We start from the raw sequence: 57,671 nt of genomic DNA on the forward strand, positions 1-57,671 counted from the left end.
AGAGTAGGACACCGCCGGACACACTTCACACAGAGGCCGCCCCCCACGGGGGCGGCCTCTGTGCATTACACCCGAACACCACCACGCGTTGTCAGGAGCACCATGGACGAGCAGACACCCCGTCGCGACGACGACGACGCGCGTCGACCTCGACGGCAGTCGCGTCCGGACGGGCGGGGCTCGTCCGGTGGTGGCGCCCGACGCGAGGGAGCCAGGGGCGGGGACCGGCCTGCTCCTCGCGGCGGCGCCGGCGCCTCACGGCGGGACGGTGGACGCAGCAGCGGTGGGTCCGGGACCGGTCGGTCCTGGACCGGCGGTCGCGACGACCGGCCGGGCGGCCAGGGTCGCTCGGGTGGTCCGGGTCGCTCGGGTGGTCCGGGTCGCGCGGGTGGTCCGGGTCGTCCCGATCGTCCGGGTCGGCCCGATCGGCCGGGTCGTCCGGACGGCCCAGGTGCCTCGCGGGGCTCGCGTCCTGAGCGGGACGGCGGCGACCGCCGACCGTCCGGTCCCGGCGCGCGAGACCGTTCGCGCGACGACGTGGCTCGTGGCGGTGCGGGTGGTCGCGGACGTCCACCTCGTGGTGGCGGCCGTCCGCCTCTCGACGACCAGCGTCCTCGACGGCCCCAGCGAGGCCCGCGGCCCGAGAGGGCGGACGGGTCGGCGGCCGAGCGCCCCGAGCGGCCGGGTCCGCCCGTGCCGCAGGCGCCGCCCGTCCCGGGCTGGGCGCAGGCGGACGCCCTCGACCGGCACGTCGTGCGGGAGTTCGAGTCGCTCGGGGAGCGGCGCAGCGAGGAGATCGCGCGGCGGCTCGTCGCCGCGTACGTCCTCGCCGACGAGGGGGAGACCGAGGAGGCCCTGGCGCACGCGGCCGTCGTCCGTGTGCTCGGGTCACGGCTGGCCGCGGCACGCGAGGCCGTCGGCATCGTCGCGTACCGCTGCGGTGCGTACGAGGACGCCCTGAAGGACCTCAAGGCGGCGCGCCGGATCAGCGGCCGGTGGGACGCCCTCCCGGTGATGGCGGACTGCGAGCGGGGGCTCGGCCGTCCGGAGCGTGCGCTCGAGCTCGCGGCGACCCCGGAGGCGGCTCGCCTCGACCGCGCGGGGCGGGTCGAGATGCTGCTCGTCGCCGCCGGCGCGCGCCAGGACCTCGGACAGCCCGACGCCGCCGTCCTCACCCTCCAGGTGCCCGAGCTGCGCGCGACGTCCGACGCGGAGTGGCACCAGCGGCTCCTCGCGGGCTACGCGGCCGCCCTCGACGCGGCCGGCCGGTCGGGCGAGGCGGCGGCCTGGCACGAGAGGGCCGCCTCCCACCCGGCGGCGCCGAGGGTCCCCTCCGAGGACGACGCGGACATCGTCGACCTCGACCCCGCCGCCGACGACGAGCGGCCGGTCGACGGCGACGCCGCCCCGGAGCAGACCGGGCGCGGGTGAGCGCTCAGCCGGTGGCCTCGTGCCAGCCGTGCTCGGCGTACCAGGCCGGCAACGGCCGCACGAGCACCCCCGAGGGCAGCTTGGGCTCGAACGCCGTGGCCTTGTAGGGCAGCAGCGCCCCCCGCTCGGCCGTCTCGAGCACCGCGTCGAGCGACGGCGGCGGCAGGAGAACGGCCACCGCGCCGTGGCGGGCGGCCGTCGTGGCCGCCACGGCGGACGGCTCACGGCGCGTGCGGGTGCGCTCGGCGTCGTCGAGCACGTGCTCGACGAGGCTCGTGACGTCACCCGCCGGGTGGCCGGGCCACGTCACGTGCCACTCGACCTCCCCGTGGACGACCTGCACCGCGCCCTCGTGCGGCGCGCTGCCGCGTCCCACCACGCCGCCCGCACGACGGCACCGCCCCAGCAGCGTGTCGAGGGCGTCGCCGGGCAGCTGTTCCCGCCCGTCCTCATCGAGCAGCACACGGTGGACCGGACCCAACCGGAACGGCGTGCGGTCGGCGTCGACGACGAGGCCCGTGACGTGCGTCGTCACCCCCTGGGCGGCGAGCGCCACCGAGGCGGCGAGCCGGTGGTGCCCGTCGGCGACGAGCAGGCGGGCCGCCCCCAGCGCCGCGAGGACCGCATCGACCCGGTCACCGGCGACCTGCTCCACCTCGACGTCGTGCCCGCTCTCGGTGTGGCGCCACAGCGGTACCGCCGAGGCGTCGACCAGGTCGGGGACGACCCCGCGGCCCCGGTGGGTGAGCAGGAGCGGGTCGCGGTCGACGTGGGCGCTGCGCAGGGCGCGCACCCGGCGGCGCACGGCCCGCTCGTCCGTCCGCTCGTGCGGCAGCAGCCCGCTACCGGCCGGCGGGTCCGCCACGAGGAAGCGGGCCGCCACCCCCACGACCTCGCCCGCCTCCCCGCGCACCCGCAGCCGGAAGAGCGCGGGCGGCGACACGAGGTCGCGGCCGACCGCCGACCAGCCGTTGTCCAGCAGGAGGTGACGGCGCGGGTCGTGGGCGGGACGGACCAACCGGAGCGGCGAGACCCCCGCCGTTCCGGTGATCATGCCGGGCATCGTACGGTCCCGTGACGGGTACCACGCACCGAGCAGGAGGTGAGTCGATGGACGACCCGCGCGACACGACCGGCCCCGGACCCGGGGGCGGCACCCCCCAGGCGGGCCGCCCGGCCGGCGGGACGTACGAGTGGTTGAGCCGGGGCCGGGAGCTGCTCGCGGCCGGTGACGCCCAGGCGGCGGCCACGGTGCTGCGTCACGCCCACGAGGACGAGCCGGGCTCGCCCGACGTCCTGGAGACCCTCGCGCGGGCGGAGTTCGAGAGCGGCCGCTTCGAGGAGGCGCGCCGCCTGTTCGCCGCGCTCGTGGAGCGAGAGCCCGACTCCGACTATGCCCGCTTCGGGCTCGGAGCGAGTCTCGTCCGCCTCGCCCGCGCCCGCGAGGCCGAGCCGCACCTCGCGCTCGCAGCCGCGATGCGGCCCGATCGCAGCGAGTACGTCGGCCTCCTCCAGCGCGCCCGCGCGTCCCTGGGGCGGGACCGGCCCGACGCGGGGCGGCCCACGTGACGGGACCGCTCGACGGCACCCTGATGGGCCGCCACGACGCCCTGCTCCTCGACCTCGACGGCGTCGTCTACGAGGACGACCACCCGGTGGCGGGAGCGGTCGCGGCCATCGAGGCGGTGCGGGCCGCGGGCGTCCCCGTGCGTTTCGTGACGAACAACGCCTCCCGCACCCCCGCGCAGGTGGCCGACCGGCTGCGCCGGCTCGGGGTGCCGGCGGAGCCGGAGGAGGTCCTCGGCTCGGCGCAGGCGGCGGCGCACCTGCTCGCCGGGCGCGACGACGTCCCCGACGGCGCGAGCGTCGGGGTCGTGGGGGGCGAGGGACTCCTCGCGGCCCTCCGCGACGTCGGCCTCGACCCTGCTCTTGCCCGCGACCTCGACGCGGCGCCGTCGGCGCTCGTCCAGGGCTTCAGCCCGGACCTCGGCTGGCTCGACCTCGCGGCCGGCACCCGCTGGGTGCGCGAGGGCGTGCTGTGGGTCGCGACGAACCTCGACCTCACGTACCCCTCGTCGCTCGGCATCGCGCCCGGCAACGGCCTCATGGTCCACGCGGTCGCCACCGCGGCCGGGCGTCGGCCCGACGCGGTCGCCGGCAAGCCGCTGCCCCACCTGTTCCGGACGGCGGCGGAGGCCGCGGCTGCGCGCTCTCCGCTGGTCGTCGGGGACCGGCTCGACACCGACCTGGCAGGGGCGGTGGCGGCCGGACACACCGGTGCACTCGTCCTCACCGGCGTCCACGGCGTCGACGACGCGCTGGCGGCAGAGGTCGACGAGCGCCCTCACGTTCTGCTGCGCGACCTCGGCGAGCTCGTCGACCCGGCGGCCCTCGCCCGCGTCGACGAGCGCACCGCCGTCCTGCGCCAGGCGTGGGCGGACAGCGGCGCCACGCCGGAGGCGCGGGAGAGGCTCGACCGGTCCCTGGGGACGTGAGCGCGGCGCGTCCACAGGCGGCGGGTCGGCGGGCGGCGTCGTCGGCCGCGGCGGGTACCGTCACCGTCATGGATCTGGAACCGGCCGGCCCGGCGACGGACCCGACGGACCCGCCGGGTCCGGAGGACCTCGACGGCCTCACCGCCGCCGTCGCGCGGCTCGAGGGGGAGGCCGACGCGCTCGATGCCCGGCTCGACGCCGCCGCCCGGCCCGGGGCGTCCGGCGCCCCCACGGCGTGAGGCGACGGCTGGACGCCGAGCTCGTGCGACGCGGGCTGGCCCGCAGCCGGGAGCACGCCGCCGAGCTCGTCGCCGCGGGGCGCGTCAGCGTCGGGGGCCGTCCCGCCGTCAAGGCGGCCACGCAGGTGGACGCCGCGGCGGCGGTGCTCGTGAGCGACCCCGGCCCGGCCGACTCCTGGGTCGGTCGCGGGGCCGGCAAGCTCGACGGTGCCCTCGACGCGCTCGCCGCCCGCGGCCTCGCTCCCGAGGTGCGGGGGCGCACGTGCCTCGACGCGGGCGCGAGCACCGGCGGCTTCACGCAGGTCCTGCTCGCCCGTGGCGCCGCGCTCGTCCACGCGGTCGACGTCGGCTACGGCCAGCTGGCGTGGTCGCTGCGCACCGACGACCGCGTCCGGGTCCACGAGCGCACGAACGTCCGGGACCTCGCGGCCGGGTCGCTCGAGCCCGTGCCGGACCTCGTCGTCGCGGACCTCTCCTTCATCTCCCTGCGCCTCGTGCTCCCCGCCCTCGTCGAGGCCACGGCGCCGGGGGCCGAGCACCTGCTCATGGTGAAGCCGCAGTTCGAGGCCGGCCGGGACCGCGTCGGTGCCGGCGGCGTCGTCCGCGACCCCGCCGTCCGTGAGGACACCGTCGTCGAGGTCTGCGCGGCAGCGGGGGCGCTCGGGCTGCGCACGGTCGCCGTCACCGCCAGCCCCCTGCCCGGCCCCGCCGGCAACGTCGAGTACTTCGTGCTCCTCCGCGGGGACACCGGCCACGCCGACGACCCCACCGACGTGCGCGGGCTCGTCCACGAGGCGGTCCTCGCCGGCCCGGCCGGCGCGAGCGAGGGAGCAGCCCGGTGACCCGCCCGACCTCCGCCCCCCGACACGTCCTCGTCATCGCGCACACCGGTCGCGAACGCGCCCTCCACGCCGTCGTCGCCGTCGTATCCGCCCTCGCCAGGGCCGGGGTCGACGTCGTCGTCGGGGAGGACCAGGCGCCCGTGCTCGACGCCGCCATGCGGGGCGCGGACGTCGTCGGGGGCTTCCGGGCCGTGCCCGTCGACGAGGTCGGGGCACCCGCGGCGGACGTCCTCCACTCCGTCGACCTCGTCCTCGTCCTCGGCGGGGACGGCACCATCCTGCGCGCCGCCGAGATCGTGCGCGGCACCCCGGCGCCGCTGCTCGGCGTCAACCTCGGTCACGTCGGCTTCCTCGCCGAGAGCGAGCTCGACGGCCTCGCCGACACCGTCGACCGGCTCGTCGCCGGCGACTACGAGGTCGAGGAGCGGATGACGGTCGACGTCACCGTCCTCGACAACGGCGACTGCGGCCCCTCGGGCGTCGGCCGGACCGTCGCCCGCACGTGGGCGCTCAACGAGGTCGCGGTCGAGAAGGCGAGCCGGCAGCGGATGCTCGAGATCGTCCTCGAGGTCGACGGCCGGCCCCTCACCCGCTTCGGCTGCGACGGCATCGTCACCGCGACCCCGACCGGCTCCACCGCGTACGCGTTCTCCGCCGGTGGGCCCGTCGTGTGGCCCGAGGTCGAGGCCATGCTCGTGGTGCCCCTGAGCGCGCACGCGCTGTTCGCCCGCCCCCTCCTGGTCGGTACCAGCAGCGTCGTCGCGGTCGAGACCGTCCCGGGCCTCGGCGGCGCCGGGGTCCTGTGGGCCGACGGGCGCCGCTCCTTCGAGCTGCCGGAGCAGGCCCGCGTGGAGGTCCGTCCCGGCGCTGTCCCGGTGCGGCTGGCCCGGCTGTCCGCCACCGGGTTCACCGAGCGCCTGGTCCAGCGCTTCCGGCTGCCGGTCAACGGCTGGCGCGGCCCCGGCGGTGCGACGTGATCGAGGAGCTGCGGATCCGCGACCTGGGGGTCATCGCGGACGCGACCCTGCCGCTCCACCCGGGCCTCAACGTCCTCACGGGCGAGACCGGCGCGGGCAAGACGATGGTCGTCACGGCGCTCGGCCTGCTCCTCGGGGCGCGCGCCGAGCCGGCGCTCGTGCGGGCCGGGGCGCGGGCCGCGACCGTCGAGGGGGTGCTCCGCGTCGAGGCGGGCAGCGACGCCGCCGTGGTCGCGGCCGAGGCGGGCGCCGAGGCCGAGGACGGCGCGCTGCTGCTGGCCCGGTCGGTGCCCGCGGACGGGCGCGCACGGGCCTGGGTCGGGGGTCGCGGTGTCCCGGTGTCCGTCCTCGGCGACGTCACCGGCACGCAGGTGACCGTCCACGGGCAGTCCGACCAGCTGCGGCTGCGTTCCGGCGCCCACCAGCGGGCGCTCCTCGACGAGTACGCCGGCGTCGACCACGCCGACCTCCTGCACCGCTACCGGGACGCCCACGCCGCCCTGCGGGCCGCCGAGCAGCACCTCGCCCAGGTCACCGCCGACGCCCGCGAGCGGGCGCAGGAGGCCGAGGTGCTGCGCCTCGGGCTCGCCGAGCTCGAGCGGGTGTCGCCGGTCACGGGCGAGGACGACGCGCTGCGCGAGGACTGGGCGCGCCTCGCCCACGCCGAGGAGCTGCGCAGCGCCGCCGCCGAGGCCCTCGCGGCGGTCGCAGGCGACGACGACGGCAGCACCCCGGGCGCCCAGGGCCTGCTCGCGCAGGCACGTGCGGCGCTCGACGCCGTCCGCGGCCACGACCCCGCCGCGGCCGGCCTCGCCGACCGGCTCGCGGAGCTCACCTACCTCACGACGGACCTCGGGACCGACCTCGCCGACTACGCGAGCGGGGTCGACGCCGACCCGGGACGCCTCGCCGAGGTCGAGGCCCGCCGCGCCGAGCTCGCCCCGCTGCTGCGCATGCACGGCGACCTCGACACCGCGGCGCGGTGGGCGGTGCAGGCCCGCGGCCGCCTCGACGAGCTCGACGACGAGGGCCGGCCGCAGCGCCTGCGGGAGCAGGTGGCCGAGCGGCGCGACGAACGCGACCGCTGCGCCGCCGAGCTCCGTGCCTCCCGCACCGCCGCGGCAGGGCGCCTCGGCGCGGCCGTTACCGCCGAGCTCGCGGCCCTCGCCCTGGCCCGCGCCCGGCTCGAGGTCGCGGTGACGGCGACCGAGCCGGGACCCGACGGGGCCGACGACGTCGCCTTCCTCCTCGCCGGCCACGGCGGGGCCGAGCCCCGGCCGCTGGCCCGCTCCGCGTCCGGAGGGGAGCTGTCGCGGGTCATGCTCGCCGTCGAGGTCGTGACCGGTGCCGAGAGCGCCCCCGGCACGTACGTCTTCGACGAGGTCGACTCCGGCGTCGGGGGCGCGGCCGCGGTCGAGGTGGGTCGTCGGCTCGCGCGGCTCGCCGTCGGCCGGCAGGTGGTCGTCGTCACGCACCTGCCGCAGGTGGCGGCCTTCGCCGACGCGCACCTCGTGGTCCGCAAGGACGACGCGGGTGAGGCCGGCACGGTCTCCGAGGTCCGTGCCGTCGCCGAGGCCGACCGCGTCCGGGAGGTCGCCCGCATGCTCGCCGGCATGGCGGGGTCGAGCACCGCCCTCGCCCACGCCGAGGAGCTCCTCGAGACCGCCGCCCGGCTGCGCGCCGCACCCGTCGCGGGCTGACTCCGCCCGGGCGTGGCAGCCCGACCGGCGGGCCCCGACGTGCCACCCTCACGACGTGGGGCTGCTCCGCGTCGCCGGTCGCCGGCCCCGGGTGGAGCCGCCCGGGACCGTGGGCCCCGCGCGCGTGCTGCGCGACGGAGCCCGCAGCGCCCGCCGGGTCCGTCCCGGCGACGTCGTCGTCCTCGACGCACCCGACCTCGACGCCGCCACGGCCGAGGAGCTCCTGCGACGCCGGCCCGCGGCCGTCCTCAACGCGGCCGCGAGCTCGACCGGCCGGCAGCCGACGCTCGGGCCCCGGCTCCTCGTCGACGCCGCGGTGCCCCTCGTCGACGAGCTCGGCCCCGGCCTGCTGCTCGCGGTGCGCGACGGCGACCGCGTGCACGTCGACGGTGGCTGCGTCCGGGTCGGTGCCGGTCGCCGCGGCCGGGGTGACGACGCGCCTCCCCTCGTCGGGCGGCAGCAGGACGACGTGGGCGTCGAGCTCGCGTACGAGCACGCCCGCCGCGGCGTCGTCACGCGGCTCGAGGGGTTCGCGGCGGCCACCGCCGGGGTCCTCGACGCCGAGCGCGACCTCCTGCTCGAGGGCTACGGCCTGCCCGCCCTCCCGCTGCGGCTCGCAGGCAGGCCCGTCGTCGTCGTGGCGCAGGGCTACGGCTGGGCCGACGACCTACGGGCCCTGCGCCGTTTCCTCCTCGACCGCCGTCCGGTGCTCGTCGGCGTCGACGACGGCGCCGACGCGCTGCTCGCCGTCGGCCGGCGCCCCGACGTCGTCGTGACGGACGGGCGGCAGGCGTCCGACGAGGCGCTGACGTGCGGTGCCCACGTCGTCGCGCACGTGCCCCCCGACCACTGGGCGGAGGACGGGGTCGGGCCCGGCGGGGTGCCCGCCGCCCGGCGGGCCCCGGACGAGGACCCCCTCGAGCGGCTCACCGCCCTCGGGGTCGCTGCCGACGTCGTGCCGTGCGCCCTCACGAGCGAGGACCTCGCGGTGCTGCTCGCCCACCACCACGACGCGCGCACCATCGTCACCGCGGGCTCCCACGCCACCCTCGAGGAGCTGCTCGACCGGGGCCGCACCGGCGCCGCGAGCGCGTTCCTCGCGCGGCTGCGCGCCGGTGCCGCCGTCGTCGACGCGACCACCGCCGCCGACCTCCACCAACCACGGGTCTCGTGGGGGCTCGTCGTCCTCCTCGTCCTCGCCGGCGTCGCCGCCCTCGCCGCCGCGGTCGCCGCCACCCCGTGGGGGCAGGAGCAGCTGGGCGACGCCGCCACGTCCCTCACCGCCCTCCTGCCCCGGGCGCCGGGGGGCTGAGCGGTGGCGGACCTGCGCTACCACGTCGTGTCCCTGGCCGCGGTGCTCCTCGCCATGGCGGTCGGCGTGACGCTGGGAGCCGGTCCGCTCCGCGACCCGGTCGGTGCCGTCGCCTCCAGCGGCGTCCTCGAGCAGAGGCTCGAGCGCGCCGAGGCCGAGCGGGAGGGGGCACGGGCGGACGTGGCCGCGCTCGACACCGCCTCGGCCCGGCTGGCGGAGCACACGGCGACCGACGGCGTGGGCGTCCTCCACGAGGAGGCGGTCGCGCTCCTCGTGCTGCCGGGCACACCCGCCTCCCAGGTGGCGCGGGTCGCGCGGGCCCTCCAGGACGCCGGCGCCGCCGAGGTGCCCTCGGTGCGCCTCACCCGCGGCTGGGTCGCCGCGGACGGGACGGCGGACCGGGCCGCGCTCGCCGCGCGGGTCCAGCCACTACTCGTCGACCCCGACGACACCCGGCCCGGCGGTGACACGACGCTGCTCGCGGAGGGGCTCGCGGACGTCCTCACGGCGGCGGCGGCGGCCCCGGCGGGGACCGGGACGGACGCGCGCGTGGTCGCGGGGCTGCTCGCGACCTCCGGTCTCCTCGAGGGCGACGAGGCGCTCGAGCCCGCCGCGGCCGTCGCCGTCGTGGTCGTCGCCCCCGGACCCCCACCCCGTGGCTCCCGGGCCACCGGAGCGGCCGCCGACGACCCCGGCGCCTGGGTCGACGTCGTCCGGGGTCTCGCCGGGCGGCTGCCCGTGGTCGCGGTGGAGGACGCCGCACCGGTCGCGGCGAGCGGGCGTGCGGCCCGTCCCGGCGTGGTGGCGGCGGTGCGGGCGCAGCTCGGCGCCGCCGCCTCCGGGGCCGGGTGGGCTGCGCGCACCAGCACCGTCGACCACCTCGCGACCGACTCGGGGTCGTGGGCGACCGTGCTCGCGGTGGCCGCCTCCGCCGACGGCGGGCAGGGTGACTACGGTCTGCTCGACACCGCCGCGGACGGGCCGCTGCCCCACCCGGGCTGACGTCCCCAGGGTGCGCCACCGGTCCGCCGCCTGGAGGAGGACCGCACATGGACCGGCACGCGACAGGTGCCGACACGACCGACCCGACGCCCGACCGGGTGCCTGCCGAGGCCGACGTGCATCGTGTCGTCGTGGTCCTCTCGTCACCGACGAAGACCGTCCGCACCCACGTGCGCGGCCTCGTCGTCCGGCTGCTCGACGCCGGCGTCGACGTGCGGCTCGCCGCCCCGAGGGCCGTCCTCGCCTCCTTCGGGGACCTCGTCGACGTCACGGCACGCGGCACCGTCCTCGCCCTCGGCGAGGAGACCCGGCCGGCGCACGACCTCGTCGCCGCGACGACGCTGCGCCGGCTGCTGCGCGGGCACCGGACCGAGGTCGTCCACGCCCACGGCTTCCGGGCCGCCGCCGTCGCGGCGCTCGCGGTGCGGCTGCTCCCGCGCCGGCCCGGTCTCGTCACGACGTGGCACGCCCTGCCGTACCCCGAGACGGCGACCCGCCTCGTCGTGACGTGGGGCGAGCGGGTCGTCGCCCGCACGAGCGACGTCACGCTGTGCGCCAGCCGGGACCTGCTCGCGCGGGCGGTGGCGGTCGGGGCGCGACGGGCGCGGACGACCCCGGTCGCCCCGCCCGACGTGCCGGCACCGGCGGAACCCCGCCCCGTCCTGCGGGCGCGACTCGCGCGCGACCTCGGCATCCGGGCGGACGTGCCGTGGGTCCTCACGGTCGGGCGCATCGTCCCGGAGAAGAACCACGACATGCTGATGGCCGCGGCCGAGCGCTGGCGCGGGCTGCACCCGCAGCCGGAGGTCCTCGTCGTCGGGGTGGGGTCCGCGCCCGCCGTCCAGCGGCTGCGACGGCACATCCGCGACCGGGGCCTGCGGGTGCGGCTCCTCGGCGCACGGGACGACATCGCCGACCTGCTGCACGCCGCCGACGTGTTCGTCCTCACCTCGCGCTGGGAGGCGCCGGCGCTGTCCGTGCAGGAGGCGATGCGCGCCGGCCTGCCGGTCGTGGCGACCGCGGTGGGGGGCGTCCCGGACCTGCTCGCGGGCACCGGCGTGCTCGTGCCCCTCGACGACCGCGAGGCCTTCGCCGTCGAGGTCGCCCTCCTGCTCTCCGACCCCGAGCGCGCGGGGACGCTGGCGGCGGCGGCGCGTGCGCGCGCCCGCGACCTGCCGGGCGAGGCGGAGGTCGCCGCCGACGTGCTCGCCGCCTACGCGGAGGCCCGGCGGGCGCGAGGCGGCCGGCGGCACGCCGGTGGGTGAGCGACGTGGACGGGTTCGCGCGCGGCGTCCCCGCGGCTGTTAGCGTGGAGGTCCGTGGTGGAGCGCACGGTGACCCAGCAGGTGTTCGTCACAGGAGGCGTCGCCTCCTCCCTCGGGAAGGGCCTCACCGCCTCGAGCCTCGGCCGGCTCCTGCGGGCCCGTGGCCTGCGGGTCGTCATGCAGAAGCTCGACCCGTACCTCAACGTCGACCCCGGGACGATGAACCCGTTCCAGCACGGCGAGGTGTTCGTCACCGAGGACGGCGCCGAGACCGACCTCGACATCGGCCACTACGAGCGCTTCCTCGACACCGACCTCGACGCGACGTCGAACGTCACGACCGGGCAGGTGTACTCGACCGTCATCGCGAAGGAGCGGCGCGGGGAGTACCTCGGTGACACCGTGCAGGTCATCCCGCACATCACGGACGAGATCAAGGCGCGGATGCGGGCGAAGGCCGGGCCGGGCGTCGACGTCATCATCACCGAGGTCGGCGGCACCGTCGGCGACATCGAGTCGCTGCCGTTCCTCGAGGCCGCGCGGCAGGTCCGCCAGGACGTCGGGCGGGACAACGTGTTCTTCGTCCACGTCTCCCTCGTCCCGTTCATCGGCCCGTCGGGGGAGCAGAAGACGAAGCCCACCCAGCACTCCGTGGCGGCCCTGCGCAGCATCGGCATCCAGCCGGACGCCATCGTGTGCCGCGCCGACCGTGTCGTTCCCGACGGCGTCAAGCGGAAGATCGCGAACTCGTGCGACGTCGACGTCGAGGGGGTCGTCGCCGCCGTCGACGCGCCGTCGATCTACGACATCCCGAAGGTGCTCCACGCGGAGGGCCTCGACGCCTACGTCGTCCGCCGGCTCGGCCTGCCGTTCCGCGACGTCGACTGGACCCAGTGGGACGACCTGCTGCGCCGCGTCCACGACCCGGCGAACGACGTCGAGGTCGCCCTCGTCGGCAAGTACACCGACCTGCCGGACGCCTACCTGTCGGTGACGGAGGCGCTGCGGGCCGGCGGCTTCGCGAACGACGCCCGCGTGAGGTTGCGCTGGGTGCCCTCCGACGACTGCCGCTCGCCCGAGGGCGCCCAGCGCGCCCTGCACGGCGTCGACGCGGTGTGCGTGCCGGGCGGGTTCGGGGTCCGCGGTATCGAGGGCAAGCTCGGCGCCCTGCGCTGGGCGCGGGAGAACCGGGTCCCGACCCTCGGGCTGTGCCTGGGGCTGCAGAGCATGGTCATCGAGTACGCCCGCAGCGTCGTCGGCCTCGACGGCGCCAGCAGCTCGGAGTTCGACCCCGGCACGGCGCATCCCGTCATCGCGACGATGGCCGAGCAGGCCGACATCGTCGCGGGGGACGGCGACATGGGCGGCACGATGCGGCTCGGCTCCTACGAGGCGGCGCTCGCGACGGGTTCCGTCGTCGCCGGCGTGTACGGCGCGGCGACGTGCACCGAGCGCCACCGGCACCGCTACGAGGTCAACAACGCCTACCGGGAGCAGCTCGCCGAGGCGGGCCTGCGCTTCTCCGGGACCAGCCCCGACGGCCGTCTCGTCGAGTTCGTCGAGCTGCCCGCCGACGTCCACCCGTACTACGTCGGCACGCAGGCCCATCCCGAGTTCAAGTCCCGCCCGACCCGGGCGCACCCGCTGTTCGCGGGGCTCGTGGCCGCCGCGCTGCGCCGCCAGGCCGAGGAGCGGCTCGACCTCGAGCAGGTCCCGGCCGCGGCCGGCGTCCCGGCGGGGGCCTGAGGTGCCGGAGGACGTCTACCGCCCCCGTCCCGTCGTGCGCCGCGAGCGCCTGCACGACGGGATGAAGTGGGACGTCGTCCGCGACACCTTCACCTTCGACGACGCCGACGTCCGCCGCGAGTACCTCCTGCACCCCGGCGCGGTGTCGGTCCTCGCGATCGACGAGCAGGAGCGCGTGCTCCTGCTCTGCCAGTACCGCCACCCCGTCCGGCACGAGCTGTGGGAGCTGCCCGCGGGTCTCCTCGACGAGCCGGACGAGCCGCCGGTCGAGGCGGCGAGGCGGGAGCTGTGGGAGGAGGTCGACCTGCGCGCGGGCCGCTACGACGTCCTCGTCGACTTCTTCAACAGCCCCGGCGGCTCCGACGAGGCGCAGCGGGTGTTCCTCGCCCGCGACGTCGAGCTCGTGCCCGAGGGGGAGCGCTTCCACCGCACGGCGGAGGAGGCGGGGATCGTCACCGAGTGGTTCCCCCTCGACGACGTCGTCGCCGACGTGCTCGCCGGGCGGCTGCAGAACCCCGGTCTCGTCGTCGCCGTCCTCGCCGCCGACGCGGCCCGCCGCGCCGGCTGGCGGACGCTGCGCCCGGTCGACGCGCCGTGGCCCGCCCACCCGCGGTCGTGGCCGCAGCCCCGCACCGACGGGCCCGCCGACGGGCCCTCCGACGGGCCTCCCGGCGGCCCGGCGGACGCCGCCGGCTGAGCACCTAGACTCCCCGGAGCCCCGCACCCGTCCCGAGCAGGAGAGTCCCCGCGTGCTCCGCACCCACCCGGCCGGCGTCCTCGACGCCGCGCTGATCGACACCCCCGTCACCCTCGCCGGCTGGGTCGCCCGCCGGCGCGACCACGGCGGTGTCGCCTTCCTCGACCTGCGTGACGCCTCCGGTGTCGTCCAGGTCGTCGTCCGCGACGAGGTGCTCGAGGACTCCGGCGCCCACGACCTGCGCAACGAGTACTGCGTCCAGGTCGAGGGGGTCGTGCGGCGGCGACCCGAGGGCAACGAGAACCCGGCCCTGCCGACCGGCGAGGTCGAGGTCGACGTCCGCGCGCTCGAGGTCCTCAGCACCGCGGACCCCCTGCCGTTCCAGGTCGACGAGCACGTCGAGGTCGGCGAGGAGGCGCGGCTGCGCCACCGCTACCTCGACCTGCGCCGCCCCGCGCCGGCGGCCGCCATGCGCCTGCGTGCGAAGGTCAACCAGGCCGCCCGGCGGGTGCTCGACGAGCAGGGCTTCGTCGAGGTCGAGACGCCGACCCTCACCCGGTCCACGCCCGAGGGGGCCCGCGACTTCGTCGTGCCCGCCCGCCTGCAGCCCGGCTCGTTCTACGCGCTGCCGCAGAGCCCGCAGCTGTTCAAGCAGCTGCTCATGGTCGGCGGGCTCGAGCGGTACTACCAGATCGCCCGCTGCTACCGCGACGAGGACTTCCGCGCCGACCGGCAGCCGGAGTTCACCCAGCTCGACGTCGAGATGAGCTTCGTCGAGGAGGACGACGTCATCGCCGTCGCCGAGGACGTCCTCGCGTCGCTGTGGGCGCTCGTCGGGCACGAGCTGGTGACTCCCGTCCCGCGCATCACGTACGCGGAGGCGATGCGTCGCTACGGCACCGACAAGCCCGACCTGCGGTACGGGCTCGAGCTCGTCGACTGCACGGACTACTTCGCCGACACGCCTTTCCGGGTGTTCCAGCAGAAAGCGAGTGGCGGCTACGTCGGCGCGGTCGTCATGCCCGGCGGGGCCTCCCAGCCGCGCCGCACCCTCGACGGCTGGCAGGAGTGGGCGAAGCAGCGCGGCGCCAAGGGCCTCGCCTACGTCCTCGTCCAGGACGACGGGACCCTGGCCGGCCCCGTCGCGAAGAACCTCTCCGACGCCGAGCGCGACGGGCTCCTCGCCCACACCGGCGCCACCACCGGTGACTGCGTGTTCTTCGCCGCGGGCGTGCCGGGTGAGGCCCGGGCGCTGCTCGGGGCCGCCCGCGTCGAGATCGCCCGGCGCACCGGGCTCATCGAGGCCGCCGACGCCGCCGCCGGCGGCACGGCGTGGTCGTTCGTGTGGGTCGTCGACGCGCCCCTGTTCGAGCCCGCGGCCGCAGCGACCGCCGCCGGCGACGTCGCCGTCGGCGGTGGTGAGTGGACGGCCGTGCACCACGCCTTCACCTCCCCGAAGCCGGAGTGGCTCGACTCGTTCGACACCGACCCCGGCAACGCGCTCGCGTACGCCTACGACATCGTGTGCAACGGCAACGAGATCGGCGGCGGGTCGATCCGTATCCACCGCCGCGACGTCCAGGAGCGCGTCTTCGCGATGATGGGCATCGACGCGGCCCAGGCGCAGGAGAAGTTCGGTTTCCTCCTCGAGGCGTTCCGCTACGGCGCCCCGCCGCACGGTGGCATCGCGTTCGGCTGGGACCGGATCGTCATGCTGCTCGCGGGGGCGGACTCGCTGCGGGACGTCATCGCGTTCCCCAAGTCCGGTGGCGGCCAGGACCCGCTGACCGGTGCACCCGCACCCATCACCGCCCAGCAGCGCAAGGAGGCCGGGCTCGACGCGAAGCCGGCGCCGCCCGCCCCGGCCTGAGGCGACACCGGGCCCGCCGCGCACGTCAGGCGGGCGGGCCGCCGACGAAGTCGTGCGCGGGCCTGAAGCCGATCCGGGCGTACGTGCGTCGTGCGGCGTCGTTGCTCGCCCACAGCGCGAGGGTGACAGCGGGGGCGCGGCGCAGCAGGGAGCGGGTCATCGCCGCGGTGACCGCACCCGCGAGCCCCCGGCCCCGCACGGCGGGGCGCGTCGCGACGGCGGCGAGGTGCGGCACACCGGGGACGTGCTCCGTCACGGCGCCGCACGCCAGCAGCCTGCCGTCGTCCCCGCGGACGCCCGCCCAGCGCCGCGCCCACGGGTGGCCCGGCCGGACGAAGGCGTGCGGGCTCGCCTCGTCGAGCAGGCGGGCGACGTCGCTCCCGGGCGGGTCCCACGCCACCTGCTCCTCCCCGCGCACGGGCGGCAGCGGGCGCGTGGCGTGCTGCCACGCCCAGCCGAAGGTCCGGTCCGGGTCGAGGCCGAGCCCGCTCGCCCCGCCCGCGGCGACGGCGGCCGCGGCGGGCACCGTGAGGTCGGGCGCGGCGGTGGCGCGCCGCAGCGGTCCGGCGACCGCCGCGACCGCGTCCGGGTCCCCGGCGACGAGCAGCGCCCCGTCCTCCCAGTACGACATGGCGCCGACCCGCAGCGACCACCACGTGCCGCCGCCTGCGGTCCCGCAGCGCACCTCGCGGACCGCCGCCGGGTGCACGTGCCACCGCACGAACGCGTCGCCGCCCGACACCCGTACCGCGTCGACCCACGACCTGCCGACGACCCGACCCGGCGGGCCACCGCCCGCCCGGCTCACTCCGACACCCCGAACCGCTCGTGCAGCCGGCGCAGCGGACCCGGTGCCCACCAGTTCCACTCCCCGAGCAGCGTCATCGTCGCGGGGACGAGGAGGACCCGGACGAGGGTCGCGTCGATCGCGACGGCGACCGCCAGCGCGACGCCGGTCTGCTTGATGATGAGGAGCTCACCGGTGACGAAGCCGGCGAAGACGATGCAGATGATGAGCGCCGCGGACGTGATGATCCGCCCGCTGCGCTGCAGTCCGGCGGCGACGGCGGCGTCGTTGGCGAAGCCGGCGTCCCGCAGCTCCTTGATGCGGGCGAGGAGGAACACCTCGTAGTCCATCGCGAGCCCGAAGCCGAGCGCGAGCACGAGCGGCGGGATGAACACCTCGATGCCGCCGGTCGCGGTGAAGCCGAGGAGCTCGTCGCCGAACCCGTCCTGGAACACGAGGACGAGCACCCCGAAGCTCGCGCCGAGGGACAGCACGTTGAGCACGAGCGCCTTGGCCGGCACGAGCAGCGACCCGGTCATGAGGAACAGCAGGACGAACGTCGCGGTGACGACGACGGCGATCGCGAGCGGCGCCTGGTCGACGAGCGCGTCGGTGAAGTCGACGAGGTTGGCGGGCAGGCCCGTCACGTACGTCTCGCCCCCGTCGACGCCGACGGTCCGGACCGCCTCGACGGCGCCGCGGGCCTCACCGGACGCGACGTCGTCGACGTCGAGGACGACGGCCACTGCGGCGACCGCGTCGGCACTGCCGCTGCCCCCGGCGTCGAGCACCTCGGGCGGGCGGACCTCCGCGACCTCCGGCAGGTCCTCGAGCCCGGCGACGAGCTCGGCGAGCGCCGCCTCCTCGGTCGTCGTCGACACCACCGTGAGGTCGGGGGCACGCAGGGCGGGGAAGTCGGCGTCGAGGGTCTCGAACAGCACGCGCTGCTCCGCCCCCTCGGGCAGCAGCTCGACGCCCGAGGAGCGGAGCCGGATGTCGAGCGCCGGCACCGCGAGACCCGCCAGCAGCGCGACGACGCCGCCGACGACGACCCATGGGTGCGCCTGCGTCCACCCCGCCAGGCGCGAGAAGAACCCGACCGGCGGGGGGACGTCACCGAAGGCGCGGGTCAGCCGGCGCAGCCCCGGGACGCGCCGCAGCAGGCCCGGGCGCAGCAGCCGCGCCCCGCCGACGGCGAGCAGGCCGGGCACGAGGGTGAGGGCGACGAGCAGGGCGACCGCCACCACGCTGAGGCCCGCGGCGCCGACGGCGCGGAGGATGTCCGCCTCGAACAGCAGCAGCCCCGACAGCGACAGCGCGACGGTGATGCCGGAGAACATGACGGTCCGCCCCGCCGTCGACATCGTCCGGCGCAGGGCGTCGACCCGCTGCTCGCGCTCGCTGTGCCGGTGCCGCCGGCCGGGGACCTGCCGCTCCGCCGGCAGCTCGGCCACGGGCGTGCGGGCCTCCTCGCGGTACCGCGACACGATGAGGAGGCCGTAGTCGATCGACAGGCCGAGCCCGAGCACGGTGAGGACGCTGACGACGGAGGAGTCGACGTCGAGGGCGTAGGAGAACGCGAGCAGGCTCGCGAGGGCGCCGGCGATCGAGGCGACCGCCCCGACGATGGGGATGCCCGCGGCGAGGAAGCCGCCGAAGACGAACACCATGACCGCCAGCGACACCGGCAGCGCGACGAGCTCCCCGGTGCGGAGGTCCTCCTCCACCTGCTCGGTGACGGCCTCGACGAGCTGCTCGACGCCCCCGACCTCGCCCCTGGCGCCGGGGACCTCCGCGGTCGTGTCCGCGACGAGGGTCTCGAGCCGCTCGACGAGGGCCTCCGCGTCGGCCTCGCTCGCGGCGTCGGTGGGCGTGACGACGACCGCGAGGGACTCCCCGCCCGTCCCGACGAACGCCTGCCCGCGGGGGTCCTGCGGCCCGAAGACGTACGGGTCGACGACCGCGTCGACCCCGTCGAGGGCGAGGAGGTCCTCCCGCGCACCGCCGACGAGCTCGGCGACGGCCGGGTCGGCGGGGTCGACGCCCTCGAGCAGGGCCGTCACCGCGGGACCGGTGTCGGTGCGCTCGTCGAGCAGCCCCTGCGCGGTCCGGGAGTCCCCGGGCACCGTCGGCTCCCCGGAGGTGAGCCGGTCGAACAGCGACTCGTTGCCGAACGTCCCCGTCGCGAGCCCGAACCCGCCGACCGCGACGAGCAGCCACAGCAGCAGCGTCACCACGGGGTGGTGGCCGACGAGGCCGCCGAGACGTCCGAGCACGGCGATAGGTTGTCAGCAGTGACGACACCCCACGACGCGAGCCCGGACGGCGGGACCCCCCTCGCCGTCCGCATGCGCCCGGCGAGCGCCGACGAGCTCCTCGGCCAGCAGCACCTGCTCGCGCCCGGCTCGCCGCTGCGCCGACTCGTCGAGGCCGACCCGACGGCGGGCACCGCGCGGCGCGTCGGGCCGTCGTCGGTCGTGCTGTGGGGGCCGCCCGGGGTCGGGAAGACGACGATCGCGCACCTCGTCGCGGCCGCCCCCGGCCGGCGCTACCGGGAGCTGTCGGCGGTGACGGCCGGGGTGAAGGACGTCCGCGCCGTCATCGACGACGCCCGGCACGCCCGCGACGGCCTCGAGCAGACGCAGACCGTGCTGTTCCTCGACGAGATCCACCGCTTCAGCAAGGCGCAGCAGGACGCGCTGCTGCCCGCGGTGGAGAACCGGTGGGTCGTGCTCGTCGCCGCGACCACGGAGAACCCGTCGTTCTCCGTCGTGTCGCCGCTGCTGTCGCGCTCCCTCGTCCTCACGCTGCGCCCGCTCACCGACGCCGACGTCCGGTCGCTCATCGAGCGCGCCGTCAGCGACCCGCGCGGGCTCGGCGGGCACGTGCGGCTCGCCGCCGACGCCCTCGACCACGTCGTCCGCCTCGCCGGCGGGGACGCCCGCCGCGCCCTCACCGTCCTCGAGGCGGCGGCCGGCGCCGCGCTGGCCGGGAGCGCGTCGGAGGAGCCCGTCGAGGTGACGCTCGCCGACGCGGAGGCGGCGGTCGACGTCGCCGCCGTCCGCTACGACCGTGACGGCGACCAGCACTACGACGTCGCGAGCGCGCTCATCAAGAGCATCCGCGGCAGCGACGTCGACGCCGCACTCCACTACCTCGCCCGCATGCTCGAGGCGGGGGAGGACCCGCGGTTCGTCGCCCGCCGGATCGTGATCAGCGCGAGCGAGGACGTCGGCATGGCCGACCCCACCGCGCTGCAGACCGCGGTCGCCGCCGCGCAGTCCGTCGCGCTCATCGGCATGCCGGAGGCGCGGATCGTGCTCGCCCAGGCCGTCGTCCACCTCGCCACGGCGCCGAAGTCGAACGCCGCGTACCTCGGCGTCGACGCGGCGATCGGTGACGTCCGGGCCGGGCGGGGCGGGCCGGTGCCGGCGCACCTGCGCGACGCCCACTACGCGGGGGCGAAGGCGCACGGTCACGGCGTCGGCTACCGGTACGCCCACGACGAGCCGCACGGCGTCGCCCGCCAGCAGTACCTGCCCGACGACCTCGCCGACCGCGTGTACTACCGGCCCACCGACCGCGGGGTCGAGGGGCGGCTCGCGGAGCGCCTCGAGCGGCTGCGGGCCCTGCTGGGCCGAGGCGAGCACCCGGACAGCGGGTAGGGTCGCGCGCATGACTGTCGACCTGGGCGACGTGGCCGGGCTGATCGCGGCGATCGCGTTCCTCGCTCTCGTCATGTTCATCGCCGTGCCGCTCGTCAAGCTCGGGTCGGCGATCGACGAGGCCCGCATCACCGTGCGCAACCTGAGCAACGAGACGACACCGCTCATCTCCGAGGTGACGACGACGGTCGCGACGACGAACGAGCAGCTCGTGAAGGTCGACACCATCACGACGAACGTCGCCTCGACCACGACGAACGTCTCCGCCCTCACCGCCCTCTTCGCCGCCACCCTCGGCAGCCCGATCATCCGCGTCGCCGCGTTCACCTACGGGGTGCGGCAGGCGCTGTCGGGTGCCCGCAGCGGTCGCCGCGCCGGGCGGAGGATGCGATGAGCCGCCTGGTCTGGATCGGTCTGGGCGCGGTCGCCGGCGTCGTCGTCGTCCGCAAGGCGGGCGGCGCGCTGCGCCGCGCGACCCCGGAGTCCGTCGCCGACGCGAGCAGCCGCTTCGCCTCGACGCTCGGGCAGAACGCCGCCGCGGGCGTCGGCACGCAGGTGCGCCGCCTCGCCGACGCCGTCGCGGACTTCGCCGCCGCCGTGCGCGAGAACGCCGCCGAGCGCGAGGAGCTGCTGCGTGCCGCCCTCGGCGTCGACGTCGAGACCGGGGGGCTCGACGCAGACGAGGCCCGGCACCTCCTCGAGCACCCCACCGAGGAGCACCGGGCCCGACGCGCCGGCTGACCCCCGCGCCGCCCGCCGGGCCACGGGCCCGGCCCCCACCCGCACGCGCCCCGACCCCCGGGCGCCGAGACACCACGAGGACCCGCCGATCATGGAGACCGCCGAGATCCGCCGCCGCTGGCTGCAGTTCTTCGCCGACCGCGGCCACACCGTCGTCCCGAGCGCCTCGCTCATCTCCCCGGACCCGTCGCTGCTGTTCACCGTCGCCGGCATGGTCCCGTTCATCCCGTACCTCACCGGCAGGGAGGCCCCGCCGTACGCGCGCGCCACGAGCGTGCAGAAGTGCGTCCGGACCCTCGACATCGAGGAGGTCGGCCGCACGACCCGGCACGGGACGTTCTTCCAGATGAACGGCAACTTCTCCTTCGGCGACTACTTCAAGGAAGGCGCCATCGCCTTCGCGTGGGAGCTGCTCACCACCCCGCAGGACGCCGGCGGCTACGGCTTCGACCCCGACACCCTGTGGGCGACCGTCCACGAGGAGGACGACGAGGCGTTCCAGCTGTGGCAGGACGTCGCCGGTCTGCCCGTCGAGCGCATCCAGCGCCGCGGCCGCAAGGACAACTACTGGCACACCGGCCAGCCCGGTCCCGGCGGGCCGTGCTCGGAGATCTACGTCGACCGGGGTCCCGCGTACGGCCGGGAGGGCGGCCCGGTCGCCGACGAGGACCGCTACCTCGAGGTGTGGAACCTCGTCTTCATGCAGTACGAGCTCGCCGACGTCCGCTCCAAGGAGGAGTTCCGGATCGTCGGGGAGCTGCCGGCGAAGAACATCGACACCGGCATGGGCCTGGAGCGCGTCGCGCTGCTGCTCCAGGGCGTCGACAACCTCTACGAGATCGACGAGGTCCGGCCCGTCCTCGACCGCGCCGCGCAGCTGGCGGGCGTCTCCTACGGCGACGACGAGGAGTCCGACGTCCGCCTCCGCGTGGTCGCCGACCACGTCCGCAGCGCGCTCATGCTCATCGGCGACGGCGTCCGGCCCGGCAACGAGGGGGCCGGCTACGTGCTGCGCCGGCTCGTGCGCCGCGCCGTCCGCGCCATGCGCCTGCTCGGGGTGCAGACGCCCGTCCTGCCCGAGCTCCTGCCGGTGTCGGTGGAGCGGATGAGCCGCTCCTACCCCGAGCTGGCGGAGGACCTCGGCCGCATCTCGGCCGTCGCGTACGCCGAGGAGGAGGCGTTTCGGCGCACCCTCACCGCCGGCACGTCCATCTTCACCGCGGCCGCCGACACAGCCCGCGCCGCGGGCCGGCGCACGCTGTCCGGCGAGCAGGCGTTCCAGCTCCACGACACGTACGGCTTCCCCGTCGACCTCACCCTCGAGATGGCCGCGGAGCAGGGCCTCGAGGTCGACACCGAGGGCTTCCGCCGGCTCATGGCCGAGCAGCGGGACCGTGCCCGCGCCGACGCGCGCGCGAAGAAGACCGGCGGCGTCGACACCGCCGTGTACCGGGAGGTGTCGGACACCCTCGGCGCGGCCGTCGACTTCACCGGCTACACGACCACCGCCGACGAGGGCCGGGTCGTCGGCCTCCTCGTCGACGGCGTCGCCGTGCCGGCCGCCGCCGAGGGCCAGGACGTCGAGCTCGTCCTCGACCGCACGCCCTTCTACGCCGAGGGCGGCGGGCAGCTGCCGGACGGCGGGACCGTCCGGACCACGTCCGGTGCGCTCGTCGACGTCGTCGACGTCCAGACGCCGCTCACCGGGCTCGTCGTCCACCGCGGCACCGTCACCGCCGGGGAGGTGCTCCTCGGCGACACCGTCCGCGCCGAGGTCGACGTCGAGCGCCGGCGCGCCATCAGCCGCGCCCACACCGCCACCCACATGGTCCACAAGGCGATCCGGGAGGCGCTGGGGGAGACCGCGACGCAGGCGGGTTCGGAGAACGCGCCCGGCCGCTTCCGCTTCGACTTCTCCGCCTCGGGCCCGGTCCCCGGGAGCGTCCTGCGCGACGTCGAGCAGCGGGTCAACACCCTGCTCGCCGACGACCTCGAGGTGACCGCCGAGGTCATGAGCCAGGACGAGGCCCGCGCCGTCGGCGCCATGGCGCTGTTCGGCGAGAAGTACGGCGACCGCGTCCGGGTCGTGTCGGTGGGGGAGTGGGCGCGCGAGCTGTGCGGCGGCACCCACGTCGACCGCTCCGGCCAGCTCGGCGTCGTCACCCTGCTCGGCGAGTCCTCCATCGGCGCCGGGGTGCGCCGCGTCGAGGCGCTCGTCGGGGTCGACGCCTACGCCCACCTCGCCCGCGAGCACGTGCTCCTCGCGAGCGTGAGCGACGCCCTCAAGGTCCGTCCCGACGAGCTGCCGGACCGCGTCGAGGGCATCGTCACGCGCCTGCGGGAGGCGGAGAAGGAGCTCCAGCGGCTCCAGGCCGAGCGGGTGCTCGCCGCCGCGCCGCAGCTCGCGCAGGCCGCGGAGCTCGTCGGCGCGGTCCGGCTCGTCACCGGCGAGCTCGGGGAGGTCGGCGCCGACGACGTCCGCGGGCTCGTCCTCGACGTCCGGCAGCGTCTCGGTGACAGCGCCCCCGCCGTCGTCGCGCTCAGCGCCGTCGCGAAGGGCCGCCCCGTCGTCGTCGTCGCGACGAACGCGACCGCCCGGGAGACCGGCATCGCCGCCGGCGACCTCGTCCGGACCGCCGCCGGCGTCCTGGGCGGCGGGGGCGGCGGCAAGCCCGACCTCGCCCAGGGCGGCGGGAGCGACCCGGCGAAGGTCCCGGACGCGCTCGCGGCGGTGCGCGCGCAGGTCGCGGACGCCGCGGGCGCCGGGACGGGCGGGGCCTGACGGTGGCCGCCTGCCTGGCGGTCGACCCAGGGTCCGTGCGGATCGGGGTGGCCGTCAGCGACCCCCGCCGCACCATCGCCCTGCCGCTCGGCACCGTCCAGCGGGCGAAGGACGGCTCCGACCTGCGGGCCATCGCCGCGCTCGTCGCCGAGCGGGAGGCCGCGGACGTCGTCGTCGGGCTTCCCGTCGGGCTGTCCGGTCGTGAGGGGCCCGCCGCCGAGCAGGCGCGGGCGTTCGCGAGGCGCCTCGCCGACGCCCTCGCGCCCGTCCCCGTCCGGCTCGTCGACGAGCGGTTCACCACGACGTCCGCGCACCGGGCCCTGCACGAGGCGGGGCGGAAGGGCCGCACGCACCGTACGGTGGTCGACAGGACGGCGGCCGCCATCCTCCTGCAGCACGTCCTCGACGCCGAGGCGGCGGCAGGTGACCCCCCTGCGGCCGACCGACGTGCAGAGCCCGACCCCCTCACGGACGGGCCCGTCGACAGGAGCGAGCGATGACCGACCCCGGCCCCGGGGGGCAGGGCGACCTCGAGGAGCTGAGGCGCACCAGCCCGCGCCGCGCCGCGCGCCTCGAGGCGGAGGCACGACGGGCGGAGGCCGCGGCCGCGGGCCGGCCCGACGAGGGCCGGCCGTACGACCTCGAGGCCGACCTCGCCGCCCAGCACGAGGCGCGCGCCGAGGAGGCCCGCGAGCGGTGGGACGCTCTTCCGCCGCCCGAGCCGGAGTACCTCCCGGACGAGCCGTACGCGACCGAGCCGGTCCCGCCCGTCGAGCCCGCACCGGAGGACGTGCCGCCGCCGGTGTACGAGGCGGCGCCGGAGTACCTCGAGCGCGGACCCTACGAACCGGGGTACGACGACGGTTTCGGCGACCCGGTGAGCGCCGGCTACGTCGACACCGACGCGTTCGCCCCCGCCGCACCTCCCCGTCGCGGCCGCGCCGCCCTCCGGCTGCTCCTGCTCACCGGCGTCGTGGCGGTCGTCGTCGGCGCCGGCTGGTTCGCGTGGCAGACCGTGAGCGGCCTGCTCGGCGAGGCCCGCGACTTCGAGCTCTTCGCGAGCGCCCCGGACTACGAGGGCCCCGGGCAGGGCGAGGTCGAGGTCGTCGTCAACCCCGGCGACAACGGCCGCGCCATCGGCGAGACCCTCGTCGAGGCCGACGTCGTCGCGAGCGTCGAGGCGTTCGTCGGCGCCGCCAACGTCTCCCCGGACTTCACGAGCGTCCAGCCCGGCACCTACACGCTGCCGCAGCGCATCCCCGCCGCCGAGGCGGTCGACGCGCTCCTCGACCCCGCGAACCGCGTCGAGGACACCGTCGTGCTCGCCGAGGGCCTCCGCGTCCAGCAGATCCTCGACCGGCTCGCGGAGGAGACCGGCCTGCCACGGGAGGACTTCGAGGCCGCGCTCGACGCCGTCGAGCTGCCCGCCGCCGCGCCGCCGGCGGACGTCGCGCTCGTCCATCCCGCCGAGGGGTTCCTCTACCCCGACGGGTACCGCTTCCCCCCCGACGCCACCGCGCAGGAGATCCTCCAGCAGATGGTCGACCGCGGCCAGGAGGTGCTCGCCGACGTCGGCGTGCCGCCCGAGGAACAGCTGCGCGTCCTCACCGAGGCCAGCCTCATCCAGGGCGAGGCGCGCATCGACGAGGACTTCGGCCGCGTCGCGCAGGTCGTGGAGAACCGGATCGCGCAGGGCATCCCGCTCCAGCTCGACTCGACCGTCAACTACGCCACCCAGACCTTCGACATCCGCACGACCGACGAGCAGCGCGCCTCCGACAGCCCGTACAACACGTACCGGGTGCAGGGGCTGCCGCCCGCGCCGATCAAGAACCCCGGCCGGCAGGCCATCGAGGCGGCCCTCAACCCGACCCCGGGGCCGTGGGTGTACTTCGTCACCGTCGACCTCTGCACGGGCGAGACGGCGTTCGCCGAGACGCTGTCGGAGCACAACGCGAACGTCCGGCAGCTCAACGAGTTCCAGCGGGAGAACACGGTCGACGGCGAGCTCGTGTGCCCGTGAGGGCTGTAGCGGGGACGGACCCGTGAGGGCGGCGGTGTGCGGCCGTCCGGTCGCGCACTCCCTGTCGCCCGCGCTCCACCGTGCCGCGTACGCCTCCCTCGGGCTCGCCGACTGGACGTACGAGGCGATCGAGGTCGACGAGGCGACGCTGGCGGACGTCGTCGCCGCACGCGACGCCGACCCCAACTGGGCGGGCCTGTCGCTCACGATGCCGCTCAAGCAGGCCGTGCTCCCGCTGCTCGACTCGGTCGACGCGACCGTCGAGGCGACCGGCGCGTGCAACACCCTCGTCTGGGGCGCCGCCGGACCGTCCGGCCGCCGGGCCCGGCACGGTGCGAACACCGACGTCGCCGGCCTCGTCGCCGCCCTCACCGAGACCGGCCCGCCCGGCTGGTCACCCGCCGTCGCGCACGTCCTCGGCGGCGGCGCGACCGCCGCGTCCGCGGTCCTCGCGCTCCACCGGCTCGGCTGCGCGGCGCCCGTCGTTCACGTCCGCGACCCCGCTCGCGCCCGCCCCGTCCTCGACACCGCCGCCCGCTGCGGCAGCGCCGTCGAGCTGCAGCCGTGGCCCGACGCAGGGACGGCCCCGGCGCTCGCCGCCGCTGACGTCGTCGTGTCGACCGCGCCCGCCGGGGCCGCCGACGCGGTCGCCGCCGTCGTGCCCCGCTCGGTGACCGGCGTCCTCCTCGACGTCGTCTACGACCCGTGGCCGACCGCGCTCGCGCGGGCGTGGGCCGGCGCCGGCGGGGCGGTCGCCTCCGGCGCGCTCATGCTCCTGCACCAGGCGGTCGAGCAGGTCGCCCTCATGACGGGCCGGCGACCCGAGGATGCACCCATGCGGGTGGCGCTCGGGCAGCGGCTCGCGCACCTCACCCGCTGAGGTCAAGCGGCTCCGCCGGACGGCCGATCCCCGGGCATGACGTCTCGCTGCTGCGCCCGGGGGGCGGCACGCCGATGAAGCAGCTCACCGACATCCTCCTCGAGGAGAAGCTCGTCGACGCCGTCCAGCTCGACGAGGCCTGGCTGGAGCACGAGCGCGTCGGCAAGCCGCTCGGCCGGATCCTCGTCGACATGGGCCACATCACCGAGGCCCAGCTCGTCGCCGCGCTCGCGAGCCAGATCGGCCTCGACTTCGTCGACCTGTCCGAGGCGCCCGTCGACGCCACGGCCGTCGCGGCGCTCAGCCCCGCGATCTGCCGCCGGCACACCGTCCTGCCCATCGGGTACGACGACGGCGGTCGGCTCGTGCTCGCGATGGCCGACCCCGGCAACGTCTTCGCTCTCGACGACGTCCGGCAGATCACCGGGCGCGAGCCCCGCGCGGTCGTCGCGACCCGCGACGACCTCCTCGCGGCGATCGACCGTTACTGCCGGGCCGACGCCGACATGGACGACATCACGAACGCCATCGACGGGGAGGACGTCGACGACGAGCTCGCCCACGTCCGGCAGGTCGTCGAGGACGCCCCGATCGTCAAGTACGTCAACATGCTCATCACGCAGGCGATCCAGGACCGGGCGAGCGACATCCACGTGGAGCCGGGGGAGGACGCCCTGCGGATCCGCTGCCGCATCGACGGCGTCCTCCACGAGGTCATGCGCTCGCCGAAGCAGATCGCGAGCGGCGTCGTGTCCCGCCTCAAGATCATGAGCGACATCGACATCGCCGAGCGGCGGAAGCCGCAGGACGGCCGCCTGTCGATCAACGCGAACGGCCGCAAGATCGACCTGCGCGTCGCGACCCTGCCGACGGTGTGGGGCGAGAAGGTCGTCATGCGCATCCTCGACAACTCCAACACGCGGATGGCGCTCACCGACCTCGGCTTCAGCGACTCCAACGCCGAGCGCTTCAGGACCTCCTACGTCAAGCCGTACGGGATGATCCTCGTCACCGGGCCGACGGGGTCGGGCAAGTCGACGACGCTGTACGCGACGCTCAACGTCGTCTCCAAGCCGGAGATCAACGTCATCACGGTCGAGGACCCGGTCGAGTACCGCCTGCCCGGCATCAACCAGGTCCAGGTCAACCCCAAGGCGGGGCTCACGTTCGCCGCCGCGCTCCGCTCGATCCTCCGCTCGGACCCCGACGTCGTGCTCCTCGGCGAGATCCGCGACCACGAGACCGCGCAGATCTCGATCGAGGCGGCGCTCACCGGTCACCTCGTCCTGTCGACCCTCCACACCAACGACGCACCGAGCGCCGTCACGCGCCTGACGGAGATGGACGTCGAGCCGTTCCTCGTCGGCTCCGCGCTCGACGCCGTCCTCGCCCAGCGCCTCGCGCGCCGCCTCTGCGGCAAGTGCGCGGAGGAGTACGTTCCGGAGCGGGCGGACCTCGAGGCCGTCCGGTTCGGGCTCGACCCGGACGAGCCGACGCCGACGCTGCGCCGGCCCGTCGGCTGCCCCGCGTGCGCGAAGACCGGCTACAAGGGCCGTCTCGCGCTGCACGAGGTCATGCTCGTGAGCGAGGAGATCGAGCGGCTCACCGTCGCGCGGGCCTCCGCGACCGACATCGGGGCCGTCGCCCGGGAGCAGGGCATGCGGACGCTGCGCGAGGACGGCATGGCGAAGGTCCGTGCGGGGGTCACGACCATCGACGAAATCCTCCGGGTGGTCGCGTGAGCCCGCGCCTCAAGACCGTCCCCCGCCCGGCCGACACGTACGGGTGGCGCCAGCCGTGCGCTGCCGCCGCCTTCCGTACCGAGACCGTGCCGACCAGCCTCCGCAGGGGTGTGCAGTGAGCGACCAGGGCTACCAGCCGAGCAGCTTCGCCTTCGACGGCGCGAGCGCCCCCCGCGTGCCGGGCACGCCGGCGCCGTCCGCGGGCTACCAGGACGTCGGCGGGCTCCAGCCGCCGGCGGTGCCCCCCGCGGCGACGGCGGCGTGGACGCCGACCGTCATGCCGAGCACGCCCGCCCCGGCCGCGCCGCAGGGCTACACCGACTACGACTACTCGCAGTACTCCGACTACTCGGACTACTCCGAGGAGACGGGTGGCGGGGTCGACATCGACGGCGGCTTCGACGAGGTCGCCTCCCGCTTCGGCGGTCCGGACAGCCCCGACGGCGTCGAGGAGTCCGAGGCGCCGGAGACGACCCACCGCGAGTTCGAGCTCAACGAGGTCCTCATCGAGCTCCTCGAGCGCGGCGGCTCCGACCTCCACCTCACGACGGGCGCCTCGCCGGCGATGCGCGTGTCCGGCGAGCTCGTCCAGCTCGACGACTTCCCGAAGCTCACCCCGCTCGACACCCAGCGCGTGCTGTACGCCGTGCTCACGCAGAAGCAGCGGGAGAAGTTCGAGGAGAACCTCGAGCTCGACCTCGCGTACGCCGTGCCCGGCCACGCCCGCTTCCGCGTCAACATCTACCGGCAGCGCGAGGCGCTCGGCGCCGCGTTCCGCGTGATCCCCTACGAGATCAAGCCGCTCGAGCAGCTGGGCGTGCCGCCGGTCGTCAACAACTTCGCGGGCCTGCCCCGCGGCATGGTCCTGGTCACCGGTCCCACCGGCTCCGGCAAGTCGACGACGCTCGCCGCGGTCGTCGACCAGGCGAACCGGACGCGCAAGGACCACATCATGACGGTCGAGGACCCGATCGAGTTCCTCCACTCCCACAAGGGCTGCATCGTCAACCAGCGCGAGGTGGGGGAGGACACGAAGTCCTTCGCCAACGCGCTCAAGCACGTGCTGCGCCAGGACCCCGACATCATCCTCGTCGGCGAGATGCGCGACCTCGAGACCATCCACGTCGCCCTCACCGCGGCCGAGACCGGCCACCTCGTCTTCGGCACCCTCCACACCCAGGACGCCGCGCAGACCATCGACCGCGTCATCGACGTGTTCCCGCCGCACCAGCAGCAGCAGGTGCGCACCCAGCTCGCCGGCGCCATCCAGGGCGTCGTCTGCCAGACGCTGTGCAAGAAGGCGGACGGGCGCGGCCGCGTCGTCGCGACCGAGGTCATGGTGGCGACGCCCGCCATCCGCAACCTCATTCGCGAGGGCAAGACGCACCAGATCTACTCGGCCATGCAGGCCGGGGCCCAGCACGGCATGCACACCCTCGACCAGCACCTGGCCGAGCTCGTGCGGACCGGGCAGATCACGTGGGAGCACGGCCTCGAGAAGTGCCACCACGTCGAGGACTACCAGCGCCTGACCGGGCGCGCCTGAGACCGGGTTCGGGACGAGGAGAGCGGCGATGGCTGCAGCGACGAAGACGTACGAGTACTCGGTCCGCGACCGGGCCGGCAAGCTGACCTCGGGCAAGCTCGAGGCGGCCAACGAGGCGGTGCTCGTCAGCAAGCTCAAGCAGATGGGCTACGCGCCGGTCAGCGTGCGGGAGGCCGGCGGCGGCATGAACCGCGAGATCACGCTGCCGTTCGGCAACAGCGTGAAGCTCAAGGACCTGGCCGTGATGAACCGACAGTTCGCCACGATGATCAACTCGGGTCTGTCGCTGTTGCGGGCGCTCACCATCCTCGCGGAGCAGACGGAGAACAAGACGCTGGCCAAGACGCTCTCGGAGGTCCGCGCCGACGTCGAGACCGGGCAGTCGCTCTCCACGGCTCTCGCCAAGCATGTCAAGGTCTTCCCGCCGCTCATGGTCAACATGTGCCGGGCCGGAGAGGTTGGTGGCTTCCTCGACGCCGTGCTGCTCCAGATCGCGGAGAACTACGAGGCCGAGGTCAAGCTCCGCAACAAGGTCAAGTCCGCGATGACCTACCCGGTCGTGGTGTTCGTCATCGCCATCCTCGCCGTGGTCGGGATGCTCCTCTTCATCGTCCCGGTCTTCGTCACGATGTTCGACGGACTCGGGGGAGAGCTGCCCGCACCGACGAAGGTGCTCGTGTTCCTCGCGGCGGCGATGAAGATCGTCGCACCGGTGGGCGCCGTCGCCATCGTCGTCGGGACAGTTGTGTGGCAGCGCATCAAGCACCAGGAGCGGGTCCGCCTCGTCGTGGACCCCCTCATCCTCAAGATCCCGATCTTCGGTGGGCTCGCGCAGAAGATCGCGATCTCGCGCTTCAGCCGCAACCTCGGAACGATGATCAGCTCGGGTGTCCCGATCCTGCAGGCACTCGACATCGTCGCCGACACGACGGGCAACATCGTGCTCACGAAGGCGGTGCGCGAGGTCCAGGTCAGTGTGCGCCAGGGCGAGAGTCTCGCGGGACCCCTCGCGAACCACCCCGTGTTCCCCCCGATGGTCGTCCAGATGCTCGCCGTCGGCGAGGACACCGGGGCCATGGACCAGATGCTCCACAAGATCAGCGAGTTCTACGACCAGGAGGTCGAGGCGACGACGGAGGCGCTCACCAGCCTCATCGAGCCGCTGATGATCGCTGTTCTCGGGTCGATCATCGGGGCAATGATCGTGGCGCTGTACATGCCGATCTTCTCGGTCTTCGACCTCATCGAGTAGGAACGTCCTCCTGCCCACGACGCCCGTCCGGTTCGACGACCGGGCGGGCGTCGCCGTCCCAGTGGGCCGTTCGGGCGGCCCTGGTCGGAGGGCATCAAGGGACGCCCAGTTCTCACCGAACTCTTAGGTGTCCGGCCGACCAACCCGCGCCAGTGCGGGATGGACCGGTCAGCCCGACCGGCTCGCCCGAGCCCGGTCCGCACATCGCCAGCATCCGAAGGGACAGAGCAGAATGCTCGCTCGCATCCGCAAGTCGATGGAGGAGAAGGACCAGGGCTTCACCCTGATCGAGCTCCTCGTCGTGATGATCATCATCGGCATCCTCGCCGCGATCGCCATCCCGGTCTTCCTCAACCAGCGTCAGCGCGCGGTCGACTCCTCCATGAAGGCCGACGCTCGCACCGTCGCCAACGAGCTGGAAACGATCTTCGTCGACGCGCAGCGCTACGTCGCTGTCGGCACGGCCGCCAACCCCCTCACCCTCACCGACGGTGGTACGCCGGCCCGTACCACCAACGTCCAGCTCTCGACCGGCAACGTGGCGAACGTCGCCGTCAACGGCACCGGTGCCGCGTTCTGCGTCACCGTGACCCGTGCGACGGGTGCGCAGCCCGGCTCGCAGGCCGGCTGGGTCTACGTCAGCAGTGCGGGTGGCCTGCAGGCCGCCGGCACGACCGCCTGCCCCGCCGCCTACTGACCCGCGGCGACAGGGCCCCTGCCGATGTGCGGCAGGGGCCCTGAGTCGTTCTGGGCTGGCGCTAGGCCTTCAGGGTGAGCGTCGCGAGGGCGCGTACAGGTCCTGGTCACGATGTCGACAACTGTGACGTCATCCACAGAGCGGCGTGTGTCGCTCGACCACCCGCAGTCCTACCCGGAAGGGACAGAGCAGAATGCTCGCTCGCATCCGCAAGTCGATGGAGGAGAAGGACCAGGGCTTCACCCTGATCGAGCTCCTCGTCGTGATGATCATCATCGGCATCCTCGCCGCGATCGCCATCCCGGTCTTCCTCAACCAGCGTCAGCGCGCGGTCGACTCCTCCATGAAGGCCGACGCTCGCACCGTCGCCAACGAGCTGGAAACGATCTTCGTCGACGCGCAGCGCTACGTCGCTGTCGGCACGGCCGCCAACCCCCTCACCCTCACCGACGGTGGTACGCCGGCCCGTACCACCAACGTCCAGCTCTCGACCGGCAACGTGGCGAACGTCGCCGTCAACGGCACCGGTGCCGCGTTCTGCGTCACCGTGACCCGTGCGACGGGTGCGCAGCCCGGCTCGCAGGCCGGCTGGGTCTACGTCAGCAGCCGCGGCGGCCTCCAGGCGGCCGGCACGACCGCCTGCCCCGCCGCCTACTGACCGAAAGCCGCGACCGCGGCCACTGGTACCTGCAGGGCCCGCGCCAACCGGCGCGGGCCCTGTGTCCGTCTCACCCGACTGCAGCATCCAGACCTGACCCCGGCGAGTCGATGACCACGTCGGAACAGCCGTGGCCCACCGGCCGCGACCGACGAAGGGACCGACAGTGCGAGACCTGCTCGCCCGGGCGCAACGCGTCCGCCTGACACGTGACGGCGGCTTCACGCTCGTCGAGCTCATGGTGTCGATGGTCGTGATCGCCATCGTCGTGACCGCCCTGCTCACGCTCTACGTCGCGACGCTCACCTCGACCGTCGGCGCCAAGCAGCGCCAGTCGGCCTCGGCCATCGCCACACAGCAGCTCGAGCGCCTGCGGGCACTTCCTTACAACACGGTGCGGGCCGGCCTCCGTGCCGACGACCTCTCCGGTGACCCCTACATCTCGACTGGACGCCTGAGGATCAACGGGCTCGACGAGAGGATCGTCACGAGCACGACGCAGGCCCAGGCCCCGCTGTACCCCCACCGTCGCACGGTCATTCAGGACGGTCAGACCTACACCGTGTCCGTGTACGTGACGGAGGGTACGACGACCCTGCCGTCGTACCAGCTGACGAGCGTCGTGGAGTGGACGGTCGCCAACCGTGGGTCCCGCTCCATCGTGCAGCGGTCGACGACGTACTCCTCGCAGGGGTGCCTCTCCCTGTCGAACCGCCCGTTCTCAGGGCCGTGCCAGGCCGCGTACACCGCGACGGCCGGCATCACCAGCGGTCGGATCACGGTGACTAATGCCTCGGACTCGCAGCAGCTCATCCCCGGTACGAACGGCTCGCTCCTCGCCCTCGACCTGCCCGGCCTGTCCGCGAGCACAGCGATCGAGCAGACCGTCACCCTGTCGGCCGACAGTCGGACGTTCGGCGCATCGAGCCGGACGACGTCCGGGGACCAGTCGACGGGGGGAGTTGCCGCGGCCGCGTCCGCGGACACCGACCCCTCGAGCCCGACCAACACCTCGAGCAGCGGCACCACCCCGGCGCAGACCTCCTCGACGCTCAGCATCAGCGGGCTCGCGGGGCAGCTGGTCGCGAGGCCGAGCACGAGCGACAGCGGCACTGCCGCCGCCCAGGTCAGCGGGAACGCCACCGGCTGCGTGTGGTCCGACGCCGTGCCCGTGACAACCAGCCAGCCGTGCGCCGTCAGCAGCGTGCAGTCCGCGGGCGGAGACAGCACCATCAGGTACGACATCGCGACCCCGCTCACGATCCTCGGGGGGACGCAGCCCGCGACCCTCGCCCGGGTCAGCCCCGGGTCGACTGCGTCCCGGGCGGCGAGCGGCCGGCTCATCTCGTCGACCAACGGCATCTGTCCCGCCACTGCGGGTAACGGCTGCTCTGCGGCCGCGGCACGTCGCAACCTCGGGACCATCACCCTCGGAGGGTTGCCCGCTCGTAGCCGGTCCGAGGACACGTTCCCGGCGGGTTTCCCCGTAACGGGCGGGAGCGTGATGGAGCTGACCGGATTCTCCGAGACCGTTCTCGCGGAGTCGGGCGCCGGGGCGCGCGCGCCGTCCTACACGCGCGCCGGGACCCTCAGCTACTGGAACGGTACGGGCTTCACGTCGGTCAATCTCGCCTCGGTCACAGGGGCGGTGACCTACGACCCGCCTCCCGTCTCGGCCAGCTACCGCAACGGGGCCGGCGACCGCATCGATGTCGTCGCCGACGGCTTGCTGCGCATCGGTGCCCTCGACCAGTCCCAGGTGAACGTCCTGCCGTGCGACAAGACGACGGCCGCGGGCTCGTGCACGTCCCGATCGACCTCGGGGACGGCTCTGTCCGCACAGGTCGAGTACGTCGTGACGCAGACCGTCGCCGGGGTGTCGACCGAGCTGTCGCGGTTCGTCGTCATCGCCGACCTCGGCAGCGGCACCGCGACCACCTACTACCGAGGGGCTCCCGATGCCTGAGCGACTTCGTCCACGTCGGCTCCGCGGGGACGACGGCTTCACATTGGTCGAGATGATCACCGTGATGATCGTGTTCTCGGTGGTGCTCGGGCTGGTGTTCCCGGCCGTGGTTCTCGTCCAGCGGAAGGTGTCCGACCTGGACGCGACCGCGAGCTCCGTGGCCGAGGTGCGCATCGCCCTGCAGAACATGGACCGGCAGGCCCGGTCCGGGAACGTGCTGTACAGCCCCGCCGCCGAGACCACGACCGGGTGTACGGGGAACGCCGCCCAGAACGCCGGGACGTGCATGCGGATCTTCACGCAGGCCAATGGACTGCAGAAGTGCGTGCAGTGGCAGGTGATCCCCGACGCGGCCGGGTCGGCGACGTCGACCCTCCGGACCCGCAGCTGGGAGCAGGACTGGGTGACGTCCCCTGTGGGGGCTGTCTCCGGGTGGCAGGTCGTCGCCCGTGGCCTCGTCACCCCCGGCTCCGACGGCACGCCCCGGTACCCGTTCGTCCTCCAGGGCGCGGGAACCCCCTACCAGGCGCGCCTGCTCGACGTACGGCTCGAGGCGACCGACAAGCGGCGACGGGCCCCGACCGTCCTCACGTCGTCTCTGTCCGGTCGCAACACCAACTACGGCTACGACCCCGGCGTGTGCTCGCCGGTCCCGCCCGCGTGAGACCAGGAGTCCCGATGGCCCGCTTCGTCCAGTCACGCCGCTCCGCCCTGAGCGGCGACGACGGCGTCGCCCTCATCACGGCCGTGGCCGTGGCAGCGCTCGTCGCCGTCCTCGGCATCACGCTGCTCACCATCAGCCTCGCGGAGTCGCGCTCGTCCGGCCGTGAGCGCCAGAGGGCCGAGGCGGTGGCGTTCGCCGAGGGCCAGGTCGACATGACGCTCGCCCGGGTCCAGGCGGCCGCGCCGGCATCGCTCCCGTGCACGTCGACGGCGAGTTCGACGGTATCGCGACCCGACACGCTCACCGCGCAGACCACCGTCCGCTACTACGACCGCACCCGCCCGGCGGGGACGGAGGACGTCACGTCTCTCGTGTGCTCGGGGTCGGCGCCAGCCGTCACCGAGGCGCTCGTCTCGTCGACGACAACGTCGCAGGCGCTCGGCACCGCTCCGGGCGCGAGCCGCAAGGTCGAGACGCTCATCGCGCTGAAGCCCCGCGTCGACGGCCTCGACAAGGCGATCTTCGGCAACGCCGGCATCGCGCTCGCCAACAACGGCGAGGTCTTCGGCCGGACCGGTGTCCCCGACGCCGACATCTACACCAACGGCGATTTCGCGTGCAACAACAACCAGGACTACCACGGCTCCATCTACGCGCAGGGCTCCATCACCATGTCGAGCACGTGCACGGTCGATGTCGACGCGTGGGCGGGTACACGCTTCACGGCGAACAACACCGGGGTCACGGTCAAGGGCGACGTCCGGGTCGGCAACGGCGGCGCCGCGATGGACGCGCGCGGGGCGACGGTCGCCGGGACGGTGTCGGTGAGGACGACCATCACGGGGTCGCAGTGGCGCGGTGACAACTGCCCGGCCAAGTGCGTGGAGGGAGCGAACCCGGGGATGCCGCCGGCCATCCCCTTCCCGCAGATCCCGTGGAACCCCACTGTTCAGGCGGCGTGGGCGGCGGCCCCCCCGGCGGGCGGCGGATTCACCACCGTCGTCGACACCGCCGCGACGCGTGACTGCACGGTCAGCGGCGACGCCAACGGCCCCGGGCGCTGGATCATGGACAACGCCGCGTCGCTGACATCCCCCACCCTGCTGCGCACCCCGTGCCGGGTGGTCATCCAGCGAAACAACAACACGCTGGCGCTCGGCAACAACCTGGCCGTGTTCGCCGACGGTGGTGTGGCGCTCGCCAACTCGATCACGATCCGCTCGACCAGCTCGACCGTTCGCAACCTCTACTTCATCCAGCCGTACAACGCCGTCGCATCCCCGTGCACGACCGATGGCATCGTGCTGGACAACCGCGTCACTCTCGAGTCCACGGTCGACCTGCTCCTCTACAGCCCGTGCAACATCCGCAAGGCGAACAACGCCGACCACTTCGGGCAGGTCTACGCCGGCGGCAACGCCGTCATCGACAACCAGTTCACGATGTACTACAAGCCGCTTCCGGTCTGGGGCATCGCCAACCCGGTCGTCCGTGGGTACGACATCGACATCCTCTACAAGCGCGAGAACTTCTGATCGGCGCAGCCTGCACGGGGCGTCGTCACGGGTGCGGTAGGAACGTCACGTGACGGCCCTCGCATGGTTCCTCGTCGGGGCGCTCGGGCTCGTCGGACTCGCCATCGGTTCCTTCCTCAATGTCGTCGTCCACCGGGTGCCGGCGGGGCGGTCCGTCGTCCACCCGCCGAGCGCCTGCCCACGCTGCGGCAACCGGATCCGGCCGCGCGACAACGTCCCCGTGCTGGGGTGGCTGCTGCTGCGCGGACGCTGCCGTGACTGCGGCGAACCGATCAGCCCCCGCTACCCGCTCGTCGAGCTGGGGACCGGTGTCGCCTTCGCCCTCGTCACGTGGTTCGTCCTCGACGCACTGGCAGGGGAGCGATCGACGCTCGTGCTGCCCGCGCTGCTGTACCTCGCGGCCATCACCGTCGCGCTCGGGCTCATCGACCTCGACGTCCGCCGCTTGCCGGACGCCATCGTGCTGCCGAGCTACGTCGTGCTCGTCGTGCTCCTCGGTCTCGCGAGCATCGCCGAGGGCGACTGGTGGCCCTTCGTCCGCGCGCTCATCGGCGGCGCGAGCGGATTCGTCTTCTACTTCGCCCTCGCGATCGCCTACCCGGCAGGTATGGGCTTCGGTGACGTCAAGCTCGCCGGGGTGCTCGGCCTGGTGCTCGGCTGGTTCGGGTGGGGCGCGCTGCTCGTCGGCGTGTTCTCCGGCTTCCTGCTCGGGGCCATGGTGAGCGTGCTTTTCATCGGGCTCAGGCTGGCGACGCGGAAGTCGCTCATCCCGTTCGGGCCGTACATGCTCGCGGGCTGCTGGATCGGTGTGACCGTCGGCGGTCCGCTCTTCTCGGCCTACCTGCGTCTCGTCGGGTTGTCCTGACCTCCACGGTCGGACCCGCTAGTCCGCTCGGGTGACAGCACGGCCCGGCGCGGACCGCGAGCACCTTCGGCGTCAAGCCCGATCCCCTCGTGCCCGATCCCTGCTTGTGGGTGACCCCCGGTCGCCCCGCAGACCCGGACCACACGAAGGAGATCCACCGTGGCAGCACGAACCGCCATCGGTCTCGACATCGGGACCTCGGGCGTGCGCGCCGCCGAGCTGACGTTCGGCCGGCACGGGGTGAGGCTCGAGAAGTTCGGCCAGGTGGCCGTCCCGGCAGGCGCGGTGCGCGACGGCGAGGTCGTCGAGCCCGTGAGCGTCGCCGAGGCCATCAAGGAGCTGTGGGGCGCGACGCGCTTCTCCAGCAAGCAGGTCGTCCTCGGGGTCGCCAACCAGCGCGTCGTCGTCCGCAACGTCGAGCTGCCGTGGCTCCCGGTGGCAGAGCTCCGCAAGAGCCTCGGCCTCCAGGTGGCCGACCTGCTCCCGATGCCGGTCGAGCAGGCCGTCCTCGACTTCCACCCCGTCGAGGAGGTACGAGGCGACCGCGGGCGCATGATCCGCGGCATGCTCGTCGCCGCCTCCCGCGACGTCGTCCTCGCGAACGTCCGCTGCGCGGAGCGCGCGGGCCTCACGCCGACGAGCGTCGACCTCACGAGCTTCGCGGTCCTCCGTTCGCTCGGGTCCGGCGCCTTCGGCGACGGTGCGACGGAGGCACTCATCGACGTCGGCGCCCGCGTGACGAACATCGTCGTTCACACCGCCGGCGTCCCGACCTTCGTCCGCATCCTCCTCATGGGCGGGCAGGACATCACCGACGCCCTCGCCGAGCGCGTCGGCAGCTCGCTCGCGGAGGCCGAGGGCCTCAAGCACGTGGTCGGCATGGATCGTCAGGCCGGCCCGGAGTTCACCAACGCCTCCCGCGCCGTCGAGGCGACCGCGCAGTCGCTCGTCGACGAGATCCGCGGCTCCCTCGACTACTACTCCTCGACGACGCCGGGCGCCCCCGTCGAGCGCGTCGTCGTCTCCGGCGGCGGCTCGCTCCTGCGCGGGCTCACCGACCGGCTCGGCCAGGCGGTGCGTGTACCCGTCGAGGTCGGCGACCCCATGAAGGACATGTCGATCGGCAAGACCGGCCTCGACGACGACCAGCTCGCGCTCGTGCGCCCGCTCGCCGCCGTCCCGGTCGGCCTCGCGATGGGAGCAGCCCGATGAGCACCCAGCCCGGTGCGGTGACCGAGACGACGACAGTCGTCCCCCTCACCGCCGAGTTCCCCCTCGCGCGCGTCGACCTGCTGCCCCCCGAGGTGCTGGCCGACCGCCGCTTCAAGAAGACGAAGGGGTGGCTCGCCCTCGCCGTCGTGGGCTCGCTCGCCCTGTGCGGCGGGGCCTACGCGTGGGCGGCCGCCGACGCGAACGCCGCCGCCGAGGAACTTGCCGTCGAGCAGGCCCGGACGTCGGAGCTGACGTCGGAGGCCGCGCAGTACGCCGAGGTCCCGGCCATCATCGCGACCAAGGACCGTGCCGAGACGGCGCTCGAGACCGCCATGGCGTCCGACATCCAGTGGTACCGCTACCTCGCGCAGATGGCGTCCGTGACGCCGGAGGGCGTGTGGTTCACGAACGTGACCGCGACCGCGAATGCCGAGGGAGCCGGAGCGTCGGGGGCCACCGGGGACCCGCTCGCGCCCGTCGACAGCGTCGCGGACGTCGTGACCATCGGGAAGGCCCTCAGCTACGAGGACGTCGCGACGTGGATGGACCGGCTCGAGACGGTGACCGGCTACGACCACGTCCTGTTCTCCACGACGACGCTCAACGACGACACCGCCGACGAGCCGTACGTCGACTTCCAGGTCAGCACCAAGGTGCTGCCCGAGGCGTACTCCGACCGCTACGCACCGAAGGCCGAGTGACATGAAGCTGACCAGAACAGCAGGCTGGTCCCTCGGGACCGCGGGACTGTGCGTCGCACTGAGCGCCGCCAGCTGGTTCCTCCTCGTCGACCCCCAGCGCGCCGCCGCCGCGGAGTCCCGCGAGCTCACGGTCGCCGCGCAGCAGCAGAACGCCGACCTCGAGCTGCAGATCGAACAGCTCAAGGAGCAGTTCGCGAACCTGCCGCAGATGCAGGCCGAGCTGGCCGCGATCCGCGAGGCGCTCCCCGAGGAGCCCGCTCTGTCGCGCCTCATCCGCGACGTCGACGACCGAGGAGTCGACGCCGGCATCATCGTCGACTCCATCGTGTCGGGGGTCCCGGTCGCCGTCGTCGACACGGCCGCGCTGGCCGCGGCGCCCGCCGACCCGGCCGCCGCGGAGAGCGCGTCCGCAGAGCCGTCGGCGGCACCGTCGGAGCCGGCGAGCGAACCATCCGCCGCGCCCAGCGAGGGGACCGACCCGGCGTCCGACCCCGCCGCCCCTGCTCCGGCTGCGCTGCCCGCAGGGCCCGTCCTGGCCGCCGTCCCCGTCACGATCACCGCGACCGGTGACTTCTCCGACGCCGTCCTGTTCCTCAAGGGCCTCCAGGCCGACACCCCCCGCGCGCTGCTCGTCGACTCCCTCGGCGTCACCGTCGCGGAGGGTGAGGACCTCGACCCCGGGAGCGTCCAGGTCACCGTCACGGGCCGGGTGTTCGTCTTCTCCGACCCCACCGCCGTCGACGCCGCCACCGCCACCGGGCTCCCCAGCCCCACCCCGACCGTGATCGAGGAGACGCCATGAGCACGCAGCCGTTCGGGCAGCCGGGACCCATCGGCGGTCCGTCGACCCCGCCCCCGCCGCCCCCTCCGGTGGCGGACGAGGCACCCTCCGGCTCCCGGAAGACGGTCGTCATCGCCGTCGCCGCCGGCGTCGCGGCGCTGGGCGTGCTCGGCGCGGGCGCGGCCCTCGTCCTCACCGGTGCGGGTGGCGCGGACGGTGAGGCGAGTGGCGTGGTCCCGCCCGCGTCGGTCGCACCGGTCGAGCCCTCGGCCACTGCCACAGCTGCTCCCGCGAGCCCCCTGCCCACCGCCGTCATCAAGGGCCGGAACGTCTTCGTCCCGCTGGTCGAGGAAGGTGAGGCCGCTTCGGGCGCCGGCACGGAAGCGGCGACGGCTCCGCCCGCCACGAGCGGGTCGACCACAAGCACCGGTGCGCTCCCGGGCTCGACGACGGCCCCCACGAGCGCCCCGACCTCCGGCACAGGCTTCACGCCGCTGCCCGTCGTCGAGTACATCGAGGTCACCGTCACCGAGACGGTGAAGGGCGACCCCGTCCCGGGTCCGACCGCCACCGAGACGGTCACGGCTCCCGCCGTCGAGGTGCCGGTCCCCGGCGCGACGTTCGAGCGGCTGCGCGTCGTCGTCGAGGCGCGCGACGTCCTCGCCGACGACGGCGTCACCGTGATCGGCACCGAGTACCCGGCCGACTTCTACGTCGACAAGGTGCTCTACGAGGACGTCCTGCCCGAGGACCCCGCCTTCGGTGAGAAGGAGGAGTTCATCTACGTGTCCTACTCCCCGTCGGAGCAGAAGCTCCTCTTCTCCTACGGCTCGGCGCTGTTCTCGGTCGTCGTGCCCGTCACCACCCCCTGACCCACCCGCACCGCCAGACGCGCGGTGGTCGTCTCCCACGACGGCCACCGCGCTCGTGCGTCCGGGGGGTCTGACAGCATGGCCGCATGCGCTGGACCACCGCCGGGGAGAGCCACGGCCCCGCCCTCGTCGGCGTCGTGGAGGGCGTGCCCGCCGGGGTCGCCGTCACGAGCGACGACCTCGTCCGCGTCCTCGCCCGCCGCCGGCTCGGCTACGGCCGCGGCGCCCGGATGAAGTTCGAGCAGGACCGGGTCCGCGTGCTCGGCGGCGTCCGGCACGGCTGCACGATGGGCGGCCCGGTCGCGATCGAGGTCGAGAACACCGAGTGGCCGAAGTGGGAGACGGTGATGAGCGCCGACCCCGTGCCGGCCGACGAGCTCGCCGGTCTCGCGCGCAACGCCCCGCTCACCCGGCCGCGACCCGGCCACGCCGACCTCGTCGGCATGCAGAAGTACGGCTTCGACGACGCCCGTCCCGTCCTCGAGCGCGCGAGCGCCCGCGAGACCGCGGCCCGCGTCGCCCTCGGCGCCGTAGCCGCCGCCCTGCTCGAGCAGGCCGCCGGTGTCCGGCTCGTCAGCCACACCGTCGCCATCGGCCCGGTCGAGGTGCCCGAGGGTTCGCCGCTGCCCGGCCCGGACGACGTCGACGCCCTCGACGCCGACCCGGTCCGCTGTCACGACCCCGCGACGAGCGAGGCGATGGTCGCCGAGATCGACGCGTGCCGGCGCGACGGCGACACCCTCGGCGGGGTCGTCGAGGTCCTCGCGTACGGCCTCCCACCGGGCCTCGGCAGCCACGTCTCGGCGGACCGCCGCCTCGACGGCCGCCTCGCCGGTGCCCTCATGGGCATCCAGGCGATGAAGGGCGTCGAGATCGGCGACGGGTTCACCACGGCCCGCCGCCGCGGGTCCGCCGCCCACGACGAGATCGAGACCGGCGACGACGGGAGACTCCGGCGGCGCACCGGCCGCGCCGGCGGCACCGAGGGCGGCATGAGCACGGGCGACGTCCTGCGCGTGCGGGCCGCCATGAAGCCGATCAGCACCGTGCCCCGGGCACTCGACACCGTCGACGTCGCGACGGGGGAGAAGGCCGTCGCCATCAACCAGCGCTCCGACGTGTGCGCCGTCCCGGCCTCCGGTGTCGTCGCCGAGGCCGTGGTCGCACTCGTCCTCGCCGACGCGCTGCTGGAGAAGTTCGGCGGCGACTCCGTCACCGAGACCGCTCGCAACGTGCGCTCGTACCTCGCCGCGCTCGACGAGCGGGGGCTCGCGTGAGCCCCATCCCCGGCGTCGACGGTCCCCTCGTCGTCCTCGTCGGGCCCCCGGGCGCCGGCAAGAGCACGGTCGCCGCCGCGCTCGCCCGCCTCCTCGGCACCGAGGCCCGGGACACCGACAGCGACGTCGAGGCCCGCGCCGGGCGCACCGTCTCCGAGATCTTCCTCTACGACGGCGAGCCCGCCTTCCGCGACCTCGAGCGCGAGGCCGTCGCGACCGCGCTCGCCGAGCACACCGGCGTGCTCGCCCTCGGCGGTGGCGCGCCCGTCGACCCCGCCACGCGCGAGCTCCTGCAGCCGCAGCGCGTCGTGTTCCTCGACGTCGGCCTCGCGGCCGCCGCCCGGCGCATCGGCATGGATGCCCCGCGACCGCTCCTCCTCGACTCCCCGCGCGCGACGTGGACGCGGCTCATGGACGCCCGCCGACCCGTCTACACCGAGGTCGCCGACCTCGTCGTCACCACCACCGAGGTCGACGCCGACGCCGTGGCCGCCCAGGTCGTCGACCACTTCGACGACCTCCGCGCGCGAGCACGCGCGACCGCCGAGCAGGGGAGCAGCACGTGAGCACGACGGCGCACGACGCGCCCACCGTCGTCCGGGTCGACGGGCCCGAGCCGTACGACGTCGTCATCGGCCACCGGCTGCTCGACCGCCTGCCCGGCGTGCTCGGCGACGGCGTCCGCAAGGTGCTCGTCGTCCACCCGCGGGCGCTGCGCTCCACCGGCGACGCCGTCCGCGAGGACCTCGCTGCGAACGGCTACGAGGCCGTCACCGCCGAGGTGCCCGACGGGGAGGAGGCGAAGACCGCCCAGGTCGCCGCGTTCTGCTGGCAGGTGCTCGGGCAGGCCGCCTTCACCCGCACCGACGCCGTCGTCGGCGTGGGCGGTGGCGCCGTCACCGACCTCGCCGGCTTCGTCGCCGCCACGTGGCTGCGTGGCGTCCGCGTCGTCCACCTCCCGACGACGCTGCTCGGCATGGTCGACGCGGCCGTCGGCGGCAAGACCGGCATCAACACCGCCGAGGGAAAGAACCTCGTCGGCTCCTTCCACCCGCCGGCCGGCGTCCTCGCCGACCTGTCGGCGCTGCAGACCCTGCCCGAGTTCGACCTGCGGGCCGGCCTCGCCGAGGTCGTGAAGTGCGGCTTCATCGCCGACCCGGACATCCTCACCCTCTGCGAGCAGCAGCCCGACGAGGCCGTCCGCTGGGACAGCCCCGTCCTCGCCGAGCTCGTCGAGCGCGCCGTCACCGTCAAGGCCGCCGTCGTGGGGGAGGACCTCACCGAGGCCGGTCTGCGCGAGGTCCTCAACTACGGCCACACGTTCGGGCACGCCATCGAGCTCGTCGAGCGGTACACGTGGCGTCACGGCGCCGCCGTGAGCGTCGGCATGGTGTACGCCGCCGAGCTGGGCCGCCTCGCCGGGCACCTGCCGGAGCGGGTCGTCGACCGGCACCGGACGATCCTCACGCGCCTCGGCCTGCCCATCGTCTACCGGGGGGACCGGTGGTCGGCGCTTTACGACGCGATGCGGCGGGACAAGAAGAGCCGCGGCGCGACCCTCCGCTTCGTCGTCCTCGACGCGGCGGGGCGGCCCACCCGGCTCGAGGGTCCCGACCCCGCGCTGCTGCAGGCGGCGTACGTCGAGGTCAGCGACACGTGAGCACGACCGGCGTCCTCGTCCTCAACGGACCGAACCTCGGTCGGCTCGGCACCCGGGAGCCCGACGTCTACGGCCACGCGACCCACGACGACCTCGTCGCGCTCGTCGCCGCTGCCGCCGAGCGGCTCGGTCTCGACCCGGAGGTCCGGCAGAGCGACGACGAGGCCGACATCGTCCGCTGGCTCCACGAGGCCGTCGACACCCGACGGCACGTCGTGATCAACCCGGCCGCCTTCACGCACTACTCGTACGCCCTGCGGGACGCGGCCGCGCTCGTGAGCGGGGCGGGGCTCGTCCTCGTCGAGGTCCACATCAGCAACCCGCACGGACGCGAGGCGTTCCGCCGGCACAGCGTCGTCAGCCCTGTCGCGACCGGGGTAATCGCCGGTTTCGGTCTCGACGGCTACCGCCTGGCGCTCGACGCGGTCGCCCGACACGCCGCCTGACCAGCGGCATCATCCGTTCGGTTGACACCGGCATGACACCTTCGTACGCGCTGTAGTCGCCCGGGTTCCCTGCGTGACCCGGATGGGTCATGGTGGTCACGTGGCGATCACCCTCCCGGAGCGGCGGACCCCCTCCGGCGTCCGTCCGGGTGACCACCTCCCGCACCGGGGCCGTCGCGACGTGCCGCTCGCGGCGCCGACGGTCCTCGAGCTGCGACGGGCGGTGAGCGCCGACCGGCTCGTCGTCGCCCACCAGCCCATCGTGTCCCTCGACGACGGCGCGCTCCGCGGCAGCGAGACCCTCGTCCGCTGGCTGCACCCGCGGCTCGGTCTGCTGCTGCCCGACCGCTTCCTCCCGCTCGTCCGGCTCGCGGGCGTCTCCGCCGCGCTCGACCTCCTCGTGCTCCGGGCGGCGTGCCGCCGCCTCGCGGCGTCGCCCCTGCTGCCCCCGGCGAGCGTCAACGTGTCGCGAGCCGCGCTGCTGACCCCGGGCTTCGTCCCGGCGGTGCTCCACACCCTGCGCGACCACGGCCTCGACGGCTCCCGCGTCCAGCTGGAGCTGTCGGAGCAGCTGACCCTCGCCGACCTCGCGGCAGCGAGCGAGGAGCTGCGGGCGCTGCGGGTCGCGGAGGTCCGGGTCGTGCTCGACGACCTCGGTGCCGGGAACACGACGCTGCAGCACGTGCGGGCGCTGCGTCCGGCGTGGGTGAAGGTCGACCGCAGCCTCGTCGCCGGCGTCGACCGCACGCCGGGGCACCTCGACACCATCCGCCGGGTCGTCGACCTCGCCGGCTCCCTCGGCGCCGGGGTGACCGCCGAGGGCGTCGAGCGTCCCGAGGAGGTCTCCTCGCTCGTCGATGCCGGCTGCGAGCGCGGCCAGGGCTGGCTGTTCGGCCGCCCCGTCCTGCAGGTCGGCGAGCGCCTGGTGGCGCCGGCGGCGGACGGGAGCACCCGCGCCGCCGGATAGGATCGCGCACCATGGCGACGACGAACGACCTCAAGAACGGCATGGTCCTCAACATCGACGGCAACCTGTGGTCGGTGGTCGAGTTCCAGCACGTGAAGCCGGGGAAGGGCCCCGCCTTCGTCCGCACGAAGCTGAAGAACGTCCTGTCCGGCAAGGTCGTCGACAAGACGTTCAACGCGGGCATCAAGGTCGAGACCGCCACCGTCGACAAGCGCGACATGCAGTACCTGTACGCCGACGGCGACGACTTCGTCTTCATGGACAGCTCGACGTACGACCAGATGCACGTGGGCAAGGACGTCGTCGCCGACGCCTCCGACTTCATGCTGGAGAACCAGGACGTCATCGTCGCCGTCCACGAGGGCACGCCGCTCTACGTCGAGCTGCCCGCCTCCGTCGAGCTCGAGGTGACGTACACCGAGCCCGGCCTCCAGGGCGACCGCTCCACGGGCGGCACCAAGCCCGCCACCCTCGAGACCGGCCGCGAGATCCAGGTGCCCCTCTTCCTCGAGACGGGCACCAAGGTCAAGGTCGACACCCGGTCCGGGGACTACCTCGGGCGCGTCAGCTGAGCGCCCGGCACAAGGCGCGCAAGCGGGCCCTCGACGTCCTCTTCGAGGCCGAGCAGCGCCGCCTCGACCCGCTCCAGGTGCTCGCGCGGCGCATCGCCGCCGCCGAGCCGCCGATCCCCGAGTACGCCGTCACCCTCGTCGAGGGTGTCGTCGCGCACCGCGAGGGGATCGACGAGGCCCTGTCGACGTACGCCCAGGGCTGGACCCTCGACCGGATGCCCGCGGTCGACCGGACCATCCTGCGGCTCGGCACGTGGGAGCTCGTCCACAACGACGACGTCCCGGACGACGTCGTCATCAGCGAGGCCGTGACGCTCGCGACAGAGCTGTCGACGGACGAGTCGCCCCGCTTCGTCAACGGGCTGCTCGGCCGCCTGCGCGACCTCAAGGCGACGCTCGAGGTCTGACCTACTCGGGACGTCCGTCAGTCGAGGACGGCGCGACGGGCGTCGGCGTCGAGTACCTGCCACGTGATGAGCTGGTCGACGAGCGCCGCCGGGGGCAGGTCGTAGATCACCGCGAGCGAGCGGAGGTCGTCGGCGCGGATCGACAGGACCTTGCCGTTGTAGTCGCCGCGCTGGGACTGGATCGTCTGCGCGTACCGGGCGAGCGGGCCGGCCTTCTCGGCGGGCACGTTCATGAGCCGCTCGAGGTCGAGGACGAGCCGCGGCGGCGGCTCCGCCGAGCCGACGGGCGCGCCGTCGGGGAGGAGCGCCTGGACGGGGACGCCGTAGAAGTCGGCGAGCTCGGCGAGACGCTGGACGGTGACGGCCCGGTCGCCGCGCTCGTAGGAGCCGACGACGACCGCCTTCCAGCGGCCCTGCGACTTCTCCTCGACGCCGTGGAGGGACAGGCCCTGCTGGGTGCGGATGGCGCGGAGACGGGACCCCAGCGCTCGTGCGTAGTCGGTTGCCACGTCGGAAGGATCACGGAGAGTTACGCCAACGGTCAAGCGGATCGCCACGCAGAGTCACCATTCGGCGTAACGCAGCGTGCCCTCGACCGGCCGAGCACCGGTCACCGAGCGGCACCACCGACCCCTCCACCCCGCCCGGTACGCTCGCCCCGACCGACGTCCTTTAAGTCCCGTCCCGTGAGGCGGGGAAGGAGGTCCACGCGACCGTGCCGTCCGACCAGCGACCGTCCGACCAGCAGCCACCGCCCGAGGAGCCCGTGCTCGCCGCCCACGAGCGGACCGTCGTCAGCGCCGACGACGTCGACCGGGTCACCCAGCGGATCGCCCACGAGCTGCTCGAGCGCAACCGCCGCGCCGAGGACCTCGTCCTCCTCGGCATCCCCACGCGGGGGGTGCCGCTCGCCGAGCGCCTCGCCGACGCCGTCGCGGGTATCGAGGGGGTGCGGCCGCCGACCGGCACCCTCGACGTCACGATGTACCGGGACGACCTGCGTCGTCACCCCACGCGAGGACTGACCGCGACCGAGGTGCCGGTCGACGTCACCGACCGTGTCGTCGTCCTCGTCGACGACGTCCTGTTCTCCGGCCGCACGATCCGGGCGGCGCTCGACGCCGTCGCCGACCTCGGTCGGCCCCGGGCCGTCCGTCTCGTCGTGCTCGTCGACCGGGGGCACCGCGAGCTCCCCATCCGCGCCGACCACGTCGGGCGCAACCTGCCGACCGCCGCCGACGAGCGCGTCTCGGTGCGGCTGCGGGAGGTCGACGGCAGCGACGGCGTCGACATCGTCCGCCCGGTCGGCGGCGGCACGGGCGGCGCAGGGGGAGGCGCGGCGTGAGGCACCTGCTGTCGACCGCCGACCTCACCCGCGAGGAGGCCGTCGAGCTGCTCGACACCGCCGAGGCGATGGCCGCCACCCAGCAGCGGGAGATCAAGAAGCTGCCGACGCTGCGGGGGCGCACCGTCGTCAACCTCTTCTACGAGGACTCCACGCGCACCCGCATCTCGTTCGAGGCCGCCGCCAAGCGGCTGAGCGCCGACGTCATCAACTTCGCCGCCAAGGGCTCGAGCGTGTCGAAGGGCGAGAGCCTCAAGGACACCGCCGCCACGCTCCAGGCGATGGGAGCCGACGCCGTCGTCATCCGCCACCCCGCCAGCGGCGCCCCGCACCGGCTCGCCGCCGCCGGCTGGACGCGCGGGGCCGTCCTCAACGCCGGCGACGGCACCCACGAGCACCCCACCCAGGCGCTGCTCGACGCGTTCACGCTGCGCCGGCACCTGCGCGACGGCGCCGGGGACCTCGCCGGGGCGCGTGTCGCGATCGTCGGGGACGTCCTGCACTCCCGGGTGGCCCGCTCCAATGTCCACCTGCTCGACACCCTCGGTGCCCACGTCACCCTCGTCGCCCCGCCGACCCTCCTGCCGGTCGGGGTGGAGGCGTGGCCGTGCGCGACGTCGTTCGCCCTCGACGACGTCCTGCCCGACGTCGACGCCGTCATGATGCTGCGGGTCCAGGCGGAGCGGATGAACGCGGCGTTCTTCCCCAGCGAGCGGGAGTACTCCCGCCGCTACGGCCTCGACGCCCGTCGCCTGCGTGCGCTGCCGGGGCACGCGGTGGTGCTCCACCCCGGGCCGATGAACCGCGGGCTCGAGATCAGCGCCGACGCCGCCGACAGCACGCGCGCCGTCATCCTCGAGCAGGTGACGAACGGCGTCGCCGTCCGCATGGCCGCCCTGTACCTGCTGCTGACCGGGGGAGAGGAGGCCGCGTGAGCGCGACCTGGGTCATCACCGGCGCGACGCTGCCCGACGGGCGGCGCGCCGACCTCGTCCTCACCGGCGGCCGGGTCCGCGAGGTCGCCGGCGCCGGCCGGGCCGACGTGCCCCCGGGCGCCCGCACCGTCGACGCCGACGGCCTCGTCGCCCTGCCGGGGCTCGTCGACCTCCACACCCACCTGCGGGAGCCGGGACGGGAGGACGCCGAGACCGTCGAGACCGGCACCCGCGCCGCCGCCGCCGGCGGATGGACCGCCGTCCACGCCATGGCGAACACCGACCCGGTCGCCGACACCGCGGGGGTCGTCGAGCAGGTCCACCGCCTCGGCGTCACCGCCGGCTGGTGCGACGTGCGCCCCGTCGGGGCCGTGACCGTCGGGCTGCGCGGCGAGCGCCTCGCCGAGCTCGGCGCCATGGCGACCTCGGCCGCCCGGGTCCGGGTCTTCAGCGACGACGGGCACTGCGTCGCCGACCCGCTCCTCATGCGCCGGGCCCTGGAGTACGTCCGCGCCTTCGACGGCGTCGTCGCCCAGCACGCGCAGGACCCGCGCCTCACCGAGGGCGCACAGATGAACGAGGGCGAGGTGAGCGCCGTCCTCGGCCTCGCCGGCTGGCCGAGCGTGGCGGAGGAGGCGGTCATCGCCCGCGACGTCCTCCTCGCAGCCCACGTCGGCTCCCGCGTCCACGTGTGCCACGTGTCGACCGCCGGCAGCGTCGAGATCGTCCGGCTCGCCAAGGCCCGGGGCCTGCCCGTCACCGCCGAGGTCACGCCGCACCACCTCGTCCTCACCGACGACCTCGTCCGTTCCTACGACCCCGTCTACAAGGTGAACCCGCCGCTGCGCACGCCCGCCGACGTCGAGGCGCTGCGCGCCGCCGTCGCCGACGGGACCATCGACGTCATCGCGACCGACCACGCGCCTCACCCGACGGAGGCGAAGGACTGCGAGTGGGCGGCCGCGGCGATGGGCATGACGGGCCTCGAGACGGCCCTCGGGGTCGTCCAGGAGGCGCTCGTCGACACCGGGCTGCTCGACTGGGCCGGTGTCGCCGAGCGGATGTCCGCGGCGCCGGCCCGCATCGGCCGCCTCGACGACCCCGCGCTCGGCCTCCATGCCCACGGCCGGGGGCTCGTCGAGGGCGCCCCGGCCCACGTGACGCTCCACGACCCGACGGCCCGCTGGACGGTCGACCCGGCCGCGCAGCACACGCAGGGCCGCAACACGCCGTTCCGGGGCCGGGAGCTGCCCGGCCGGGTGGTCGCGACGTTCCTGCGCGGTGCCCCGACGCTGCTCGACGGCGCCCTCGTCGACCCGGGGGAGCGCGCGTGAGCCAGGCGCAGGCGGCGACGCTGTTCCTCCTCGTCGTGCCCGTGCTCTTCGGGCTCATGTACCTCGGCTGGCGCGGGCGGGCCCGGCGTCAGAGCGACGTCGCCGCCCCCGCCACCGCCCCAGCCGGCGTGCCGGCCGGCGCCCCGCTCCCGGAGCCGCTCCTCGACCCGGTGGAGGGCGTCTACGTGTCCACCGTGCGGGCGGGCGACTGGCTCGACCGCGTCGTCGTGCACGGTCTCGGGGTGCGTTCCCCCGCCGTCCTCCACGCCGGCCGGGACGGCGTGTGGTTCGAGCGGCGCGGCGCCCCCGGCGTCTTCGTGCCCGCCGCGGCCGTCGAGTCCGTCCGCCTGGAGTCCGGCATGGCCGGCAAGTACACGGTCGGGGAGGAGCTGCTCGTGCTCCGCTGGCGCAGCGGTGACGCGCACCTCGACACCGGCTTCCGCCCGCAGCGCTGGTCCGAGGCGTCCCGGTACGCCGCCGCGCTCCAGCCCCTCGTCACCGGAGGAGACCAGTGACCACAGGAACCACAGGGTCCACAGGGACCCGGCAGCACGCCGTCCTCGTCCTCGAGGACGGCCGCACCTTCCGCGGGGAGCCGTTCGGCGCGCTCGGCCAGACCGTCGGGGAGGCCGTCTTCGCCACCGGGATGACCGGCTACCAGGAGACCCTCACCGACCCGAGCTACCACCGGCAGGTCGTCGTCATGACCGCCCCCCACATCGGCAACACGGGCGTCAACGACGAGGACGACGAGTCCCGCCGCATCTGGGTCGCCGGGTACGTCGTCCGCGACCCCTCCCCGGCGCCGAGCAGCTGGCGGGCCACCCGCAGCCTCCAGGCCGAGCTCGAGGCGCAGGGCGTCGTCGGCATCGCCGGGGTCGACACCCGCGCCGTGGTCCGGCACCTGCGCGAGCGCGGCGTCATGCGCGCCGGGGTGTTCTCGGGTACCGCCGCCGACCGGCCCGTCGAGGAGCTCCTCGGCCTCGTCACCGAGAGCCCGGCGATGGCGGGCGCCGACCTCGCGGCGGAGGTGACGACGACCGAGCCGTACGTCGTCCCGGCGCAGGGTGCTCGCCGGCTGACGGTCGCCGCGCTCGACCTCGGCATCAAGGCGATGACGCCGCGACGGATGGCCGAGCGCGGCATCGAGGTCCACGTGCTGCCCGCAACGGCCGACCTCGACGACGTCCTCGCCGTGCGACCGGACGGCGTGTTCTTCTCCAACGGCCCGGGCGACCCCGCGGCGACGCGCGGCCCCGTCGAGCTGCTCCAGCAGGTCCTCGAGCGGGACCTGCCGTTCTTCGGGATCTGCTTCGGCAACCAGCTGCTCGGGCGCGCGCTCGGGCTCGGCACGTACAAGCTCGGCTACGGTCACCGCGGCATCAACCAGCCGGTGATGGACCGGCGCACCGGCCGCGTCGAGGTCACGGCCCACAACCACGGCTTCGCCGTCGACGCCCCGCTCGACGGGCCTGTCGACAGCCCGGCCGGTCTCGGCCGGGTCGAGGTGAGCCACGTCGGGCTCAACGACCAGGTCGTCGAGGGCCTCAACCTGCTCGACCGGCGCGCCTTCAGCGTGCAGTACCACCCGGAGGCCGCGGCCGGCCCGCACGACGCCGGCTACCTCTTCGACCGCTTCGTCGACCTCATGAGCACCGACCGCACGAGCGAGAAGGAGGCGGGGGCCTGATGCCGCGCCGCACCGACATCGACAGCGTCCTCGTCGTCGGCTCCGGGCCGATCGTCATCGGCCAGGCCGCGGAGTTCGACTACTCCGGCACCCAGGCGTGCCGCGTGCTGCGCGCCGAGGGCCTGCGGGTCGTCCTCGTCAACAGCAACCCGGCGACGATCATGACCGACCCGGGGTTCGCCGACGCGACGTACGTCGAGCCCATCACGCCGGACGTCCTCGAGAAGATCATCGCGAAGGAGCGGCCGGACGCCCTCCTGCCGACCCTCGGCGGCCAGACCGCCCTCAACGCCGCCATCACCCTCGCGGAGTCCGGCGTCCTCGACCGCTACGGCGTCGAGCTCATCGGCGCGGACATCCCCGCCATCCGAAAGGCCGAGGACCGCGAGGCGTTCAAGGAGGTCGTCGCCGCCGCGGGTGCGGAGAGCGCCCGCAGCCGTGTCGTGCGGACGCTGGAGGAGGCGCTCGCGTGCGCCGAGGAGTTCTCCTACCCCGTCGTCCTGCGTCCGTCGTTCACGATGGGCGGGCTCGGCTCCGGCTTCGCCCACGACGAGCCCACCCTCCGTCGGATGATCACCGCCGGGCTCGCGGCGAGCCCCACCCACGAGGTCCTCGTCGAGGAGTCGATCAAGGGGTGGAAGGAGTACGAGCTCGAGCTCATGCGCGACCACCACGACAACGTCGTGGTCGTGTGCTCCATCGAGAACCTCGACCCGATGGGCGTCCACACCGGCGACTCCATCACCGTCGCGCCCGCGCTCACCCTCACCGACCGCGAGTACCAGCGCCTGCGCGACATCGCGCTCGCGATCATCCGCGGGGTCGGCGTCGACACCGGCGGCTGCAACATCCAGTTCGCCGTCAACCCCGTCGACGGCCGCATCGTCGTCATCGAGATGAACCCGCGCGTGTCCCGCTCGAGCGCGCTCGCGTCGAAGGCGACGGGCTTCCCGATCGCGAAGATCGCGGCGCGGCTCGCCATCGGCTACACCCTCGACGAGATCCCCAACGACATCACGGGGTCGACCCCGGCGAGCTTCGAGCCGACGCTCGACTACGTCGTCGTGAAGATCCCCCGGTTCGCCTTCGAGAAGTTCCCCAACGCCGACCGGTCCCTCACCACGACGATGAAGTCGGTCGGGGAGGCGATGGCCATCGGTCGCAGCTTCTCCGAGGCCCTCCTCAAGGCGATGCGCTCCCTCGAGCGGCGCGGGGCGACCTTCGACCTCGCCGCCGAGCCGGTGCCCGCCGACGAGCTGCCATCGCTCGTCGCCCGGACCGCGGAACCCACCGAGGACCGTCTCGTCCTCGTCGGCCGCGCGATCGCCAGCGGGGCGTCTGTCGCCGACCTCCACGCCGCCTCCGGCATCGACCCGTGGTTCCTCGAGCAGCTCGTCGGGGTCCACCGCCTCGCCCGGGAGGTCGCCGAGGCGCCCGCCCTCGACGAGGCCCTCCTGCGCCGCGCCAAGCGGACCGGGTTCTCCGACGCGCAGCTCGCCGACCTCCGCGGCCTCGACGAGGCCGTCGTCCGGGGCCTGCGGCACGCCCTCGGCGTGCGACCGGTCTACAAGACGGTCGACACGTGCGCGGCCGAGTTCGCCGCCCTCACGCCGTACCACTACTCCTCCTACGACGAGGAGGACGAGGTCGTGCCGTCGGAGCGCCGCAAGGTCGTCATCCTCGGCTCCGGGCCGAACCGGATCGGGCAGGGCATCGAGTTCGACTACTCGTGCGTCCACGCCGCCTTCGCCCTCCGCGAAGCCGGCCTCGAGACGATCATGGTGAACTGCAACCCGGAGACGGTGTCGACGGACTACGACACCTCCGACCGGCTCTACTTCGAGCCGCTGACGGTCGAGGACGTCCTCGAGGTCGTCCACGCCGAGTCCCGCTCCGGGGAGCTGCTCGGGGTCGTCGTCCAGCTCGGCGGGCAGACCCCGCTCGGCCTCGCCGAGGACCTCGCCGCGGCCGGGGTGCCGATCCTCGGCACGAGCCCTGAGGCGATCCGGCTCGCGGAGGACCGCAGCGCCTTCGGGCACGTCCTCGCCGCCGCGGGCCTGCCCGCCCCCGTGTGGGACACGGCCGCGAGCTTCGCCGAGGCGCGCGACGTCGCCGCCCGCATCGGCTACCCCGTGCTGGTACGGCCGAGCTTCGTCCTCGGTGGGCGGGGCATGGAGGTCGTCGACGACGCCGAGGCCCTCGACGGCTACGTCGCACGGGCGGGGGAGACCGGCGTCCGGGTCGGCCCGCAGCACCCGCTGCTCGTCGACCGGTTCCTCGAGACGGCCGTCGAGATCGACGTCGACGCGCTGTGCGACGGCGAGGAGGTGTTCCTCGGCGGCGTCATGGAGCACATCGAGGAGGCGGGCGTGCACTCCGGGGACTCCGCGTGCGTCCTGCCGCCGGTCACCCTCGGCCACGCCGTCGTCGAGCAGGTCCGCCGGGCCACCGAGGCCATCGCCCGCGGCGTGGGCGTCCGGGGCCTGCTCAACGTCCAGTACGCGCTCGTCGGGGACACCGTCCTCGTCCTCGAGGCGAACCCGCGCGCGAGCCGCACCGTCCCCTTCGTGTCCAAGGCGACCGACGTCCCGCTCGCGAAGGCCGCGGCGCGCGTCATGACGGGCGCGACGATCGCCGAGCTGCGGGCGGAGGGGCTTCTGCCCGCCGTCGGCGACGGCGCGAGCCACCCGCCGGCGTCGGTGTCCGTGAAGGAGGCCGTCCTGCCGTTCAAGCGGTTCCGGACCACGACCGGCGCGGTCGTCGACTCCGTCCTCGGGCCCGAGATGCGCTCGACGGGGGAGGTCATGGGCGTCGACGTCGACTTCCCCCGCGCGTTCGCGAAGTCCCAGGCCGCCGCGTACGGCGGGCTGCCGGCACGCGGCCGGGTGTTCGTGTCCGTCGCCGACCGGGACAAGCGGGCGATGCTGTTCCCGCTGAGCCGCCTCAGCGCGCTCGGCTTCGAGCTGCTCGCGACCGCCGGCACCGCCGAGACCCTCCGCCGCAACGGCATCGCGTCCACGGTGGTCCGCAAGCACAGCCAGGGACCGGGCCCGGACGGCGAGCCGACGATCACCCAGCTCATCCTCGACGGGGGCGTCGCGATGGTCGTCAACACGCCGTCGGGTCGGGCGGCCCGTGCCGACGGTTACGACATCCGCGCGGCCGCAGTGACGGTAGACGCGCCGATCATCACGACGGTCCAGCAGCTCGCGGCGGCCGTCCAGGGGATCGAGGCGCTGACCGACGGGGGGTTCGACGTCGCGAGCCTCCAGGAGCACGCCGCGGCGATCTCGCTCGAGCGCAGCGGCCGGGCGTAGCGGGTGCTGTACCGGCTGCTGTTCCGCACGGTCCTCGTCCGCCTCGACGCCGAGCGGGCGCACGTCCTCGGTGTCGCGCTCGTCGGGCTGCTCGGGCGGCTGCTGCTCGCCGTGCCCGGGGGGATCGCCCTCGCGCGGCGGGTCACGGCTCCGGGTCGGCGCGTGCCCGTGCGCGCCCTCGGGCTCGACCTGCCCGGCCCGCTGGGGGTCGCCGCGGGGCTGGACAAGGACGCCCGCGCGGTCGCGGGGCTCGCCGCCCTCGGCTTCGACGTCGTCGAGGTCGGCACCGTGACGGCCCACTCCCAGCCCGGCAACCCCCGGCCCCGGCTGTTCCGGCTGCCGCGGGACCGGGCCGTCCTCAACCGCATGGGCTTCAACAACTCCGGCGCCGACGCCGTCCGTGCCCGCCTCGAGCGGCTGCGGGCGCACCGGGGCGCCGACGGACTCGTGGTGGGCGTCAACATCGGGCGCACGAAGGCCGTGGCGGACGACGCGGTCGTCGCCGACTACACGCGCAGCGCCCACGTGCTCGGGCCCGTGGCGGACTACCTCGTCGTCAACGTGTCCTCGCCCAACACCCCCGGCCTGCGGGACCTGCAGGCCGTCGACACGCTGCGGCCGCTGCTCCTCGCCGTCCGGGAGGCCGCCGACGCCGCCGCGGGCCGCCACGTCCCCCTCCTCGTGAAGATCGCGCCCGACCTCGCCGACGCCGACGTCCTCGCCGTCGCCGACCTCGCCCTCGAGCTCGGGCTCGACGGGATCGTCGCGACGAACACGACGATCGCCCGGGACGGGCTCGGGACGCCTGCCGCGGACGTCGCGGCGCTCGGCGCCGGCGGGGTGTCGGGACCACCGGTCGCGTCGCGTGCCACGGAGGTGCTGCGGCTCCTCGCGGAGCGGTGCGCCGGCCGGCTCACCCTCGTCGGCGCCGGCGGGGTGACGACCGCCGGGGACGTCGCCGACCGGCTCGCCGCCGGCGCCAGCCTCGTCCAGGCGTACACCGCGTTCGTCTACGAGGGGCCCGGATGGCCGCGCCGCGTCCACCGCGACCTCGCCCGGCAGGAGAGCGCATGAGGGCCTTCGGTGACCGGCTGCAGGCGGCGCTGCGCGCCCGTGGCCCCCTGTGCGTCGGGCTCGACCCGGCGCCGGCGACGCTCGCGCGGTGGGGGCTGGCTGACGACGTCGACGGGCTGCGCCGCTTCGGCGACACGGTCCTCGACGCCGTCGCCGGCCGGGTCGCGCTGCTCAAGCCGCAGGTCGCCTTCTACGAGCGGTTCGGCTCCCGCGGGCTCGCCGCCCTCGAGGACGTCCTCGCCCGCTGCCGCACCGAGGGGCAGCTCGTGCTCGCCGACGCCAAGCGCGGCGACATCGGCTCGACGGCCGCCGGGTACGCCGCCGCGTGGTGCGACGACGCGTCCCCCCTCGCAGCCGACGCCGTCACCCTGTCGCCCTACCTCGGCTACGGCGCCCTCGCGCCCGCCGTCGAGACCGCCGCTGCGAGCGGGCGGGGCGTGTTCGTCCTGTGCCTCACGTCCAACCCCGAGGGCGCGGGCGTCCAGCTCGCGGGGCCGACGCCGGACGGCGCGCCGAGCGTCGCCGCGCACGTCGCGGCCGCGGCCGCCGCCGACAACGCGCGCCGGCTCGGCGACGCGGTGGGACCGGGGTCCGTCGGGCCCGTCGGGCTCGTCGTCGGCGCCACCGTCGGGCACCACCTGCGGGACGCGGGCGTCGACCTCGCGGCGGTCCGGGGGCACCTGCTCGTGCCGGGGCTGGGGGCCCAGGGCGCCACCCCGGACGACGTCGCCCGCCACTACGGCGACCTCGCCGACCGCGTCGTCCCGACCGCGAGCCGGGAGGTCCTCCACGCCGGACCCGACGCCGTCGCCGTCCGCGAGGCGGCCGAGCGGCTGGCGGCGGCGTGCGCGGCGGCGCTCGGGCGACCGGGGCGCTGAGCCCCCAGCCGCTCACAGCGCGCGTTCAGCCGGTTGCACCACGCTGCACCACGCCGGACCCGGCGTTGGACCCGCGCCGACGCCATGAGTACGTTCAGCCTGCGGCCCTTCCCCGCCGCACGACCGACGACCGACATGACAGAGGTGTCCCGTGCCCCTTCCCACTCTCACCCCGGAGCAGCGCGCTGCGGCGCTCGAGAAGGCCGCTGCCGCCCGCCGGGAGCGGGCCGAGGTGAAGAACCGCCTCAAGAACTCCTCCGCCTCCCTCGCCGAGGTGATCAAGGAGGGTGAGACGAACGACGTCATCGGCAAGATGAAGGTCGCTGCCCTCCTCGAGGCCCTGCCCGGCACGGGCAAGGTCCGCGCCAAGGCGATCATGGAGGAGATCGGCATCAGCGAGACCCGGCGCGTGCGCGGGCTCGGTGCCAACCAGACCGCCGCCCTCATCGAGCGCTTCGGCGGCAAGTGACACCAGGCGTCGCGGGTCCGCGGGTCACCGTGCTCGCGGGCCCGACCGCCGTCGGGAAGGGCACCGTCTCCGCCGACGTCCGGCGCCGCTACCCCGAGGTCGCGATCTCGGTGTCGGCGACCACCCGCCCGCCCCGCCCCGGCGAGGTCGAGGGCGTCCACTACCACTTCGTCTCCGACGAGGCCTTCGACGCCATGGTCGAGGGCGGGGAGCTCCTGGAGTGGGCCCTCGTCCACGGCCGGCGCCGCTACGGCACGCCCCGCAGCGCCGTCGATGCGGCCGTCGCCACCGGGCGGCCGGTCCTGCTGGAGATCGACATCCAGGGCGCGCGGCAGGTCCGGCGCACGTACCCGCA

The 57,671-nt window shown here is 74.7% G+C and carries 54 protein-coding genes (1 of these 54 running past the window's edge); 50 read left to right on the forward strand and 4 right to left on the reverse strand.

What is annotated here, in order from left to right:
* Window positions 1–693: 693 nt before the first annotated feature.
* The gene (locus WAB14_RS17355) at window positions 694–1,431 is read left to right on the forward strand and encodes a tetratricopeptide repeat protein (RefSeq protein ID WP_340271598.1); all 738 of its coding nucleotides are present in this window, start codon (window positions 694–696) and stop codon (window positions 1,429–1,431) included.
* Between the two features lie 4 nt (window positions 1,432–1,435).
* Here WAB14_RS17355 and WAB14_RS17360 read toward each other — a convergent pair whose 3' ends face one another.
* A complete protein-coding gene (locus WAB14_RS17360) occupies window positions 1,436–2,485 on the reverse strand; it encodes a DUF1015 family protein (protein WP_340271599.1) in 1,050 nt (349 codons plus the stop codon).
* Between the two features lie 56 nt (window positions 2,486–2,541).
* On the opposite strand from WAB14_RS17360, the gene WAB14_RS17365 reads away from it, so the two are divergent.
* The 12 genes from WAB14_RS17365 (at window position 2,542) to aspS (ending at window position 15,576) form a co-directional block, all read left to right on the forward strand.
* Entirely contained in the window at window positions 2,542–3,000 is a 459-nt protein-coding gene (locus WAB14_RS17365; RefSeq protein ID WP_340271600.1) for a tetratricopeptide repeat protein, read from the forward strand.
* Entirely contained in the window at window positions 2,997–3,926 is a 930-nt protein-coding gene (locus WAB14_RS17370) for an HAD-IIA family hydrolase (RefSeq protein ID WP_340271601.1), read from the forward strand. Before WAB14_RS17365 ends, WAB14_RS17370 begins: the two co-directional genes overlap by 4 nt.
* A 68-nt stretch (window positions 3,927–3,994) precedes the next feature.
* The gene (locus WAB14_RS17375) at window positions 3,995–4,165 is read left to right on the forward strand and encodes a hypothetical protein (RefSeq protein WP_340271602.1); all 171 of its coding nucleotides are present in this window, start codon (window positions 3,995–3,997) and stop codon (window positions 4,163–4,165) included.
* Complete coding sequence (locus tag WAB14_RS17380; RefSeq protein WP_340271603.1) at window positions 4,162–5,007, forward strand: TlyA family RNA methyltransferase; 846 nt, start codon at window positions 4,162–4,164, stop codon at window positions 5,005–5,007. The genes WAB14_RS17375 and WAB14_RS17380 overlap by 4 nt, the downstream gene beginning before the upstream one ends.
* Window positions 5,004–5,984 (forward strand): NAD kinase, encoded by a 981-nt coding sequence (locus tag WAB14_RS17385; protein ID WP_340271604.1) that lies wholly within the window; start codon window positions 5,004–5,006, stop codon window positions 5,982–5,984. Before WAB14_RS17380 ends, WAB14_RS17385 begins: the two co-directional genes overlap by 4 nt.
* Complete coding sequence (recN, locus tag WAB14_RS17390; RefSeq protein ID WP_340271605.1) at window positions 5,981–7,684, forward strand: DNA repair protein RecN; 1,704 nt, start codon at window positions 5,981–5,983, stop codon at window positions 7,682–7,684. Before WAB14_RS17385 ends, recN begins: the two co-directional genes overlap by 4 nt.
* Window positions 7,685–7,739: 55 nt before the next feature.
* Window positions 7,740–8,996: a putative cytokinetic ring protein SteA gene (steA, locus tag WAB14_RS17395; RefSeq protein ID WP_340271606.1), complete on the forward strand. Its 1,257-nt coding sequence runs from the start codon at window positions 7,740–7,742 to the stop codon at window positions 8,994–8,996.
* Window positions 8,997–8,999: 3 nt separating this feature from the next.
* Window positions 9,000–9,998 carry a copper transporter gene (locus WAB14_RS17400; protein ID WP_340271607.1) on the forward strand — a complete coding sequence of 333 codons (999 nt, stop codon included), beginning with the start codon at window positions 9,000–9,002 and terminating at the stop codon, window positions 9,996–9,998.
* 47 nt (window positions 9,999–10,045) lie between these two features.
* Window positions 10,046–11,263, forward strand: coding sequence for a glycosyltransferase family 4 protein (locus tag WAB14_RS17405; protein WP_340271608.1), 1,218 nt, complete (start codon window positions 10,046–10,048; stop codon window positions 11,261–11,263).
* Window positions 11,264–11,317: 54 nt separating this feature from the next.
* Window positions 11,318–13,009 carry a CTP synthase gene (locus WAB14_RS17410; RefSeq protein ID WP_340271609.1) on the forward strand — a complete coding sequence of 564 codons (1,692 nt, stop codon included), beginning with the start codon at window positions 11,318–11,320 and terminating at the stop codon, window positions 13,007–13,009.
* 1 nt (window position 13,010) lies between these two features.
* On the forward strand, window positions 13,011–13,706 hold the full coding sequence (locus WAB14_RS17415) for an NUDIX domain-containing protein (protein WP_340271610.1): 696 nt from the start codon (window positions 13,011–13,013) through the stop codon (window positions 13,704–13,706).
* Between the two features lie 52 nt (window positions 13,707–13,758).
* A complete protein-coding gene (gene aspS / locus WAB14_RS17420; RefSeq protein ID WP_340271611.1) occupies window positions 13,759–15,576 on the forward strand; it encodes an aspartate--tRNA ligase in 1,818 nt (605 codons plus the stop codon).
* 25 nt (window positions 15,577–15,601) lie between these two features.
* On the opposite strand, the gene WAB14_RS17425 is transcribed toward aspS, so the two are convergent.
* Entirely contained in the window at window positions 15,602–16,384 is a 783-nt protein-coding gene (locus WAB14_RS17425; RefSeq protein ID WP_340271612.1) for a GNAT family N-acetyltransferase, read from the reverse strand.
* A complete protein-coding gene (locus tag WAB14_RS17430; protein ID WP_340271613.1) occupies window positions 16,381–18,639 on the reverse strand; it encodes an MMPL family transporter in 2,259 nt (752 codons plus the stop codon). Before WAB14_RS17430 ends, WAB14_RS17425 begins: the two co-directional genes overlap by 4 nt.
* A gap of 18 nt (window positions 18,640–18,657) precedes the next feature.
* Between WAB14_RS17430 and WAB14_RS17435 the strand changes: the two genes are divergently transcribed.
* The 27 genes from WAB14_RS17435 to nusB all read left to right on the forward strand — a co-directional run bounded on the left by WAB14_RS17435 (window position 18,658) and on the right by nusB (window position 46,274).
* Window positions 18,658–20,028, forward strand: coding sequence for a replication-associated recombination protein A (locus WAB14_RS17435; RefSeq protein ID WP_377002865.1), 1,371 nt, complete (start codon window positions 18,658–18,660; stop codon window positions 20,026–20,028).
* A gap of 10 nt (window positions 20,029–20,038) precedes the next feature.
* Complete coding sequence (locus tag WAB14_RS17440) at window positions 20,039–20,422, forward strand: DUF948 domain-containing protein (RefSeq protein WP_340271614.1); 384 nt, start codon at window positions 20,039–20,041, stop codon at window positions 20,420–20,422.
* Entirely contained in the window at window positions 20,419–20,769 is a 351-nt protein-coding gene (locus tag WAB14_RS17445; protein WP_340271615.1) for a hypothetical protein, read from the forward strand. Before WAB14_RS17440 ends, WAB14_RS17445 begins: the two co-directional genes overlap by 4 nt.
* A 91-nt stretch (window positions 20,770–20,860) precedes the next feature.
* The gene (alaS, locus tag WAB14_RS17450; RefSeq protein ID WP_340271616.1) at window positions 20,861–23,551 is read left to right on the forward strand and encodes an alanine--tRNA ligase; all 2,691 of its coding nucleotides are present in this window, start codon (window positions 20,861–20,863) and stop codon (window positions 23,549–23,551) included.
* Between the two features lie 2 nt (window positions 23,552–23,553).
* Complete coding sequence (ruvX, locus tag WAB14_RS17455; RefSeq protein WP_340271617.1) at window positions 23,554–24,051, forward strand: Holliday junction resolvase RuvX; 498 nt, start codon at window positions 23,554–23,556, stop codon at window positions 24,049–24,051.
* Window positions 24,048–25,574, forward strand: a complete 1,527-nt coding sequence (gene mltG, locus WAB14_RS17460; RefSeq protein WP_340271618.1) for an endolytic transglycosylase MltG — start codon at window positions 24,048–24,050, stop codon at window positions 25,572–25,574. Before ruvX ends, mltG begins: the two co-directional genes overlap by 4 nt.
* A gap of 22 nt (window positions 25,575–25,596) precedes the next feature.
* Window positions 25,597–26,454, forward strand: a complete 858-nt coding sequence (locus WAB14_RS17465) for a shikimate dehydrogenase (protein ID WP_340271619.1) — start codon at window positions 25,597–25,599, stop codon at window positions 26,452–26,454.
* 74 nt (window positions 26,455–26,528) lie between these two features.
* Window positions 26,529–28,196: a GspE/PulE family protein gene (locus WAB14_RS17470; protein ID WP_340271620.1), complete on the forward strand. Its 1,668-nt coding sequence runs from the start codon at window positions 26,529–26,531 to the stop codon at window positions 28,194–28,196.
* 115 nt (window positions 28,197–28,311) lie between these two features.
* Window positions 28,312–29,742: a type IV pilus twitching motility protein PilT gene (locus WAB14_RS17475; protein ID WP_340271621.1), complete on the forward strand. Its 1,431-nt coding sequence runs from the start codon at window positions 28,312–28,314 to the stop codon at window positions 29,740–29,742.
* A 28-nt stretch (window positions 29,743–29,770) separates the two neighbouring features.
* Window positions 29,771–30,994 (forward strand): type II secretion system F family protein, encoded by a 1,224-nt coding sequence (locus WAB14_RS17480; protein ID WP_340271622.1) that lies wholly within the window; start codon window positions 29,771–29,773, stop codon window positions 30,992–30,994.
* 232 nt (window positions 30,995–31,226) lie between these two features.
* A complete protein-coding gene (locus WAB14_RS17485; RefSeq protein WP_340271623.1) occupies window positions 31,227–31,691 on the forward strand; it encodes a prepilin-type N-terminal cleavage/methylation domain-containing protein in 465 nt (154 codons plus the stop codon).
* 193 nt (window positions 31,692–31,884) lie between these two features.
* Window positions 31,885–32,349 carry a prepilin-type N-terminal cleavage/methylation domain-containing protein gene (locus WAB14_RS17490; RefSeq protein WP_340271624.1) on the forward strand — a complete coding sequence of 155 codons (465 nt, stop codon included), beginning with the start codon at window positions 31,885–31,887 and terminating at the stop codon, window positions 32,347–32,349.
* 166 nt (window positions 32,350–32,515) lie between these two features.
* Window positions 32,516–34,315: a type IV pilus modification PilV family protein gene (locus WAB14_RS17495; RefSeq protein WP_340271625.1), complete on the forward strand. Its 1,800-nt coding sequence runs from the start codon at window positions 32,516–32,518 to the stop codon at window positions 34,313–34,315.
* Entirely contained in the window at window positions 34,308–34,979 is a 672-nt protein-coding gene (locus tag WAB14_RS17500) for a type II secretion system protein (RefSeq protein ID WP_340271626.1), read from the forward strand. Before WAB14_RS17495 ends, WAB14_RS17500 begins: the two co-directional genes overlap by 8 nt.
* Before the next feature lie 14 nt (window positions 34,980–34,993).
* Window positions 34,994–36,514: a hypothetical protein gene (locus WAB14_RS17505; protein ID WP_340271627.1), complete on the forward strand. Its 1,521-nt coding sequence runs from the start codon at window positions 34,994–34,996 to the stop codon at window positions 36,512–36,514.
* 49 nt (window positions 36,515–36,563) lie between these two features.
* Window positions 36,564–37,379 (forward strand): prepilin peptidase, encoded by an 816-nt coding sequence (locus WAB14_RS17510; protein ID WP_340271628.1) that lies wholly within the window; start codon window positions 36,564–36,566, stop codon window positions 37,377–37,379.
* Window positions 37,380–37,538: 159 nt separating this feature from the next.
* Window positions 37,539–38,591: a type IV pilus assembly protein PilM gene (gene pilM, locus WAB14_RS17515; RefSeq protein WP_340271629.1), complete on the forward strand. Its 1,053-nt coding sequence runs from the start codon at window positions 37,539–37,541 to the stop codon at window positions 38,589–38,591.
* Complete coding sequence (locus WAB14_RS17520; protein WP_340271630.1) at window positions 38,588–39,292, forward strand: PilN domain-containing protein; 705 nt, start codon at window positions 38,588–38,590, stop codon at window positions 39,290–39,292. Before pilM ends, WAB14_RS17520 begins: the two co-directional genes overlap by 4 nt.
* A 1-nt stretch (window position 39,293) precedes the next feature.
* Complete coding sequence (locus WAB14_RS17525) at window positions 39,294–40,094, forward strand: hypothetical protein (protein WP_340271631.1); 801 nt, start codon at window positions 39,294–39,296, stop codon at window positions 40,092–40,094.
* Window positions 40,091–40,945, forward strand: a complete 855-nt coding sequence (locus WAB14_RS17530; RefSeq protein ID WP_340271632.1) for a hypothetical protein — start codon at window positions 40,091–40,093, stop codon at window positions 40,943–40,945. Before WAB14_RS17525 ends, WAB14_RS17530 begins: the two co-directional genes overlap by 4 nt.
* Window positions 40,946–41,031: 86 nt before the next feature.
* Complete coding sequence (aroC, locus tag WAB14_RS17535) at window positions 41,032–42,222, forward strand: chorismate synthase (RefSeq protein ID WP_340271633.1); 1,191 nt, start codon at window positions 41,032–41,034, stop codon at window positions 42,220–42,222.
* Window positions 42,219–42,788: a shikimate kinase gene (locus WAB14_RS17540; protein ID WP_340271634.1), complete on the forward strand. Its 570-nt coding sequence runs from the start codon at window positions 42,219–42,221 to the stop codon at window positions 42,786–42,788. Before aroC ends, WAB14_RS17540 begins: the two co-directional genes overlap by 4 nt.
* Window positions 42,785–43,882: a 3-dehydroquinate synthase gene (gene aroB, locus WAB14_RS17545; RefSeq protein ID WP_340271635.1), complete on the forward strand. Its 1,098-nt coding sequence runs from the start codon at window positions 42,785–42,787 to the stop codon at window positions 43,880–43,882. Before WAB14_RS17540 ends, aroB begins: the two co-directional genes overlap by 4 nt.
* Window positions 43,879–44,328 (forward strand): type II 3-dehydroquinate dehydratase, encoded by a 450-nt coding sequence (gene aroQ, locus WAB14_RS17550; protein ID WP_340271636.1) that lies wholly within the window; start codon window positions 43,879–43,881, stop codon window positions 44,326–44,328. Before aroB ends, aroQ begins: the two co-directional genes overlap by 4 nt.
* 100 nt (window positions 44,329–44,428) lie before the next feature.
* On the forward strand, window positions 44,429–45,295 hold the full coding sequence (locus tag WAB14_RS17555) for an EAL domain-containing protein (protein ID WP_340271637.1): 867 nt from the start codon (window positions 44,429–44,431) through the stop codon (window positions 45,293–45,295).
* Window positions 45,296–45,306: 11 nt separating this feature from the next.
* Window positions 45,307–45,867: an elongation factor P gene (gene efp / locus WAB14_RS17560; RefSeq protein WP_340271638.1), complete on the forward strand. Its 561-nt coding sequence runs from the start codon at window positions 45,307–45,309 to the stop codon at window positions 45,865–45,867.
* Complete coding sequence (gene nusB, locus WAB14_RS17565; protein WP_340271667.1) at window positions 45,864–46,274, forward strand: transcription antitermination factor NusB; 411 nt, start codon at window positions 45,864–45,866, stop codon at window positions 46,272–46,274. Before efp ends, nusB begins: the two co-directional genes overlap by 4 nt.
* Before the next feature lie 17 nt (window positions 46,275–46,291).
* Here the strand turns inward: nusB and bldD are convergent, their stop codons facing one another.
* On the reverse strand, window positions 46,292–46,783 hold the full coding sequence (gene bldD, locus WAB14_RS17570) for a transcriptional regulator BldD (protein WP_340271639.1): 492 nt from the start codon (window positions 46,781–46,783) through the stop codon (window positions 46,292–46,294).
* Between the two features lie 206 nt (window positions 46,784–46,989).
* Here bldD and pyrR point away from each other — a divergent pair, with 206 nt between their 5' ends.
* The 10 genes from pyrR to gmk form a co-directional block, all read left to right on the forward strand.
* A complete protein-coding gene (gene pyrR / locus WAB14_RS17575) occupies window positions 46,990–47,619 on the forward strand; it encodes a bifunctional pyr operon transcriptional regulator/uracil phosphoribosyltransferase PyrR (RefSeq protein ID WP_377003117.1) in 630 nt (209 codons plus the stop codon).
* Entirely contained in the window at window positions 47,616–48,554 is a 939-nt protein-coding gene (locus tag WAB14_RS17580) for an aspartate carbamoyltransferase catalytic subunit (protein ID WP_340271640.1), read from the forward strand. The genes pyrR and WAB14_RS17580 overlap by 4 nt, the downstream gene beginning before the upstream one ends.
* Window positions 48,551–49,888: a dihydroorotase gene (locus WAB14_RS17585; protein ID WP_340271641.1), complete on the forward strand. Its 1,338-nt coding sequence runs from the start codon at window positions 48,551–48,553 to the stop codon at window positions 49,886–49,888. The genes WAB14_RS17580 and WAB14_RS17585 overlap by 4 nt, the downstream gene beginning before the upstream one ends.
* Window positions 49,885–50,403, forward strand: a complete 519-nt coding sequence (locus WAB14_RS17590) for a PH-like domain-containing protein (protein WP_340271642.1) — start codon at window positions 49,885–49,887, stop codon at window positions 50,401–50,403. Before WAB14_RS17585 ends, WAB14_RS17590 begins: the two co-directional genes overlap by 4 nt.
* Window positions 50,400–51,578 carry a glutamine-hydrolyzing carbamoyl-phosphate synthase small subunit gene (carA, locus tag WAB14_RS17595; protein ID WP_340271643.1) on the forward strand — a complete coding sequence of 393 codons (1,179 nt, stop codon included), beginning with the start codon at window positions 50,400–50,402 and terminating at the stop codon, window positions 51,576–51,578. Before WAB14_RS17590 ends, carA begins: the two co-directional genes overlap by 4 nt.
* Complete coding sequence (gene carB, locus WAB14_RS17600) at window positions 51,578–54,895, forward strand: carbamoyl-phosphate synthase large subunit (RefSeq protein WP_340271644.1); 3,318 nt, start codon at window positions 51,578–51,580, stop codon at window positions 54,893–54,895. The genes carA and carB overlap by 1 nt, the downstream gene beginning before the upstream one ends.
* 6 nt (window positions 54,896–54,901) lie before the next feature.
* Window positions 54,902–55,969, forward strand: coding sequence for a quinone-dependent dihydroorotate dehydrogenase (locus tag WAB14_RS17605; RefSeq protein WP_340271669.1), 1,068 nt, complete (start codon window positions 54,902–54,904; stop codon window positions 55,967–55,969).
* On the forward strand, window positions 55,966–56,847 hold the full coding sequence (gene pyrF / locus WAB14_RS17610) for an orotidine-5'-phosphate decarboxylase (protein ID WP_340271645.1): 882 nt from the start codon (window positions 55,966–55,968) through the stop codon (window positions 56,845–56,847). The genes WAB14_RS17605 and pyrF overlap by 4 nt, the downstream gene beginning before the upstream one ends.
* A gap of 151 nt (window positions 56,848–56,998) precedes the next feature.
* The gene (gene mihF / locus WAB14_RS17615; protein ID WP_340271646.1) at window positions 56,999–57,316 is read left to right on the forward strand and encodes an integration host factor, actinobacterial type; all 318 of its coding nucleotides are present in this window, start codon (window positions 56,999–57,001) and stop codon (window positions 57,314–57,316) included.
* A 29-nt stretch (window positions 57,317–57,345) separates the two neighbouring features.
* Window positions 57,346–57,671 carry the 5' portion of a guanylate kinase gene (gene gmk / locus WAB14_RS17620; RefSeq protein WP_340271647.1) on the forward strand. It continues 220 nt past the right edge of the window, so the window shows 326 of its 546 coding nt (coding positions 1–326); it begins with the start codon at window positions 57,346–57,348; its stop codon lies off the right edge, out of view.

Source organism: Aquipuribacter nitratireducens (assembly GCF_037860835.1).
Taxonomy (GTDB): Bacteria; Actinomycetota; Actinomycetes; order Actinomycetales; family JBBAYJ01; genus Aquipuribacter; species Aquipuribacter nitratireducens.

Bases quoted from the DNA above. Each gene is read 5' to 3' on its own strand.
- WAB14_RS17405 (WP_340271608.1), top strand. From the start codon at position 10,046: ATGGACCGGCACGCGACAGGTGCCGACACGACCGACCCGACGCCCGAC.
- alaS (WP_340271616.1), top strand. From the start codon at position 20,861: ATGGAGACCGCCGAGATCCGCCGCCGCTGGCTGCAGTTCTTCGCCGAC.
- pyrF (WP_340271645.1), top strand. From the start codon at position 55,966: ATGAGGGCCTTCGGTGACCGGCTGCAGGCGGCGCTGCGCGCCCGTGGC.
- aroC (WP_340271633.1), top strand. From the start codon at position 41,032: ATGCGCTGGACCACCGCCGGGGAGAGCCACGGCCCCGCCCTCGTCGGC.
- mltG (WP_340271618.1), top strand. From the start codon at position 24,048: ATGACCGACCCCGGCCCCGGGGGGCAGGGCGACCTCGAGGAGCTGAGG.
- WAB14_RS17445 (WP_340271615.1), top strand. From the start codon at position 20,419: ATGAGCCGCCTGGTCTGGATCGGTCTGGGCGCGGTCGCCGGCGTCGTC.
- WAB14_RS17505 (WP_340271627.1), top strand. From the start codon at position 34,994: ATGGCCCGCTTCGTCCAGTCACGCCGCTCCGCCCTGAGCGGCGACGAC.
- WAB14_RS17490 (WP_340271624.1), top strand. From the start codon at position 31,885: ATGCTCGCTCGCATCCGCAAGTCGATGGAGGAGAAGGACCAGGGCTTC.
- efp (WP_340271638.1), top strand. From the start codon at position 45,307: ATGGCGACGACGAACGACCTCAAGAACGGCATGGTCCTCAACATCGAC.
- WAB14_RS17440 (WP_340271614.1), top strand. From the start codon at position 20,039: ATGACTGTCGACCTGGGCGACGTGGCCGGGCTGATCGCGGCGATCGCG.
- WAB14_RS17485 (WP_340271623.1), top strand. From the start codon at position 31,227: ATGCTCGCTCGCATCCGCAAGTCGATGGAGGAGAAGGACCAGGGCTTC.
- WAB14_RS17360 (WP_340271599.1), bottom strand. From the start codon at position 2,485: ATGATCACCGGAACGGCGGGGGTCTCGCCGCTCCGGTTGGTCCGTCCC.
- WAB14_RS17500 (WP_340271626.1), top strand. From the start codon at position 34,308: ATGCCTGAGCGACTTCGTCCACGTCGGCTCCGCGGGGACGACGGCTTC.
- WAB14_RS17365 (WP_340271600.1), top strand. From the start codon at position 2,542: ATGGACGACCCGCGCGACACGACCGGCCCCGGACCCGGGGGCGGCACC.
- WAB14_RS17525 (WP_340271631.1), top strand. From the start codon at position 39,294: ATGAAGCTGACCAGAACAGCAGGCTGGTCCCTCGGGACCGCGGGACTG.
- WAB14_RS17530 (WP_340271632.1), top strand. From the start codon at position 40,091: ATGAGCACGCAGCCGTTCGGGCAGCCGGGACCCATCGGCGGTCCGTCG.
- WAB14_RS17480 (WP_340271622.1), top strand. From the start codon at position 29,771: ATGGCTGCAGCGACGAAGACGTACGAGTACTCGGTCCGCGACCGGGCC.
- WAB14_RS17520 (WP_340271630.1), top strand. From the start codon at position 38,588: ATGAGCACCCAGCCCGGTGCGGTGACCGAGACGACGACAGTCGTCCCC.
- WAB14_RS17470 (WP_340271620.1), top strand. From the start codon at position 26,529: ATGAAGCAGCTCACCGACATCCTCCTCGAGGAGAAGCTCGTCGACGCC.
- WAB14_RS17375 (WP_340271602.1), top strand. From the start codon at position 3,995: ATGGATCTGGAACCGGCCGGCCCGGCGACGGACCCGACGGACCCGCCG.
- carB (WP_340271644.1), top strand. From the start codon at position 51,578: ATGCCGCGCCGCACCGACATCGACAGCGTCCTCGTCGTCGGCTCCGGG.